Raw genomic sequence first — 40827 nt, forward strand, 5'->3', positions numbered from 1 at the left:
CACCTTACACGAACAGGATCCTTTCCACCGACATAGCTCGAAGCATCCACCTCGATTTTTCCGCCACTGCGCACTGCGACCTTTTCTGCGTATCGCCGCGCCCGCTTCGCCAGCGCCTGCTCGGGCGTCAGCGTCTCGCGTTTCGGCTTTGGAGCGCCCGTCGGACGATTTGCCCTCCGCTCGGGATGGCATGTCGGACACACACACTTACCAGCCCTGATGCGGGGGTACGTCTCCTCCCACTCATGGTTACACGCTTTACAACGTACCTTGACTGGACTCGTCGAGTTGGCGTATTGAACGATCTCTATGCTTTCGCTGCTCAACACCGCAGATAAAGACTCTACTGCTTTATCTCGACGCTTGTTCGGCTTCTCCCCAGGGTACGTCCGAACCTTTTTGAGCGTGAACGTGGCACTGGGCACATCACCGCCAGCGTCCCACTCCATGCCCAACAGATACGTTGTACGCCCCTTTGCTCCGTAGTAGAGCTGCTCGGCATAGCGTTCAGGGTCGCACGTTGACGTCTTTATCTCAAGAACAACGTCATCCGTCGAGAGGTCACAAAGTGCGAGAATGCCGAGTTCGTCATCGACGACGAGTTCCTGCGATATCACCGGGGAGCCATGAAATACCTCATCGCTTAAGAATCTCGCAAGCGGTATGAGCTGAGGACGCGCTTGCTCAACCATCATGTTAAACCTCTTCTCGTGCTCCTTGTCCTCCTGACGAGCCGCTGTCACCGTTCCATCGCCGTTAAAAGACATAGGCATGAAGCTCAACGAGCTGTGCATATAGCCCAGCAACTCGTTCTTCGCCGAGTTTTCGGCGAGGAACTCCGAGTTGTCAGCTTTGGTCACACCCAGCATCGAATCTATCAGGTTCTCGACGATCATACCCGAGAAGTTCGTAGGAAAGCGCCTGATGTCTTCCCCGGAAATCTCAAGGCTATACACCTCCTCGGCATCATATCTGATGTAGGGACGCTTGATGATGCGAGACAGGTTGTTGAACGTAGTAAGATAGCTCACAGGCACGATGTAGCCAGGGTTGAGCACCGCTAAGCGCCACATCCCATGATTCTGCCCGTTTGGTACGATGCGGGCGAGCAAGAACCGCCCGTCGAGCTTCTTGAACAGCTCCCACTCAAGTTTGCAATCCGACAGACCGCTGTGAACCGCCGCAACACCCGCGATGCCGAAGAAATCGCAGAGGTTGTCTTTCGTAAGGCTGCCGTCAGAGAAGCCCGTCGAGCAAATGAGATGCTTGAAATTGAAGAAGCGCATATGCTCGAACCCAACGAGACCGTGCCTCGCAAAATAGTCTCGAATAAAACGCGGATCGAGGCTTCCGTAGTGAAGAATCGTCCTCTTGCCGAGCTCGAAGTCATCAAACAGCTCGTTTACCTCAGCCTGCGTCAGGTGCTTCTTCCACCTGAGATCGCATTTCCTAATGCCGTTGATATCGGTTGTATAGACCTCCTCGTCGAGGTCGAGCGGCAAAAGCCTGTCGTACTCATTGCCATCGTCGGGTTTGTAGATCGAGATTGAGAGAAGGTCACATTCTTTGCTCTTGAGACCGTTCGTCTCGACATCGAGCACGACATAATTCCTCGAAGACGTATCGATAGTCGGTAAACCCATATCGCCTCTCCTTACGCCAGATTCGACGGAAGCACGGAGTGGAGCTTACCGTTCTCAGCTCGATATACACCAGGTGTCTGGATGCGACCGCGTGTAAGCGTCATACCGATCACATAAGACTTAGACGATGGGCTTTCGCCGATGAACGTCATGGGATAAGCGTGCTCAAGGTTATAAACGAACGACACAATCTCTGGGATATCCTCGACCGAACAGTTAATCTCCGCGGTCGACTCGTCGAGCGCGTTGTAGATGGAGAGCGTCCAATCATCGTGCGAATAGCGCTCGATGAATTCCTTAACGCGTGTGTACCCGGCATCAGTTCCTGCGAGATTATCGCCACGCCAGATTTTGCCTCCTAGGAGAGATGTTTCGGTATAGCCTGCAATCATGTCGATCTCCGTTCCATATCGTCCTTGAAGTATTCGCCTTTTGCGCTCGCGACCAATCATGTCATGCAACAGAGCGGACTTGGTAACACCATCCTGATCAGCCCAGCCAGAGAGCTCAATGTCCTCGGCAGTGCTCATCGTAAAAAGCACCTTTTTACGCGAAGACTCCCTGCGTCCGTCTCGAACTATATCCGCGCGCCTGTCCGTCGATTTCGTCACAAAATCACTCCTATCTTTTTATGTATATCCTTAGTATATCCATTTTATATCCATTCGCATGACAAACATTAATTCCGAGCCCATATCCTTTATGACAAGGCGACTGAGTATGTTGATAGGCGTTAAGCATGGAAAGCTTGGGCTGACTATGATATTCAGTAGGCAGGGAGGCTTTAAAGACCATACATCGGTGATTCGTTGGCTTTCGAGAGGATGATCGTAGGATAGACGATGACAGAGCCGGGGGTGTCCGCCATTGTGCGCGTACAAAGCCTCCGGCCGTCTCGTTTTCGGGTTATAGGACAAAAAGTTTTCAGAGAGCCACGACCCGTCATCAAACCGCACGTCATCGAGTTCTAGCAGGGTAACGGTGCGCTCAAGCGTGAACAACAAGAAGAGCATGATGTGGAATTTGGAGTTCAACTCCAAATTCTTTCGGCTATTCCGCGAGCCGGGCGTGCCGATCTGGGATGAGATAAGGCCGTTACCGACAACGGCGTTTTTCCATCCACCTCCCAAGCGATCCCTGAGGCGAACCACCGACAACGGCAGATTCCCATCCACCCCTCAGGTGATCCTGGATGAAACAAGGCCGTTATCGGCGGTTTCACGGGGAAAGTGGATGCGAAAGCGCCGTTGTCGGTGGTTTTAGGGGCTCGAACCGCCGACAACGGGCGCTTTCCATCCAGCTTCCCAAAATGGTGGATGGAAAAGGGGCGTTGTCGGTGCCTCGAGTGAGTGGCGGCCAAAAGCGCCACCGAGCCGTGAGGTTCCGCCTGCGCGCCTTGGCGCTGCCGAGCCGCCAGACCCGCCTGCGCGCCCTGGGCGCCGCCGGCCTGCGCAGATGACGTTTTTTGTTTCTGGTTTATTAAAAGATCGCCACGCGGAAAGGCGCGATCATATAATGGCGGCGTCCGCGCAACGTGAGGATGCCGCGCTTGCAGCCCGCAAGCGCACGGCACGCGCTCGCGGGAGGTCAATCATCCACTAGGAGGTCCGAATTGAGTTACGTTGAGAACGTCATCGAGCAGGTCAAGGCGAAGAACGCCGAGCAGCCTGAGTTCATTCAGGCCGTCACCGAGGTCCTGCAGTCCTTGGAGCCGGTCATCGAGGCCCATCCCGAGTACGAGGCCGCCGGCCTCCTCGAGCGCATCGTCGAGCCCGAGCGCGTCATCATGTTCCGCGTCCCCTGGGTTGACGACGAGGGCAAGGTCCAGGTCAACCGCGGCTTCCGCGTGCAGTTCAACAGCGCCATCGGCCCCTACAAGGGCGGCCTGCGCCTGCACCCGTCGGTGAACCTCGGCATCATCAAGTTCCTCGGCTTCGAGCAGATCTTCAAGAACAGCCTGACCACGCTGCCCATGGGCGGCGGCAAGGGCGGCAGCGACTTCGACCCGAAGGGCAAGTCCGACGCCGAGGTCATGCGCTTCTGCCAGTCCTTCATGACCGAGCTCATGCGGCACATCGGCGCTGACACCGACGTGCCGGCCGGCGACATCGGCACCGGCGCGCGCGAGATCGGCTTCATGTTCGGTCAGTACAAGCGCCTGAAGAACTGCTTCGAGGGCGTCCTCACCGGCAAGGGCCTCCCCTTCGGCGGCTCGCTCGCCCGCACCGAGGCCACCGGCTACGGCCTCATCTACATCGTCGAGGAGTACCTCAAGTGCCATGACGACTCCTTCGAGGGCAAGACCGTGACGGTGCACGGCTCGGGCAACGTGGCCATCTACGCCACGCAGAAGGCCCAGCAGCTCGGCGCGAAGGTGGTCACGCTGTCCGACTCCACCGGCTGGATCTACGACGCCAACGGCATCGACGTGGCGCTCGTGCAGCAGATCAAGGAAGTCGAGCGCGGCCGCATCTCCGAGTACGCCGCCCGCCGCGAGGGCGTCGTCTACCACGAGGGCCGCTACGACTGGAGCGTGGCCTGCGACATCGCGCTGCCCTGCGCGAGCCAGAACACGCTGCTGCTCGAGGACGCCGAGCGCCTCGTGGCCAACGGCTGCAAGATCGTGGCCGAGGGCGCGAACATGCCCACCACGCTCGACGCCACCGAGTACCTGCAGGAAGCCGGCGTGGTGTTCCTGCCCGGCAAGGCCGCGAACGCCGGCGGCGTGGCCACCTCCGGCCTCGAGATGTCGCAGAACTCCGAGCGCCTCTCCTGGACGTTCGAGGAGGTCGACGCGAAGCTCAAGGGCATCATGGTCTCCATCTACCATGCCGCTGACGACGCCGCGAAGCGCTACGGGCATGAGGGCAACTACGTGATGGGCGCCAACATCGCCGGCTTCGAGAAGGTCGCCGCCGCCATGATGGCCCAGGGCATCGTGTAAATCCCCGCTTCCGCATCGCATGCCGCTGCGCAGGTGCCCCCGCTCGCGCAGGCATGAGCCCCCGCCTCGGTCACGAGACGGGGGCTTTCTCATGCATTCTGCTCCCAGCGCAGCGCGCCTGCGCGTGGGCGGGAGCGCTCGAACCCGCGCGAGCGCGCGCTCGGCGCAGGTGACTGGCGCGCCCTCTTACAGCGAGGTTATCACGCGCGCCGAGGGGACGTTGTTGGAGCTGAGCAGCACGACGCCGACCTGCCCCTTCTCCGGCGAGCGGGTGACGAGCGTGCCGTCGTGCGTCTCGCCGTCAACCGAGATCCCCTCGGAGTCGGTCGTCACGATGACCACGTCGGTCCCCTCGTAGGTGGCGAGGTAGGAGGCGCGCGGCGTCAGGCACACCATCACGTCGACGTCGCGGCTGTCGAAGTACGAGAGGTAGCGCTTGAGGCGCACCCTGTTCGTGTACGCGCTGATGGAGTAGACGCCCACGCGCTTGCCGTTCACGTAGAACACCTGCAGGTCAGCGTAGGAGTCGGCGTCGGCGACGTTCAGCGTGAGCGCATGCGCGCCCTTGTCCTCGTACAGGCGGCACACGTCCGACGCGTACACGGCCTCCTCGCCCTCCTCGACGGGGCGCGGGACGATCGACAGGATCCCCAGGCCGATGCTGTCCGCAGCCGAGGGAGGCTCGTTCGCGGAGCCCTCGGCGCTGCGGTCGGGGAACACGATCGAGAACCCGGGCGGGTCGGGAACGGGAATGGAGGAGCCTTCGGGATCGGCGGAGGTCGCGTCCGCGTCGGCCGCAGCTGAGCCGGAGTCGGCGGATTCGGAATTGTCGGCAGCCGCGCCGTCAGGCGCCTCGCCCGCAGCGGGGTCAGGGGCGGGCGCGGAATCAGCCGGGGCGCCATCGCCCGCCACGGGATCAGCGGCGGCTTCGGGTGCAGGCGCTTCGCCCGCGTCGGCAGGCGCGGCGGGCTCGGGCTCCGAAGCGGCTGCCTCATCAGGCTCGGGCTCGGGCTCGACCACGCCCGCGTACACGATCGCCGTGTAGCCGTCCATGCGCCCCATCGTGTCGTCGACGAACGACGCGGCGATGCTCCACGAGCGGCCCGTCGTGAAGTAGCTCGTCAGCACCGCCCCCGCGAACGCGACGAGCAGCACGAACAGGACGAGCGCTATTTTCTCCCGTGTTCGTTTTTGCATAATGGGCCATTATAGAGCATCAGGCCCGCCAAACAGCGAACACGCCCCTGACCTGCGATTGCGAAATCGAGAAGGAGGATCGCGGAGGTGACGGGGCCAAGGGCGGCAGGCGCCCCCGGCCTCAGAGGAACCCGCGCACCTGGCGCTTGCAGTCCAGGAACTCGGGCGTGAGGGCGAAGTCGGGGGTGCGCGCCGCGGGTCCCCTGACGGCCACGTCGGCGGCGATGCGGCCGTCGGCGAGCACGAGCACGCGGTCGGAGAGCAGCACCGCCTCGTCGACGTCGTGCGTGACGAACAGCACCGAGAGCCCCAGCCGCTGCTGCGTCTCCAGGAACCACGCGTGCAGCTCCGACTTGGTGATGGCGTCGAGCGCCGAGAAGGGCTCGTCGAGGAGCATCACGTCGCGCGAGAAGAGGTACGTGCGGGCGAGCGCCGCCCGCTGGCGCATGCCGCCGGACAGCTGGGACGGCCACAGGCCGCCGGTGCCCGCGAGGCCGAAGCTGGGCAGGAGGGCCTCCGCCTCGGCCCGCGCCGCCGCCTTCGCGGCGCCGCGCAGCCGCAGCGGCAGGCCCACGTTGTCCGCCACCCGCATGCTCTCCAGCAGCAGGTCCTTCTGCATCATGTAGCTCACGTGCCCCATGGAGCCGTCGATCGGCCGCCCGCCCAGCAGCACGCGCCCGGCGTCAGGCGCCAGCAGGCCGGATATCACGTTGAAGAGCGTGGTCTTCCCGCCGCCGCTCGCGCCCAAGAGGCTCACGAGCTCGCCGCGGCGCAGCGCGAGCGACACGCCGCGCAGCACGGGGCGCCCCTCGAAGGAGACGGCCACGTCCTGCACGTGCAGAAGGGGATGCTTCGACGTGCTCTCAGGCATTACAGGTACTCGTTGGTGAAGCCGGACGTCGGGTCGAGCGCGGCGTCGATCAGCTGGTTGTCCAGCAGCCACTGGTAGAAGGCGCTCCAGCGGCCGGAGTCGATGACGCCCCACGCCGCCGCGTCCGCGCGGTACTGGTCGGCCAGGTAGCGCTGGGACGCGCGGATGAGGTCCTCGGAGCCCGCCAGCTCCGGCACCTGCTCCATCAGGATGTCCGCCGCCGCATCCGGGTCGTCGATGGCGAACTCGTACCCCTTCTTCAAGGCCGCCAGGAACTTCTTGGCCACGTCCGGATGCTGCTCAAGGAACTCGTCGTTGCCGATGACCACCGGCGTGTAGTAGTCGAACACCGGGTCGATGTCGGCGAAGTTGAAGTAGTCGGTGTCCAGGCCGGCCACGTCGCAGGCCACGCCGCCCCATCCGCGGAACACCCAGATGGCGTCCACCTGCTTCGACTGGAGCGCGGAGACCTCGTCGGTCACCGACTCCGGGTACAGCTCCACCTTGGAGAAGTCCCCGCCGTCATCCTTCATCACCTGGGCGATCGTCGCCTGCTCCACCGGCATCTCCCACGTGGCGTACTTGTGCCCCTCGAGGCCGCGCGGGCGGTCCATCCCCTCGCCCGCCCGGGAGAGGATGCCGGACGTGTTGTGCTGGACGATCGCCGCCACCGCCGTGACGGGCATGGCGTCGTCACCGACGAGCGCCGGCGCCAGGGTGTCCTGGAAGCTCACCCCGAACTGGGCCTTCCCCGAGGCCACCAGCGGCTCGGCCGCGCCGTCGGGCGGCTGCACCACCTCGACGTCAAGCCCCTGCTCGGCGAAGTAGCCCTTCGCGGCGGCCACGTAGAGGCCCGTGTGGTTGGTGTTGGGCGTCCAGTCCAGCGCGAACGTGATCTTCTCCGCCTGCGGGGAGGTCCCGCCTGCTCCCTCGCCGGACGCGGCCGACGAGCTCTGGGGCGCCTGGCCGCAGCCGGCGAGCGCCAGGGCCAGCACGGTCCCGCACGCCGCGGCGGCGATGAGGGCCGCCCTCTTCAAGTGCTTCGGTCGTTTCATCGTTTCTCCTTTTCAGAATGTACGTGACGCCACGGCATCGCGCGCCGCTCGACGAGGCCCACCAGCAGCATGAGCACGAGCGAGATCGCCGACACCACGAATATCACGGCAAACATCTTGTCGAAGGCGAACGCCTTCTGAACACGGGTCATGTAGACGCCCAGCCCGCTGAACCCGCCCAGCCACTCGCTGATGACCGCCCCCACCACCGCGTACGCGGCGGCGATGCGCAGGCCCGAGAAGAACTCCGGCAGCGCGCCGGGGATCTTGACGAAGCGGAAGACCTGCCAGCGGCCGGCTCCCATGGAGCGCATCAGACTCACCTCGTCCGGGTCAACCGACTGGAACCCCTGCAGCAGGCCGACCGCCACGGGGAAGAACGTCGCAAGGGCCACGAGCACCACCTTCGGCGCGATGCCGTAGCCCAGCCACAGCACGAGAAGCGGCGCGATGGCGACCACGGGGACCGTCTGGCTGAGGACCAGCAGCGGGTAGACGGCGCGGCGCAGCGTGCCGAACGCGTCCATGAGCACCGCGAACGCGAAGCCCGCCGCCACTCCCGCCGCCAGGCCGAGAGCCGCCTCCTGGAGCGTCACCAGCGTGTGGTGCGCGAGCAGCGCGCCGTCCTGGGGGAACACCGCCAGCACGTCTCCCGGCGAGGGGAGCATGTAGCTCGGCACCGCCCCGCTCGTGGCCAGCGCCTGCCACAGCGCCAGCAGCGCCAGCAGCGCGATCGTCGCCGGAAGGTACTTCCTCGCGAGCTGCTTCAAGCTCATGCGAGGTGGTGCTTCGTGACCTTGCGGTCGATCGAGAGCACTTCGCCCTCCGGCTTCCACTCCACCTTGATGTAGGCGGACACCTTGGGGGCGCCGGCGGCGATGGCGACGTGCTGGCACTCCTTCAGGACGTCCATCAGCTGGTCGTAGTCATCCCCCTCGATGGTGGTCTCGAACGGCCCCACGTAGCAGGACAGGCCGGTGGACTTGATGTAGTCGATCACCTCGTCGACGATGCGCACCACCTCGTCATCGTCGAGCGTGGCGGGCAGCACTTGGATGGCGACGCTTGCTTGCATGAGAACTCCTCACGGTCGGAATACAAAGGCCCCGCCTGCGAAATGCAAGCGGGGCCTCATGCGCTCAACCGGTGTCACGCTAAGTCCCTACGCTGGCATTACCCAGATCAGGTTCGCGGGTCGCAGGAGCACCTGCCTCTCAGCCCTTCGATTCGGGCTCCCCGTAGCAAGGGCCATTGTGGACGATGCGCCCCGGCCTGTCAAGAAGCCTTCGGCATGCGGGCGGAAGCTACCTCTCCTTTTCCAGCATCCGCTTGACGAAGGCGCCGGTGTAGCTGCCCTCCACCTCGGCCACCTCCTCGGGCGTCCCCGCAGCCACGATGCGGCCGCCGCGCACGCCGCCCTCGGGCCCGAGGTCGATGAGATGGTCGGCGCACTTGATCACGTCGAGGTTGTGCTCGATCACGAGCACGGTGTTCCCCGCGTCAACCAGGCGCTGCAGCACGATGAGCAGCTGCCGCACGTCCTCGAAGTGCAGCCCGGTGGTGGGCTCGTCGAGGATGTAGAACGTCTTGCCGCTCTGGCGCTTCTGCAGCTCGCTCGCGAGCTTGACGCGCTGCGCCTCGCCGCCCGAGAGCGTGGTGGCGGGCTGCCCCAGGCGGATGTAGCCCAACCCCACGTCGAAAAGCGTCTGCAGCTTGCGGCGGATGCCCGGTATGTTCTCGAAGAAGGCGAGCGCCTCCTCAACCGTCATGTCGAGCACCTGGGCGATGTTCTTGCCGCGGTAGGTGACCTGGAGCGTCTCGCGGTTGTAGCGGTTGCCGCCGCACACCTCGCACGGCACGTACACGTCGGGCAGGAAGTGCATCTCGATCTTGATCTGCCCGTCGCCCTTGCACGCCTCGCAGCGCCCGCCGCTCACGTTGAACGAGAAGCGGCCCGGCGCGTAGCCGCGCGCCTTCGCCTCCGCCGTGGAGGCGAACAGCGCGCGGATGTCGTCCCACAGCCCGATGTAGGTGGCGGGGTTCGAGCGCGGGGTGCGCCCGATGGGGCTCTGGTCGATGTTGATGACCTTGTCGAGCTTCTCCGTGCCCGTGATCTTGCGGTACGCGCCCGTGCGGCGGTGCGCGTGGTTCAGCCGGTTGGCGAGCGCCGGCGCCAGCGTGTCGGTCACCAGCGAGCTCTTGCCCGAGCCCGACACGCCCGTGACCACCGTCAGCGTGCCGAGCGGCACCTCGACGGTGACGTTTCGCAGGTTGTTCTCGGCGGCGCCCGTCATCTTGAGCGACCCGCGCCTGGGATGGCGGCGCGCGGACGGCACCTCGATGCGGCGGCGCCCCGCGAGGTAGTCGGCCGTGAGCGAGCCCTGCGCGCGCATGATCTCCTCGGGCGTGCCCGCGGCGACCACCGCCCCGCCGTGCTCGCCCGCGCCCGGCCCCATGTCCACCACGAAGTCGGCGGCGCGGATGGTGTCCTCGTCATGCTCCACCACGATCACGGTGTTGCCCAGGTCGCGCAGACGCTCGAGCGTCGCGATCAGACGCTCGTTGTCGCGCTGGTGCAGGCCGATCGAGGGCTCGTCGAGGATGTAGAGCACGCCCATGAGGCCCGCGCCGATCTGCGTGGCCAGCCGGATGCGCTGCGCCTCGCCGCCGGAGAGCGTGGCCGTGGCGCGCTCGAGCGTGAGGTAGTCGAGCCCGACGTCGACCAGGAAGCGCAGGCGCGCCTTGATCTCCTTCACGATGGGCCCCGCGATGACGTCGTCCTGGCCCGCGAAGCTCAGACCCTCGAAGAACTCGAGCGAGTCCTTCGCCGACAGCTCGGTGACGTCGTGGATGGACTTCCCGCCGACCGTCACCGCCAGGATCTCGGGGCGCAGGCGCCGCCCCTTGCACGTCTTGCAGGGGATGGTGGCGAAGTACGCGGAGAGCTTCTCGCGCTGGGAGTCGCTCTGGGCCTCGGAGTAGCGGCGCTTGACCGCCTCCAGGACGCCCTCCCACTCGATGAACCAGTAGGTGTCGCGGCCGTCCACCGTGACGTAGTCGACGCGCACCTTCTCCGCGCCCAGGCCGTGCAGGAGCGCCCTCTGGCTCTGGGGCCTCATGTCCTCCCACGGCGTGGAGGGGTCCTCGCCCAGGTGGATCGCCACGGCGCGCAGCACCTGCGGGTAGTAGTTGCCGCTCTTGAACGGCGCCACCGCGCCCTCCGCGAGGGACAGCGACGGGTCGGGGATGACGAGCGACGGGTCCACCTCGTCGCGGCTGCCCAGGCCCAGGCAGTCGGGGCAGGCGCCGTACGGCGCGTTGAACGAGAAGTCGCGCGGCTGGAGCTCGTCGAGGGAGTGGCCGTGCTCGGGGCACGCGAGCGCCAGCGAGAACAGGTGCTCGCCCGCGCCCAGGCCGCCCGTGGCGCCCGACGACGCGCTCGCGGCCGGCCCCTGCGGCTTGCCGTCAGGCCCCATGACCTGCACGAGCACGCGCCCCTCGGCGAGCTTGCAGGCGAGCTCGACCGCCTCGGCGACGCGGCTCACGGCCGAGGGCTTGAGCGTCACGCGGTCCACCACCACGTCGATGAAGTGCTTGATCTTCTTGTTGAGCGTGAGCGGCTCGTCCCCGAGCCTCATGATCTCCCCGTCCACGCGCACGCGCGAGAAGCCCTCCTTCTGCAGGTCGGCGAAGAGCTTGGTGAACTCGCCCTTGCGGCCCGTGACCACGGGCGCCATCAGGATGGCGCGGCGCTCCTCGCCCATCCCGAGCTTGACGATCTCGTCAGTAACCTGGTCGGTGGTCTGCTTCTTGATCTCGCGCCCGCACTCAGGGCAGTGCGGCGTGCCCACCCGGGCGAACAGCAGGCGCAGGTAGTCGTAGATCTCCGTGGTGGTGCCCACCGTGGAGCGCGGGTTCTTCGACGTGGTCTTCTGGTCGATGGAGACCGCCGGCGACAGGCCGTCGATGGAGTCGAGGTCGGGCTTGCTCATCTGCCCGAGGAACATGCGCGCGTAGCTGGAGAGGCTCTCGACGTAGCGGCGCTGCCCCTCGGCGTACATGGTGTCGAAGGCCAGGCTCGACTTCCCCGATCCCGACAGGCCCGTGATGACCACGAGCTTGTCACGCGGTATGGTGAGGTCGACGTTCTTCAGATTGTGCTCGCGCGCACCCTTGATGACGATTTCGCTTTGTCCCATGAGCTCCGCTTTCCCGCTCGTTCGTTTTCTCGAACACGCATTGTAGCTCAAAAAGCGAAACTATGTTCGTAAAAAAGCGACGTTTTCCTCGACTTCAGCGATTTCGCACATCTCGCTTGGCGCGCCTACATGAAGAACGGGGCGAACGACAGGGCGGTCAGGGCGGCGGCGAACAGGGCGCGGGCTTTCTTGCGGCTCATGGCGACCTCCTTTGCGACGAGGCGTTTCCGATGCCGCCAGCATACGGGGAGGCAGGCGCGCCCGCGAGGCGCAGCCGGCATCCGTCAGCGCCCCACCGCCAACCCGTAACCGCCCCGGGATGTTGCGCGCACCGCGGACTGCGCCCTGGTAGCCCTTGCGCTCGCACCACCCCGCAGCTTGCCCGCGCCGCGACGCCCCATCGCGCCCCAGCCCTTTCCGGCGCTCGACGCCCCTACCCGCGGGGATGGGCCTGGGCGTGGACGGCTTTGAGGCGCTCGGGTGAGACGTGCGTGTAGACCTGCGTGGTGGACAGGCTCGCGTGCCCGAGCATCTCCTGGACGCTGCGCAGGTCGGCGCCGCCGGAGAGCAGGTCGGTGGCGAAGGTGTGCCGCATGGCGTGGGGCGACAGGCTCTCGTCGAGCCCCGCCGCGCGCACCGTCGCCTTGAACATCTTGCGGATGGCGTCGGGCGACATCTGGTTCCCGCGCGCGGAGACGAAGAAGAACTCCGAGGCCCTCCCCCTCAGCAGCTGGGGGCGGCCCTCTGCGGCGTAGGCGCGCATGGCCTGCACGGCGAGCTCGTGGATGGGGATGATGCGCTCCTTCGCGCCCTTGCCGAGCACCTTCACCTGGCCGCGCGCGAGGTCGACGTCGGCCGCCTTGAGGCCCGACGCCTCCGACACGCGCGCGCCGCATGCGTAGAGGAGCTCGAGCAGGGCCAGGTCGCGCAGGTCCTCGCAGGTCTGCTCGCGCGGGGTGCCGTCGAGGGCGCGCGGGGCATGCACCGACAGAAGCCGCGCCATGTCAGCCGGCTTGATCACCTTCGGCAGGCTCCGAGGCGTCTTGGGGCCCTGCAGCACGCTCGCGGGGTCAACGTCCACGCGGCCCTCGCCCACCAGCCAGCGGAAGAAGCTGCGCAGCGCCGACAGGCGCCGGTTCACCGTGGTGCGGCAGTAGCGCGCCTGGTCGAGCTCGCCCAGGTAGAGACGCAGCTGCTTGTGCGTGACGCGCAGCGGGTCGAGCGAGGCGCGCTCGGCCCAGCGCAGGTAATCGGTCAGGTCGACGCGGTAGTTGCGCACGGTGTGCGCGCTCGCGTTGCGCTCGACGGCGAGCGCGCGGCAGAAGTCCTCGACGTGCGTCGCGCCGGGAAGCGCGGGGGCGCCGCCCGGTGACGCAGGCGCTTCGGCTGCGAGCGCGGATCCGACCTCGCCAGCGGCGGGCGCCCGCCTGCCAGCCGCAGCCTCCGCCGCGGGCTCGCCGGGATCGGGCGTCATGCGCCCTCCCCTTCGCCTGCCAGCCCGTTCCCAGCCGCCGCGTTCGCCGCGCGCACGCCTACGCCTGCCGCACCCTCATCCGACGCGCTCGCGCGCGCCGCATCCCCATCCGACGTGCTCGCGTTCGCCGCATGCGAGCCCGCGCTCGCGCTCGCCGCGCCTCGCGAGGCCCACGCGGGGAGGAGCCCCGCCGCCTCAAGTGCGCTGCGGTAGCGCAGGAGCGCCTCGTTCGCGCGCACGGCGTAGACGTGGTAGCGCGCCGCCTTGTTGCGGACGCGCTCGGGCAGAGGCGGCATGATGCCGAAGTTCACGTGCATGGGCTGGTAGTCGGCGGTCGCCGCGTCGGTCGCATACGCCAGAAGCGCACCGTACACCGTCTCACGCGGCAGCTCCGGCAGCGCAATTCCGCGCAGGTCGGCCGTCGCGGCAAGCGCCACGTGCAGCCCCGAGCGGATGGCCTCGCAGTACCCCTCCGTGCCCGCGAGCTGCCCCGCCACGTACACGGGCGCGGGGAGGGCGCGCGCGGCGGGCGTGGTCAGGCGCCCGTGCGCGTCGAGCAGGCGCGGCGCGTCGATGAACGTGTTGCGGTGCATGACGCCGAACCGCGCGAACTCGGCGCCCTCGAGGCCGGGGATCATGCGGAACACGCGCTTCTGCTCGGGGAAGGTGAGGTTGGTCTGGAATCCCACCAGGTTGTAGCTCGAGCCGAAGGCGTCCTCGGCGCGCAGCTGCAGGGCGGCCCACGGACGGCGCCCCGTGCGCGGGTCGGTGAGGCCGACCGGCTTCAAGGTGCCGAAGCGCGGGGCGTCATGCCCCGCGCGCGCGATCTCCTCGATGGGCTGGCAGGCTTGGAACAGGTCCTTGCTCTCGAAGTCCTTCGCGATCACGCGGTCGGCGGCGAGCAGCGCCTCAATGAAGGCGTCGTACTCCTCGCGCGTGAACGGCGCGTTGAGGTAGTCCCCCGCGCCCCCCGAGACGTCCTCGTAGCGGCTCTGGCGGAAGAGCTTGCCCAGGTCGAGCGAGTCGGCCATGACCACCGGCGCCGCCGCGTCGTAGAACGCGAGCGACTCCCTGCCCGTGAGGCGCGCGATCGACGATGCCAGCGCGTCGGAGGTGAGCGGGCCCGAGGCCAGCACCACCGCGTCGGCGCGCGCGGCCTCCGCCTCCACGTCGACGACCTCCTCGCGCGCCACCTCGATGAGCGGGTGCGCCTCGACGAGCGCCGTCACGTCGCGCGAGAACTCCGCGCGGTCCACCGCGAGCGCGCCGCCCGCCGCCACCTCATGGCGGCGAGCCGCCGAGAACACCTGCGACCCGAGCGCCTCGAGCTCGGCCTTGATGAGCCCTGCGGCGCTGTCGGGCTTCATGCTCTTGAGCGAGTTCGAGCACACGAGCTCGGCGAGGCCGCCCGTGTGGTGCACCGGCGTGGGAACGTGGGGGCGCATCTCCGCCAGGCGCACGCGCACGCCCGCGTCAGCCAGGGTGAGGGCTGCCTCGCTCCCCGCGAGGCCGCCGCCGACGATTGTCACAAGTTTCTTCATGCCGAAAAGGATACCAAACGAACGGCCGTCATACCGCCACGCTTTCCCGATAGAGCACGCACGGGTCAATGTCCTGCCCGTTCGGCCAGCAAACCGACCAGCCGTCCATGAGCAGGCCCACTTGGGAGAAATAGCCCGGGTCGGCCAGCTCGCCCATCCAGCTGCCGTATATGCACGGCTTCGCGTCATAACGGCGCCGCTCTCCCGTCTCGTAGACGAGGAGGAGCTCGAAGCCGTCCTGCGGGGTGACCTTCGTGATCTTCGGGTTCAACACGGGCTGCCTCCTAGCGCAGAGGGTCGATCTTGAGCGGAGCCCGCCCGCTTGCCGCCAGCTCCCAACTCGCCTGCAGCTCGTCGCGGTGGATCTCCATCCATGCCCATAGTAGCCGCTCTTTCCCCTGGGGTAAATGCCCCGCGAGGCGCTTTCCGCCCAAGGCGTAGCTCGCCTCGTGCTCGCCGCATCGCACATGGACGTGCGGCTCGTGGTGTTGCTGCCCGCCTCGCAGAACATCATCACGACGAGGCCGTAGAACGTGCTGAGCACGGGCATGGCGATCACCCGGCGCTCTTGAGGTAGGGGCCGTACCTGCCGTCGGGGTACTGGGCTATGAGGCCGTCGCGCTGGGCCTGGGCGAGCCACACCATGAGCCAGGTGAGGGCCTCGTCCTGCGGGCCCGCCTGGGCGGCGAGGCTCCGCAGCGCCTCCATCCCCAAGGGCTCCGCGCGCAGCGCCTCCAGGATCACCCGCGCCCGCTCGTCGCGCACAAGCGCGCCCGCGTCCCCGCGGCCCGCGCCGCCGACGCCGGGCGCGCCCGCGCGCGCGTCCTCCTGCCTGAGGCAGCCGAACAGGCTGAAGAGCTGGTCGGCGAACGTCTCGTCGTCCACCACGGGCGTAGCGCCCTGGTACAGGAGGCGGTTGGCCCCGCGGGAGTTCGCCGACGTGATGGCGCCGGGCACCACGAGCACCTCGCGGTTGGCGGCCAGCGCCTCGTCAGCCGTGGAGAACGTGCCCGATGGCAGCCCCGCCTCCACGATGAGCGTCGCCTTCGCCAAGCCTGCGATCAGGCGGTTCCGCTCGCGGAACGCGAACGGCAGCGGCTTGAAGCCCCAGTCGTGCTCCGAGGCCACCGCCCCGCCCGCGTCGACCACGCGCTGGAAGAGCCCCGCGTTCTCCGCGGGGTAGAGCTCGTCGCACCCGCCGCCGAGGAACACCACCGTCGGCGCGCCCGCTGCGAGCGCCGCCTCGTGCGCCACCGCGTCGCACCCGCGCGCGCCGCCCGAGATGATCGCGATGCCGCGCGCGGCCGCGAGCCCCGCAAAGCGCCGCGCGCAGCTCTTCCCGTACGGCGTCGCCTTGCGCGCGCCCACCACGGCCAGCCCCTCCTGGAGCGCCGCGGGGCTCCCCACCACGCGCAGGCACGCAGGCGGGTGCTCGATCGCCTCGAGCGCCGCGGGGTAGCCCGCGTCGCCGCGCCTGATCTCGTGGCGCTCGCCCGAGAGCGCCGGCTTTGCCATGGGCATGTCAGCCTCCTATCCCCTCGCGCAGGCGGAAGCCCAGCGCCTCCGCCAGATGATCCGCGCCCACGGCGTCGCGCTCGGCGATGTCGGCTATGGTGCGCGCCACGCCGAGCACGCTCACGAGCGCACGACCGCTCATCGAGCACGCCTGCGCCGTGGACACGATGAACGCCTCGGCCTCCGGCGAGAGCCGGCATGCCGCGATCACCTCCTGCGGCCCTCCTCGGCGCGCGCATGACGCCGCGCCACCAGCCTCGGCCGCGTCGCGCGCCCGTCGCCGCGCCGCGAACTCCCGGCCGCGCATGACGCCCTCGCGCAGCTGCGCCGAGCTCGTCCCCCGCCCCGCGTCGAGCACGCCGCTCGGATCGAGGCGCGCCACGTCAAGCTGCAGGTCGATGCGGTCCATGAGCGGCCCGCCGATGCGCCCCTGATACTGCCTGATCTGCGGCAGCGTGCACGTGCAGGCGCGCTCCGGGTCGCCGAAGTACCCGCAGGGGCAGGGGTTCGACGCCGCCACCAGCATGAAGCGCGCGGGGAACGACACGTTCCCGTCAGCGCGCGTGAGGCACACCACCCCTGACTCCATCGGCTGGCGCAGCGCCTGGAGGGCCGCGCCCTTGAACTCCGCAAGCTCGTCGAGGAAGAGGACGCCCTGGTGGGCGAGGGAAATCTCGCCCGGGCGCAAGGGGTTCCCGCCCCCGACGAGCCCTGCCGGGGTCGCCGAGTGATGCGGGTGCCGAAACGGCCGCTCGCCCGCCAGGATGCCGGAGACGTCCTCCCCGGCCACCGAGTGCACCACCGCCGCCTCGAGCATCTCGTCCTGTCCGAGCGGCGGCAGGATGGAGGCGATGCGCGAGGCGAGCATGGTCTTGCCCGACCCCGGAGGCCCCATCATGAGCAGCCCGTGCCGACCCGCCGCCGCGATCTGCAGCGCGCGCTTCGCCGCCTCATGGCCCGACACGTCCCTGAAATCGGGCGCGGAAGCGTCGGTCGGGCGCGGCTGAGCGACGCTCGAGCACGCCACGGGCGCAAACGGCTCCTCCGCGTGCAAGCGGCCCAGCGAGGGCAGCGCCAGCTGCACGAGGCTGTCGAGCGGCACCGCCTGCTCCCCTGAGCTCACCAGCGCAAGCCCCTGGCGCGCGGCGCAGATCCCGAAGGCGAGCGCGCCCGCCACCGACCGCACGCTCCCCTCGAGCGAGAGCTCCCCCACGAAGAGCCGGCCCGCGAGCAGCCCCGGGTCCACCTGCCCCGTCGCAGCCAGGATGCCCAGCGCTATGGGCAGGTCGAACCCCGAGCCCGTCTTGCGCACGTCCCCCGGCGCCAGGTTCACGACGATCTTCTCGTTCGGCATCGCGAACCCCGACGCCCGGATGGCGGCGCGCACGCGCTCGCGCGCCTCCTGCACGGCCACGTCGGGCATGCCCACGATGGCCATGCCGGGAAGCCCGCTCGACACCACCACCTCCACGGCCACGGGCCGCGCCTCCACGCCCCGCAGTGTCGCGCCCACGACCATGCACTGCGCGCCCACCTCTCACGCCGTCCCGAACGCGCTGATGATGTGGCGCACGAGCGCCCGGTCGGGCGAGACCGCCACGATGGACACCACGTCGAACCGCACGGGCAGATCGACGTCGGTCTCGTAGCGTGACAGGAAGGCGAGCGCGATCTTCTCGTACTTGTCGCGCTTGCCCGCGCTCACCGCCTCGGCCGGAAAGCCCTTGCTGCAGTTCGAGCGCGTCTTCACCTCCACGAACACGAGCGCGTTGCTGTCGCGCGCGATGATGTCGGCTTCGCCGAAGCTGCACGTCCAGTTGCGCGCCACGATGTCGTAGCCGCGGCGGTACAGGAAGCGCGCCGCCGCGTCCTCCCCGCGCTGGCCGAGCTCGCGGTTGCGCTGGCCGCGGCTCCTCCCCCTCTTCTTGGCGGCAGCGTCATCGCGCTCGCGCTCCTCAGGACCGAGCTCGACGTACTCCGCCTGGCTTGACCGTGCCATAGCCTGCCTCCTTGTCTCTCGCAAGGCAAGCATAGAGGCGCCGTCTGACGGGCATATGGCGCAGGTCGGGCAGGAAGGCGCGCGGACTTGGCCCGCCATGCGGCGAGCTCGTCGCAACATGCCGGCGGCAGCGCGCCGCCGCGGTGCCGCCGCGCCGCGCGCATCTGGCGCGAATCAAGCAGGGGCCGCACGCGCTTCAGGCGGAATCATCCGCCCAACCTGGCAGAAGAGTCGAAAGCAGCGGGACGAAAGGAGGGGCGGGACGGCGAGCCGCGCCCCGAGCCGCGCCCCGGACCCGCTTTGAAGGGAACTCCGGGGAGGAGAAGGACCTGACCCCCTAGAACAGCGTCGGCTGCGTGAAGGCCGTGCAGAACGACGCGCGGTGCGCGGGGCTCAGCCCCCGCTCCTTGATGGCGCGGATGTGCTCCTCGCTCCCGTAGCCCTTGTTGGAGGCGAGGCCGTAGCCCGGGTACTGCGCGTCGAGCTGCACCATGAGGGCGTCGCGCTCCACCTTCGCCACGATGGAGGCGGCGGCAATCGAGGCGCACCGGGCGTCGCCCTTGACCACGTTGACCTCGCGCGCGTCGAGGTGCAGCGGGTTTCCGTCGAGCAGGATGACGTCGGGGATGACGCCCGCCGCCTCGACGGCGGCCACCGCGTGCCTGAACGCCGCCGTGAGCGAGGCCGTCATGCCCGCTGCGTCGATCTCGTCAGGCTGCACGTACTGGACCGTCCACGCGAGCGCGCGCTGCCTCACCTGCGCGGCGATCGCCTCGCGCTGCTCGGGCTTCATCTGCTTGGAGTCGTTGAGCCCCTCGATCACGTCGTCGTCGCGCAGCACCACCGCGCCCACCGCGAGCGGCCCCGCCAGAGGCCCGCGGCCCACCTCGTCGAGGCCCACGCACACGCGCCCGCCGCGCTCGGCGGCCAGCGCGCGCTCGAAGGCGTACATGCCCGCCACGCGCTCGCGCTCGGCGGCCTCGGCCTCGAGGCGGCGGCGCGCCACCTCGACCGCGCGGCGCACGCCCTTGCGCGTGTCGGCCACCAGCGAGCGTTCGAGCACCGCGAAGGCCGCCTCGTCGGCCTCCTGCAGCTTGCGCTTGATCTCGGGAACCGTCAGGTCCAGCACGTCTCAGCCTCCTTCGTCACGTCTCGCCCCCGCCCCGCCGCGCGCGTCGCGGAAGACGGGGCGAGCGGGAGCGCCGCCCACCGCCTCGCCTCGTCCCGCCATCCGCACCTCAAACAAAGAGCTCCCCCAAAGGAGAGCTCTCAGACAGGTTATGCGGCATGGGCCTTAGCGGAAGGACTTCTCCTTGATCTTGGCAGCCTTGCCCACCTTGTTGCGCAGGTAGTACAGCTTGGCGCGACGCACGTCGCCGCGGCGAGTGATCTCGATCTTCTCGATCTTGGGGGAATGCACCGGGAAGGTGCGCTCGACGCCCACGGAGAAGCTGATCTTGCGCACGGTGAACGTCTCGCGCGAGGAAGCGCCCTGGCGGCGGATGACGTCGCCCTGGAACACCTGGATACGCTCGCGGTTGCCCTCGGTGATGCGGTAGTGGACCTTCACGTTGTCGCCCACGTTGAAATCAGGGATGTCCTGCTTGATCTGCTGTTGCTCGATAGCGCGAATGATGTCCATTGTCGATTCCTTCTATATTCCCACGGTTACACTTAAGTATCGTTTAGGTAAAGACACGATTTGGAAGCATATCACCTCATCCCGCAGTTTGCAAGCAAAACAGCACGATCAACGGCGAATTTTTCCGAAAGGCGCGCTTCGGGCTGACCTCATCGGGCTTCTCGGGCTGGTGGCCGCGCCGGCGGGGCAGGCGAAGCGCAAGCCTGCGAGCGCCTCCCCTACCGCTCCCCCGCCGCCGCGTGCTCGGCGCGGGCGGCCGCCAGGTCGACCGTGCGCGTGGCGATGCGCGCGGTGAGCGCCGGCGAGTGCGAGACGAGCACGATCCCCATGCCGCGCTCGTCCGCCGCCGCGATGATGAAGCGCCACAGCTGCGCCTGCGTGACCGCGTCGAGCATGGTGGAGATCTCGTCGGCGACGAGGTAGCGCGGGCTCGCGGCGAGGGCGCGCGCGATGCAGAAGCGCTGGAGCTCGCCGCCCGAGAGCTCGTGCGGGAAGCGGCGCAGCCACGCGTCCCGGATGCCGAGCGCGTCGAGCAGCTCGTCCGGCACCGCGCCCGCCTCGGCGAGCGACGCCTCCATGCGCATGCGCGGGTCGAGCACGCTCTCCGGATGCTGGCCGATCAGCTGCACGGGGCAGGCGCCGCGGCGCGGCAGGGGCGCGCCGTCGACCGTCACCGCGCCGCCCTGCGGGCGCTCGTATCCGGCCAAGATGCGGCAGAGCGTCGTCTTGCCGAACCCCGAGGGCGCGCTCAGGGCCACGCGCTCCCCCGGCGCCACCTCGAGCGAGAAGCCCGCGTAGAGCGCGGGGCGCCCCGCGTACCCGAACGTGATGTCACGTGCCACGAGCGTCACAGCGCCTCGCCTCCCCTGCTCGGCGCGCCCGCGGAGGCGTACGCGCTCCCCGCGCCCGCGCCCGCGGCGAAGCCGTGCTCGGGCAGCGCGTGCCAGAGCGCGCGCGAGAAGGGGTGCTCGAGCAGCTCGGGCGCGGCGAAGTTCGTCACCGCCGTCTCCTCGACCACGGTGCCGTCCCTGAACACCGCCACGCGGTCGGCCACGCGTAGCGCGAGCTCGATGTCGTGCGTGATGAGCATCACGCCGCCGCCCGCGTCGGCGAACGCGCGGAAGTCGTCCATGGCGCGCACGGCGAGCTCCAGGTCGAGCCCGGGCGTGGGCTCGTCGGCCACGATCACGCGCGGCGCGTCCATGAGCGCGCAGCACAGAAGCACGCGGCGCGCCATACCTCCCGAGAGCTCGTGCGGGTAGAGATCCTCGACCTCGGGGGCCAGCCCGTAGCGCGCGAAGAGCTCGCGCTGCCGGCGGGTCCGCCGCGCCGCGTCCTCGCGCCGCGCCCGCCCGCACCCGCATGCCGCGCCGCGCACGAACGCGCCCACCTTCATGAGCGGGTCGAGGCTCGCCACGCTCTGCGGCACGAGCGCGATCCCCCGCCCGCGCACGCGCGCGAGCGCCGCGGCGTCCATGGGCTCGCCGTCGAACCAGATGCGCCCCATCACCGTGGCGTTCGGCTCGAAGAGCCCCATGACGGCGTCGGCCAGAAGCGACTTGCCCGAGCCGCTCGCACCCACCACGGCCACGATCTCGCCCGCGTGCACCGAGATCGACAGGCGCTCGATGGGCCGCGCCTCGCGCTGCCTCGCCGTGAGGTAGGGCTCGTCGGCGTCGTACATGCGAAACGCCACCGTGAGGTCCTCCACCTGCAGGAGGTGGTGCCCGTGCGCATGGCGCGACGCGGGCGCGTGCGTGTGGTGGTGGTGCGCCTGCGCGTCCTCGTGCCGCGTCTGCTCATGGTGCGCCCGCGCGCGGTGCGCCGCGTCCTCATGGCGCGCCCGAGCGTCCTCGCGATGCGTCATCTTCTCTTCCCTAACCATTCTCGCTCACCCGCCTACTCCTGGGCCGAATGCGGGTCGACGAGCTTGCGCAGGCTCGAGCCCGCCACGTCGAACAGCATCACCACGCCGATGAGCGCCAGGCCCGGGAACAGCGCGAGCCACCAGGCGCCCGCCGACAGGTACGTCATCGACTCCGACAGGATGATGCCGATGGCCGGCTGCTCGGGCGGCAGGCCGAAGCCCAGGAACGTCACGGCCGCCTCGTGCAGGATGGCGTGCGGGAACATCAGCACGAGCCCCACGAGGAACTGCGGCAGCACGTAGGGCAGCATGTGGCGCAGCGCGATGCGCACGCGCCCCACGCCGAGCTGGCGCGCCGCTCCCACGAAGCCGGCCTGCTTGCATTGCAGGATCTCGGCGCGGATCACGCGCGTGAGGCTCGGCCAGTGCGTGAGCGCCACGCCGACGGTCACGCCCCAGAACCCCTTCCCCAGCGCGAACGAGATGAGGATGAGCAGCACGATGTGCGGGACGCCCATCATGAGGTCCACGAGCCACGACACCACCGCGTCGGCGCGCCGCCCGCCGAGCGCCGCCGCCGCGCCGAGCGCCAGCGCGATCAGCGACGACGCCACCGCCGCGATCAGCCCCACGAGCACGCTGGTCGAGAGCCCCGCGAGCGTGCGCGTGAGCATGTCGCGGCCCATCCAGTCGGTGCCGAAGGGGTGCTCAAGCGAGGGCGCGAGGTTCTTCTGCGTGAAGTCGGTGCTCGTCGCCGCGTCGAAGCAGGCCAATCCCGCGCCCACCACGCACGCCAGGAGCAGCGCCGACGCCACGCACGCCAGGAGCGTCGCGCGGCGGTTCGCCATGCGCCGCGCCTGCGGCCGATGGAAGGTGGTGACGGCGCTCATCGCGCGCCTCCCCTTCGCCGCATGCGCGGGTCGACCACGCCGTAGAGCACGTTCGCCGCCAGGTTGCCGCCGAACACGAGCGCCGCCGACACGAGCGCGATGCCCGCGAGCAGCGCCACGTCGCCGCCGAGGCCCGCCGTCACGGCCGCCTGCCCGAGCCCCGGGTAGGAGAACACCTGCTCGACGAGGACCGACCCGCCGAAGATCTCGGAGATCTGCGCGAACTGCAGCGTGATGGCGGGGAGGACCAGGTTGCGCAGCCCGTGGCGCCGCGCGACCTGCCAGGCGGTCATGCCGCGCGCCCGCGCGAAGCGCACGTAGTCGCTCTCCATGACGTCGATCGTCTTCTCGCGCGTGTGCAGCGCCACGTTGGCCACCCCCACCACCGACAGCGTGATGGCGGGCAGCGCGATGTGGTGCAGGGCGTCGAGCAGCGTCACGTCGGCGGCCGCCTTGCCCACCGGCACCGAGAAGCCCAGCGGGAACCACCCCAGCCCCACGGCGAACACCATGAGGAACAGAAGGCCGATCCAGAACGTCGGGCTCGCCGCCAGCACGAAGCAGTAGCTCTTCACGAGCTTGTCCACGAGGCTGCCGCGGCGCACGCCCGCCAAGACGCCGAGCAGAAAGCCGATCACGCCGCTCGCCACCCAGGCGATCGCCATGAGCGCCAGCGAGTTCGCGGCGCGCGCGGCGATCACCTGCGCCACCGGCGCGTTGTAGCGCAGCGACGTCCCCATGTCGCCCTGCACGAGCGCCGACGCCCAGCTGAGGTAGCGCTCGGGGAGCGGCGTGCCCACGCCCCAGTAGGCGTCGAGCTGCGCGCGCTTCTCAGGGCTCATGGAGAGGAGCGCCGCCTGCCCCACGTTCGCCTGCACGGGGTCGACCGGCGAGAGGCTCACCAGCGTGAACACGACCACGCTCACCGCCACCATGAGCAGCAGGAACCTGAGCGCGTTATGTAGGATGTACTTCGCCATGGCGCGCTATCGTAGCATAAAACCTAGCGCCATTCCCACTTGTCGACGTTGTTGACGAGCGACCAGCCGTGACCGTGCGGATGCGGCTTCTGCTCGGCCACGTGCAGGCCCGCGCGCTGGAAGTACAGGTGGTCGACGTTGGCGAGCCACACCCACGTGGAGGCAGCCTGCGGCGCCACGCCCGTGCGCGTCTCGGGGTCCCACTGGGCCTTCTGGTAGAACGCGTAGGAGTCCTCGACGTTCGTCTGGGCGAGCGCGGCGTCGAGGTTGGCGTCCACCTCGGCGCTCTCGTAGCTCGCGTAGTTGCCCCAGCCCTCCGAGTGCGAGAGCTCGTAGAGCTCCACCGGGGCGTTGGAGCCCCAGCCCCACAGCACCGGGTCGCTGTACTGGTGGGGGTAGATGTCGTCCCAGCTCGCGCCCTTGACGTTCACCTCGATGCCGAGCTCCTTGCACTGGTCGGCGAAGTCGGCGGCGAGCGCCTGGCGCGTGGAGTCGCCGGCGGAGTAGTACAGGTCGAACGCCGCGCGGACGCCGTCCTTCGCGCGGATGCCGTCGGCGCCCGCCGTCCAGCCGCCCTCCTCGAGCATCTGGCGCGCGCGGTCGGGGTCCACCTCGACGCGCATGTCGGGCGACGACCACGGCATGCCGTCGCCGACGCTCCACGCCTCGGTGCCGTAGCCGTTGAGCACGTGGTCGATCATGCGCACGCGGTCGATGCCGTAGTTGAGCGCCTGGCGCAGCGCGAGGTCGCACGTCACGTCGTTGCCCACCTTGTAGGCCACGTCGCCCTCCTCCACCTTGTCAGGGCTGCCTGCGGGCACGCACGGCAGCGAGATGCCGCGCGAGTCGACCGTCTTGCAGTTGAGCAGCTCGTAGCCCGCCGGGGAGGAACCGGCGAGCGTCGCCGAGGTGTACGCCACGTCAACCTGGCCCGACTGCGCCGAGGCCAGAGACGCGTCCTCCTCCATGAACAGCACCACCACGCGCTCGATCAGGGGCGCCTCGCCGTAGTAGTCGGGGTTGGCCGTGAGGATCACCTGCTGGCCGCGGTCCCACTGCTCGAGCAGGTAGCGGCCGGACCCCACGGGGTTCGACCCGTAGTCGGCGCCGTAGGCGTGCGCGGGCACGATGCCCACCACGGCGAGCGTGTACAGAAGCGCGTTGTTGGGCTTGGCCATGGCCAGCTCGACCGTGACGGCGTCGAGGGCGCGCGCCTCGCGCACCGACGACAGGTCGGCCTCGGCCGCCTCGTTGTTGATGATGCCGTTGACGGTGAACGCCACGTCCTCGGCCGTGAGCGGCTTGCCGTCGGTGAACTTCACGTCGTCGCGGATGGTGAACTTCCAGGTCATGCCGTCAGGCGCGCACTCGTAGGAGGTGGCGAGGTCGTTCTGGAACTCAAGGTTGACGTCCGTGGTGATGAGCGTGGACTGGATGAGCGGCTCGTGCACGTGCTCGCCGCAGCCCCAGGAGTACAGGGGGTCGAAGCCGGCGGCCGGCTCGGAGCCCGGGGTCATGGAGACCACCACCTGGCTCTTCGCGCTTGCGTCGCCTGCGGCGCCCGCCGAGGACGCGCTCTGGCCGGAGGAGCCCTCGCCCGCGCAGCCTGCGAGCGTACCCCCGAGGGCCGCCGCCAAGGCGCTCATGCCAGCGACCTTCACAAACGATCGACGCGTTATCTCGGACATTTCCCGCTCCTTCCCTCGCACCCCGCGCATCCGGTGCTTCCGTCGCCGCAGGGTGTTACCAATTCAGTATGCGTAACACAGTATAGCAGGGAACGCCGCCTGCGGTGTTACGAATTAAAGATTGGTAACCTTCGGTGGGCGCGAACGGCGGAAGACGGGCGCAGGCGGCAAGAGGAGTCGACGCAAGGGGGACCGGCGGATGGAGGGTGACGCAGGCCGCGCGGACGGCAAGCCGTCGCGAGCTAGGCGCACGAACAACGCAGGCGGCGGGCTGCCGCCGCCAGAGCGCGCAAGCCGCGCGTCAGAGCGCGAGCAGGAGCGCGTAGGCCGCCACGCCGGCGACCGCGCTCCACAGAAGCGAGCGCGTCTTGGCGGCCACGAGGACCACCACGAGCGCCGGCGCCAGGGGCACCGCCGCGGGCCAGACGCCTGCGGCGAACATGCCGGGGGCGAGCAGGTCGTTCGCCACCAGGGCGGCGAAGGCGGCAGGCGGGATGAACCCGAGCGCGCGGCTCAGGGAGCTCGGCAGCTCGCGGCCCTTCAGGAAGAGCAGGGGCAGCGTGCGGCACGCGAGCATGCACGCGCCGCAGATGACGAGCACTATCCAGAACTCCTCCCAGCTCACGAGCGCTCCTCCCGCCCCTGCTCGCCGGATGCGGCGCGGGCGGCGGCCACGATGCGCCGGTCGCGCGCGCCTGCGTACGCCATGGCGCCCGCCACGCCGAGGAGCGCGCCCACCAGGATGGCCGGGCCCGTGAGGCCCGCGGCCTTGCATGCGTACACGCCGATCATCGCCAGCACGATGGCCACGATGTTCGCCGAGGTCATCTTCTGGGTGACGAGCAGGCAGATGAAGATGGACGTCATGGCGAACGCCGCGATGTCAAGCGGGATGCCGATGGCGCTGCCCACCAGCACGCCCACCACGTTCGAGACGGTCCAGGAGGTCTGCGAGAACAGGTTCACCATGAGCGCGCGGTCAACCGACCAGCCGCCCTCCGCGAACTTGGCCGTGGAGACGCCGTAGCTCTCGTCGGTCACGGTGGCTGCGAAGAGAAACGCGAGGCGGCGGCTCACGTTCTGGCACTCCGGCGCGAACGACGCCGCGTAGAGCATCTGCCGCGTGTTCACGAGCGACACGCTCGCGATGATGGAGGCCAGGGGCGAGGCCGCCAGGTACATGTTCGGGATCATGAACTGACCCGCACCCGAGTAGAACAGCGCCGAGAGCAGGAGCACCTGCAGGGCGTTGAGGCCGATGGAGTCGCACAGGATGCCGCAGGGGATGCCGATGGCGACGTAGCCCAGCATGATGGGCACCGCCGCGTGGAACGCGTCTTTGATGTGGTCACGGGTAAACATAAGCCTAGCCATTATAGCCGTGCGGCCCGCCGTTTCCAAATCATTCCGCGAAAGGCGGCGTACCCCGCTGAAACCCGCTAAGCCCGGCCACCCCGCAGCGCTCCAACGCGGCCCTTCGTAGCCCGCCGTTCTTCGCCGCCCTTCGCCGCTTCGCGCCGCGTCCGCCCCCCAACGCGTCCTTCGCCGCCCCGCGCCGGCAGCTCCGCTAGTAGTGGATCGAGCTCGGCTCGAACAGCAGGCGGAACTGGCTCTTGGCGTAGCGGTCGGTCATGCCGGCCACGTAGTCGGTCACAGCGCGCAGGTCGTCCCCCGCCGAGATCGCCCGGTACTCGGCGGGCACCTCGCCCACGTGCTCCACGTAGTAGGAGAACAGCGCCTCGATCAGGCGCTGCGCCTTCTCCACCTCCTCGAGCACCACGCTGGCCTGGTACACGTTGTCGAACAGAAACGCCCGCAGCTCCATCATGGCGTCCCACACCGGCGCGCTCATGCGGATGTCGTCCTCGCGCGCCGAGGTGACCACCATGTCGGTCACGAGCGTCTGGATGCGCGAGGAGTGGTCGGGGCCGAGCACCGCGTGCGTGGAGGCGGGCAGGTCGCGCTCGCGCAGGACGCCCGCGCGGATGGCGTCGTCGATGTCGTGGTTCACGTACGCGATGCGGTCCGCCACGGCCACGATGCGCCCCTCGAGCGTCTCGGCGCGCTCGCGCCCGGTGTGATGCACGATGCCGTCGCGCACCTCGGGCGTGAGGTTCAGCCCGCGCCCGCCGTTCTCGATCACCTCCACCACGCGCAGCGACTGCTCGTTGTGCTGGTAGAGCGCCGCGGCCTCGGGCGAGGCGGGGTCGATGCCGCGCAGGCGCGCCAGGCAGCCCGCGAGGGCGTCCTCGCCCGTGTGCCCGAAGGGCGTGTGCCCCAGGTCGTGCCCGAGCGAGATGGCCTCGGTCAGGTCTTCGTTCAAGCCGAGCGCCCGCGCGATGGTGCGCGCGATCTGCGCCACCTCGAGCGTGTGCGTGAGGCGCGTGCGGAAGTGGTCGCCCTCGGCGGCCAGGAACACCTGCGTCTTGTGCGACAGCCGCCTGAACGACTTCGTGTGCAGGATCTTGTCGCGGTCGCGCTGGAAGTCGCCGCGCAGCATGTCAGGCTCCGTCGAGCGCTCGCGCCCCTCGCTCTCGTCGGAGAAGCACGCGTCCTCCGACAGGTTCACGTGCTCGAGCTGCTCGCGATCCTCGCGGTAGACGATGCGCATGTCTCACTCCTTCCGGTAAGCCGAGGCCAGCTCGCGCGGCGCGTACACGCCGTGCTCGGTGATGATCTTGCAGACGAGGTCGGCCGGCGTCACGTCGAAGGCGGGGTTGAGCACGTCGACGCCGGGGATGGGCTCGGGGCACACCTCCGCGGCCGCGCGCTGCTCGATGGGGATGTCCTCGCCCCGCTCGAGCGCAAAGTCGATGGTCGACGAGGGGGCCGCCACGTAGAAGGGGATGCCGTGGTGCGCCGCGAGCACCGCCACGCCGTACGTGCCGATCTTGTTGGCCACGTCGCCGCGCGCCGTGATGCGGTCGGCGCCGACCACCACCGCGTCAACGAGCCCGGCGGCCATCACCGACGCCGCCATGTCGTCGCAGATGAGCGTCACGGGCACGCCCGCGCGTGCGAGCTCCCACGCCGTCAGGCGCGCGCCCTGCCCCACCGGGCGCGTCTCGTCGGCGTACACGCGCTCGATCTTGCCCTGCCCGGCGGCTGCGTACACCACGCCGAGCGCCGTGCCGAAGAAGGAGGTGGCGAGGCTGCCCGCGTTGCAGTGCGTGAGCACGCGCGCGCCTTCGGGCAGAAGGCCCGCCCCGTGCGCGCCGATGGCGCGGTTGGCCGCCTCGTCCTCGGCGGCGAGCGCGCGTGTGAAGTCGAAGAGCGCGTCGGCCACCTCGCGCGGCCCGGAGCCCATGTCGAGCGCCGTGCGCGCCACCGCGCACGCGCGGCGCACGGCCCACGAGAGGTTCACCGCCGTCGGGCGCGCGTCGGCGATCATGCGCGCCGCGAGCTCGAGCGCGGCCCAGTAGAGGTCGGGGTCGAAGGCGCGCTCGTCGAGCACGAAGACCCGCTCGAAGTCGCCCGCGCCGGCGCGGTGGTCGTCGGCGCGCGCCCACACGAACTCCGCCGCGCGCAGCGCCACGGCCGCCGCGCCCGCGATGCCGATGGCAGGCGCCCCGCGCACGCGCAGCGCCTTGATGGCCTCGATCACCTCGCGCCAGTCGAAGATCTCGCAGTACACCTCACGCGAGGGAAGCTGCGTCTGGTCGAGCAGGCGCAGCGCAGGCACGCCCCCCTCGACGCCCGCAGCCCGCTGCTCAGTGCGCACGAGCTCGACGGTGCGCGGCAGCCGTTCCATGTGAAGTTCCATAGGCACCCATTTCCCCGACAAAGTCAACCTAGGTAAAACAGCCCCATTTTAGCGCAACTGGGGAGAAACACACGCCGCATGCCGGGCCCGCCCAAAAAAGAAGAGCCCCCGCAGGGACGCTTCCACATGGAGCAGATGCCGCGAAGTGCAACAGGAGCGCGTTCTGATATCACTACGGCAATGTCTACGAGCTGGCTGGGGACGTTTTGGAGAGAACGATTCCGTGGGAGATCCCGAACATGATGCTCGTCATAGAACGCCAAGCCCCTTACGGCACCAGGTAGTCTTTCAGCCGCCGAGAGGGGTCCTTTGACGCAAAGCGCCCCGGACGATGACCGAAGACAGCGCCGCGCCCCTTCACTTCCGCATCGGCGCAAGCTGAGCCTTGATCGCATTGCGCGGGTTTCGCTTCATTGCGCGCATCTTCACGTCCACGTTCCACCAGGCGCACGTCGCCCGCGGCCGCAGCCGCCCCAAGGCTCCCATAGGCCGCCACGTAGCGGACAAGCGCTTCGTCGGTAATGAGCGCGCCGGTCGCATCCTGCCATATCCTCATGGCAAACCCCCTGCATGGCCTGCGCAACCAGCGCGCTCGCCCCACGTCTTCACCGTCTCGACCATGAGAAAGCTGACGAACGGATCCAGATAGCCATCCGCGTCGAACGCATCAAGCGCACCGTAGTACGAAAGGCGATCTGCCTCGTCGACGGAAACGGGCAGATGCCGCAGCGAAAGCAAGACGAAGTTCCCGAGCAAGCGCGCCGTGCGGCCGTTGCCATCCGCAAACGGATGGATGCGCGCAATCTGCGCATGCAGGTACGCAGCGATAACGAGCGCGTTCTTCTGGGCATTCGAAGCCTCCAGCGCCTCCCGAACCTCGCTGAGCACATCGCCGATCGCCCGAGGGACGTCACCTGCGGCAACTCCCGTATCGCGTGCTCCCACAACGTAATCGCCAAGCTTGAACGTTCCCGGGCGCTCGCCTCTCGCCCATCGATCCTCATCGTACGTGCCCCGGGTTAGCAGGCGATGTGCCTCGAGCAGCAAGTCCTCGTCGACGGAAGCGCCTTTGCGCACCGACGAGAGCAGCCACTCCCATGCCGTTTTCAAGTTCTTGATCTCGAAGAGCGTGCGCAAGCTCCCCGTATACGACGTCACGCCATCCCTGTCGAACACCTCATGCGTGTCGCGATACGTGATCTCGTCGTTTTCGATCTTTCCAGAGTTGTAGGAGAACCTCACCGCAAACGCATCGAGTGCCACGGCGCGCGCATCGGCATCAAGGCCGCGCCACCACGAAAGCGCCGCGCTGTAGGCATCGCGCACATCCATCGTATCACCCCGATTCCGCCACCGAGCCCTTTCAAGCCATTTTACCGCAGACGAGGCATGCGGCCGGCTGAAGCGGACGACGGCATCGCCGTAGGCGGCAACGACGTAGAAAGGGTGCGTCGTCTGGAGACGACGCACCCTTCTTCGATTCGCGCTTGAGCTTGCAGCCCCGGCACATCATGCCGCGGCGCCGCGGCGAAGCATTGCGTTGCGACCGAGCCGTGCGGCCCGCCGTGACGCGCGCCGCAGCGCTCAGGCCGCATGGCGCGCGCCTACTTAGAGGCGATCGCCGCCTGGGCAGCCGCCAGACGCGCCACCGGGACGCGGTAGGGCGAGCAGCTCACGTAGTCGAGGCCGATCGCGTTGAACGTGTGGATGGAGTCCGGGTCGCCGCCGTGCTCGCCGCACACGCCGCACATGATATCCGGATTGCCCTCGTGCCCGAGCTCGACGCCCATCTTCACCAGCTTGGCGACGCCGGCGTCGACCGTGGCGAACGGGTTGTAGGGCAGCAGGCGCTGGCTGAGGTACTGCGGCACGAACTCGGCCTCGACGTCGTCGCGGCTGAAGCCGAACGTCGTCTGGGTGAGGTCGTTGGTGCCGAAGGAGAAGAAGTCAGCCTGGGTGGCGATCTCGTCGGCGGTGACGGCCGCGCGCGGCAGCTCGATCATGGTGCCGATCGGGATCTCCAGCTCGACGCCCTCCTCGGCGGCCACCTCGGCGATGACCTTCTCGGCCACGCCGCGCAGCTTCGCGAGCTCGGCCTTCACGGACACGAGCGGGATCATGATCTCGGGCTTCGGGTCGAGGCCCTCCTTCTTCAGGCGCGCCGCGGCGGTGGCGATGGCGCGCACCTGCATCTCGGGCAGGATGGGGTACACGATGCCGAGGCGGCAGCCGCGCATGCCCAGCATCGGGTTCTGCTCGGCGAACGAGTCGATCTTCTCCATGAGCTCGCGCTTCTCGGCGATGGCGGCCGCGTCGGCGCCGGTGGCCTCCATGCGGGCGATCTCCACGTCGAGCGCGCGCGGGCTCTCGAGGAACTCGTGCAGCGGCGGGTCGAGCAGACGGACGATCACCGGCAGGCCGTCCATGGCCTTGAACATGCCGTAGAAGTCGCCCGACTGGGCCTCGAACAGGTCGTTCACGGCCTTCTCGCGCACGAGCTCGTCCTCGTTCAGGATGAACGTCTGGATGATCTGCTTGCGGTCGCCGAGGAACATGTGCTCGGTGCGGCACAGGCCGATGCCCTGCGCGCCGAAGCTGCGGGAGAGCTCGGCGTCCTCGGGGTTGTCGGCGTTGGCGCGCACGCCGAGCGTGCGGAACTCGTCGGCCCACTCGAGGATGGTGTCGAGGTCGCCCGTGAGCTCGGGCATCACGAGGTCGACCGCGCCGAGGACCACGATGCCCGTGGTGCCGTCGATGGAGATCATGTCGCCCTCGCAGACCACCAGGTCGGTGCCGGTGATGGCGGCCTCCTTCTTCTCGGCGTCGATCTTCAGGGCCTCGACGCCGCACACGCAGGGGGCGCCCATGCCGCGCGCGATGACGGCGGCATGCGAGGTCTTGCCGCCGTGCGAGGTGAGGATGCCCTCGGCGGCGATCATGCCGGCGAGGTCGTCAGGCGTGGTCTCCCAGCGCACGAGCACGCACTTGCGGCCCGCCTCGGCGGCGGCCACGGCGTCGGCGGCGGAGAACACGGCCTCGCCCACGGCAGCGCCCGGGGAGGCGTTCAGGCCGCGCGCGACCACGTCGTAGGTGGCGTTCTTGTCGAACTGCGGGTGCAGCAGCTGGTCGAGCTGGTCAGGCTCCACGCGGCCGACGGCCTCCTCCTTGGTGATGAGGCCCTCCTTCTCCATCTCGATGGCGATGTGGAGCGCGGCGGCGGCGGTGCGCTTGCCCACGCGGGTCTGCAGCATCCAGAGCTTGCCCTGCTCGATGGTGAACTCGATGTCGCACATGTCGCGGAAGTGGTTCTCGAGCGTGACGAAGATCTCCTCGAGCTGGCTGCCCGCCTCCTCGAGGCCCTCGACGTTCTTGAGCTCGGCGATGGGGCTCGTGTTGCGGATGCCCGCGACCACGTCCTCGCCCTGGGCGTTCACCAGGTAGTCACCGTAGAACTCCTTGGCGCCGTTGGCGGGGTTGCGCGTGAAGGCCACGCCCGTGGCGGACGTGTTGCCCTTGTTGCCGAACACCATGGACTGCACGTTCACGGCGGTGCCCAGGTCGTCGGCGATCTTGTTCTTCTTGCGGTAGAGGACCGCGCGCGGGTTGTTCCAGGAGCCGAACACGGCCTCGATGGCGAGCTTCAGCTGGATCATCGGGTCCTGCGGGAACTGCACGGTGCCGTCGACCACGAGCGAGGGGTACTCCTCGGCGCTCACGTTCTCGGTGAAGATCTTCTTGAACTCCACGACGAGCTCGGTGAGGTCCTCGGCGGTGAGGTCGGTGTCGGAGGCCACGCCGCGCGCGTTCTTCATGGCCGTGATGGCGTTCTCGAACAGGTCGCCGTCGAGGCCCATGACCACGTTGGAGAACATCTGGATGAAGCGGCGGTAGGAGTCCCAGGCGAAGCGCGGGTTCTCCGTCTGCTTGATGAGGCCGTTGATGGACTGGTCGTTGAGGCCCAGGTTCAGCACCGTGTCCATCATGCCCGGCATCGACATGGGCGCGCCGGAGCGGACCGAGACCAGCAGCGGGTCCTCCGCGTCGCCGATCTTCTTGCCCATGCGCTTCTCGAGGTCCTCGCGATACTCGTGGATGGTGTCAAGCGCTCCCTCGGGCCAGGTGTTGTCCGCGTTGGCGTACTCCATGCAGGTCTGGCACGTGATGGTAAATCCCGGAGGAACCGGAAGGCCGATGTTGGCCATCTCGGCGAGGTTCGCGCCCTTGCCGCCGAGCACCGCCTTCATGTCGGTGTTGCCCTCGGTCACGTTGTTCCCCTGGGCGTCCTTGCCAAAGGCGTAGACGCGCTTCACTTCTTCGCTCACCTTTTTCTCCTTATAATGCGTTGCACCAAAAGCGTGCAGTTGCCTACCTGCGCGCCCCACCTCCCGGCCGAAGGCGCGCATTGGAAATCCAGACCCGCGTAAACGAGTCCTAGTCAATAGTACCAGTTAGCGGGGGGTGCGAGCGCTCGTAGTACCGTAAAATCTCCTGAGCGGTCTCCTCAACGGCGCGTTTTTCGGTGTGTACGATAATGCAGCCGAGCTGCCGCATGAGGGCGCGGGCGCGCTCGAGGTCCTCGTAGACGTACTCCAGCTCGGCGTAGCGGCCCGCCACGAGGCTCGCCTTGCCCGCGCCGAGCCGGCGCTGGCGGATGTCGACGAGCACCTCGGCGGTGGTCATGAGCCCGAACAGCCGCGTGCGGTCGACGTCGTAGATCTCCTTCGGCGGGGTCGTGGACGGGTCGAGCGGGATGTTCGCCACCTTGTAGCCCTGCTGCGAGAGGTAGATGGACAGCGGCGTCTTCGACGAGCGCGACACGCCGATGAGCACGATGTCGGCCTGCGTGAGGTCCTGGGGGTTGCGCCCGTCGTCGTGCTCGATGGTGAACTCGATGGCCTCGATGCGGCGGAAGTAGTGCGGGTCGGCCACGCGCAGCGAGCCCGGCTTGGACGCGGGCTCGAGGCCGCTCATGTGCGCGATCGCGCCGACGGCGCCCGTCATGAGGTCGACCGCCACGATGTTGGGGTGCTCCTCCAAGTACGCGAGCATGCCGCGGCGCACCTCGTTGTTCACGAGCGTGTAGAACACGAGCATCTCGTCGTTGCCGAGGTCGTCGATGTGGTAGTGCACGTGCTCGTCGAGGAAGTCGCTGATCTCCTCGCAGGTCTTCACCTTCGACAGCGTCTCGATCTTGGGGTTCATGACGCCGAACTGCGCGGCGGCGGCGCGCGCCACCGCCTGGGCGGTCGCGCCCACCGAGTCGGAGATGATGTGGATGGTGGGGATGCGCGCGGCGCGCTCCTTGGGGCTGTGGTTCTCCATGAGAGGCTCCGATCTCACAGGGCCAGCAAAGTCGACGAGAAGGGCTCGCCCCCGGCGCAGCCGGAGGCGAGCGGTGCGAGCTACTTCTTGGCCATGAGGCCGAAGTCGGCCACGTGGGCGAACACGCCCACGAAGCGGTTGAGCAGGCGCAGGCGGTTTGCGCGCAGCGCCTCGTCGTCGGCCATGACCATGACGTCCTCGAAGAAGCGGTCGACGGGCGCCCGCAGGGCGGCGAGCGCGCGCAGGGCAGCCGCGTAGTCGTCGGCCTCGAGCGCCGCGGCGCAGGCTCCCTCGGCCGCCTCGACGGCGTCCATGAGCTCGCGCTCGGCGGCGTCGGCGAGCGCGGCGGGGTCGACGTCGGCGCCGAGCGCCTCGTCGCGCAGGTTGTTCGCGCGGGCGAAGGCCGTGGCCAGGTCGTCGAACGTCTCGCGCTCGGCGCGGCGCGCCACCTCGAGCGCGCGCACGCGCCTCACGAACTCCACCGGCTCCTGCACGCCTGCGGCGAGCACGGCGTCGACGGCGTCGGCGCCCATGCCGGCGTCGCGCAGCATGACCTTCGTGCGCGTGACGAAGAAGTCAACCACCTCGGCGCGCACGGCCTCGCGGTCGAACTCGAGGCCCGCCTCGGCGTAGGCCGCCAGCGACGCGTCGACGGCGGAAAGCAGCGACACCTCGAGCGCGCCCTCCTCGGCGAGCAGCATGGTCATGATGCCGAGCGCGCTGCGGCGCAGGGCGAACGGGTCGGACGAGCCCGTGGGGCCCTGGCCTGCGGCGAACAGGCCGCAGATGGTGTCGAGCTTGTCGGCCGTGGCCACCACCTTGCCCACCAGCGACGCGGGCGGCTCGTCGCCCGAGAAGCGCGGGCGGTAGTGGTCGCCGATGGCGCGCGCCACCTGCTCGCCCTCGCCCGAGGCGAGCGCGTAGTAGTAGCCCATGACGCCCTGCACGCTGGTGAACTCCACCACCGCGCCCGTGACCAGGTCGGCCTTACAGAGGAGCGCCGCGCGCGCCGCGTCGGCGGCGTCGGCGGCAGGAAGCTGCGCGTCGGCGGCGAGGTGGGTGGCCACGCGCACGATGCGGTCGGCCTTCGCGCGCATGGTGCCGAGGCTCTCCTGGAACACCACCTCGTCGAGGCGCTCCACGTAGTCGGCGAGCGGGCGCTTGCAGTCCTCGTCGTAGAAGAACTTCGCGTCGTAGAGGCGGGCGGCCACCACGCGCTCGTTGCCGTCGACGATGTTGGCCTCGAAGGCCGGGTCGCCGTTGGACGTGATGAGGAACTTGTTGGCGAGCGTGCCGTCGGCGTTGAACAGCGGGAAGTAGCGCTGGTGCACGAGCATGGCGTCGACGGTGATCTCCTTGGGCACGGCCAGGAACAGCTCGTCGAAGGTGCCGACCATGACGGTGGGGTACTCGGCGAGGTTCACGACCTCCTCCATGATCTTGGCCGGGAGCTCGGCGACCAGGCCGGTCGCCTCCTCGGCGGCGCGCACCTGCTCGCGGATGATGGCCTCGCGCTCGGCCTCGCTCGGCACCACGAAGGCGCCGCGCAGCACGTCGACGTACTCCTCGGCGCACGCGACCGCATGCGGGCCGGGGGCCAGGAAGCGGTGGCCGCGCGTCAGGCGGTCGGCCGCGAGGCCCGCCCACGCGACCGGCACCACGTCCTCGCCGAACAGCGCCAAAAGCCAGCGCACCGGGCGGCTGAACTGCTCGGAGCGGCTCCCCCAGCGCTGGGTCTTGGGCCACGAGACGGCGCCGATCACGCCCTCGAGCACCGCCGGGAGCAGCTCGACCACGTCGCGCTCGGGCGTGCGCCTCACGGCGTACACGTACTGGGTGCCGTTCTCGTCGCGCAGCTCGAGGCTCGACGCGTCGACGCCCTTGCCGCGCGCGAACCCGAGGGCGGCCTTGGTGGGGTTGCCCTCCGCGTCGAACGCGATCTTCGCCGCGGGGCCGCGGAACACCTCCTCCGTGGCCTCGGTGCGCGCGGGAACGTCGTGCGCCACCACCGCGAGGCGCCGCGGCGTGGTGTACGCCTCGACCGCGCCTACCGGGATGCCCTCGGCGTCAAACGCGGCGCGGAAGAGGCCCTCGAGCTTCCCCGTGACCGCATGCAGGTCAAACGCCGGCAGCTCCTCGGTGCCGATCTCGAAAGCAAGCGTCTTGTTCGCCATCTCCCCTATGCCTCCTTCTCGTCTTCGGCAGCCGGCGCCACGCCCGCCACGTGCTCCAGGTAGCTCGCGCAGCACGCCTTCGCGATGGTGCGCACGCGCAGGATGTAGCCCATGCGCTCGGTCGCCGAGATGACGCCGCGGGCGTCGAGCAGGTTGAACGCGTGGCTGCACTTGAGCACGTAGTCGTAGGCCGGGAGCGGCAGGCCCTGCTCGAGCACGCGGTTGCACTCCGCCTCGTAGCGGTCGAACTCGCCGAAGAGGAGCTCGGTGTCGGCCACCTCGAAGTTGTAGGCCGAGAACTCGCGCTCGTTCTCGAGGAACACGTCGCCGTAGGTGAACACGGTGCCGTCGTCGCCGCGGCTCCACACGATGTCGTACACCGAGTCGACGCCCTGGATGTACATGGTCAGGCGCTCCAGGCCGTAGGTGATCTCAGCGGGCACGGGCCTGCACTCGAAGCCGCCCACCTGCTGGAAGTAGGTGAACTGCGTGCACTCCATGCCGTCGATCCAGACCTCCCAGCCGAGCCCCCAGGCGCCGAGCGTCGGGCTCTCCCAGTCGTCCTCGACGAAGCGCACGTCATGCTCCTCGACGTTGATGCCGATGGCGCGCAGCGAGTTGAGGTAGAGCTCCTGCACGTTGTCGGGCGAGGGCTTCATGATGACCTGGAACTGGTAGTAGTGCTGCAGGCGGTTGGGGTTCTCGCCGTAGCGGCCGTCGGTGGGGCGGCGCGACGGCTGCACGTAGGCGGTGCGCCACGTGCCCGGGCCGAGCGAGCGCAGGGTGGTGGCGGTGTGGAACGTGCCCGCGCCCACCTCGTTGTCGTAGGGCTGCAGCACAACGCAGCCCTGGTCGGCCCAGTAGCGCTGCAGGTTCATGATGACGTCCTGGAACGTCGGCGGCATGCCCTGCGCGGCTGCGCCGGCTCCGCCCGTTGTTTCCGTTGACATGGCTCTCCTCGAATATGTCACGTGTGCCACTTCGCGCGCAGTGGCCGCGCCTGTTTACTTGCGTCAGCCCTCGGACGAGAGCAGGCCGAACCGGTCAAGCGGCCAGTACGTGAGCACCGCCTTGCCGGTGACCGTGGAAGCGTCGATCGCGCCGAAGTAGCGCGAGTCCTGCGAGTTCGTGCGGTTGTCGCCCATGACCCACAGCTCGCCCTCCCCGACGGTGTAGGGGTAGCTGATGTCCTCGCCGTAGGCCGGGGTGAGCGGGTAGGAGGGGAGGTTGCGCGTGTAGGGCTCCACGAGCGCCACGCCGTCGATCACCACGCGCCCGTCGATGAGCTCGACCGTCTCGCCCTCGGTGGCGATCACGCGCTTGATGAGGATGCGCGAGGGGATCTCGGGGTCGGCGAAGGTGACGATGTCGCCGCGCTCGGGCTCGCCGAGGTAGTAGCTGACCTTCTCGGAGAACACCATGTCGCCGGTCATGATGGTCTCCTCCATGGAGCCCGACGGGATCTCGTAGGCTTGGAACACGAAGGTGCGCAGGCCCCACGACAACGCGACGATCAGGACGACCATGCCCAGCAGGGACGCGAGCTTGCGTCCGATGCTCGGCTTGCGCGCGTCAGCGTGTTGACCGGAGTACATGTGGCCTCAAGGTCCCCTTTCAGAAAAACGCGCCGCGCCACAGGCGCAAACGCGTAGAGTCGACAGGTTGCGGTAATCGCTTATGATAGCGCTTCGGGCCTAACTCCCCTGCTCACCCGCTAAAGTCTCCAGAAATTCCCGATCAGCGGGCGTGAGGTTGCCCGCGCGCTCGAACGCCTCGAGCAGGTCGGGACGCCACCGCGCCGTGCGCTCGAGGCTCATGTTCCGCCGCCAGCGCGCCACCGCGCCATGGTCCCCTGACAGGAGCACCGCCGGCACCTCCTGGCCACGGAAGCTCGCCGGGCGCGTGTACTGGGGGTACTCCAGAAGCCCGCTCGTGAACGACTCGTCGACGGGGCCGTCGGGGGCGCCGAGCACGCCGGGCAGCTTGCGCACCACCGCGTCGATCACCACCATGGAGGCGAGCTCGCCGGAGGTGAGCACGTAGTCGCCGAGCGATATGACCTCGTCGGCGAGGGCGTAGGCCCGCTCGTCGATGCCCTCGTAGTGCCCGCAGACGAACAGCAGCCGCTCGCGCTGCGCCAGCTCGGAGGCGTACGCGTCGTCGAAGCGGCGGCCCTGCGGGGCAAGGAAGATGACCGTGGGGGCGGGGGCGCCGTGCCCGGGAGCGCATTCGCGCTCAAGCTCGAGGGCGCCCTCGTACTCGGGGACGTCGGCGCGCTCAGGGGAGCTCAGTCGCTCGGACAGTCCTGCTCGCGCGAAATGCCCGCCGGGCATTTCGGCTCGTGCGGAACTCGCTTGGTGAGCACCCCTGGGCGCGCCTTCCTCGCTCGCGGCAAATGCGTCCCCGGCACATTCGCCGGCGCTTTCGTGCGAGCAGGACTGTCTGAGCGACCGAGCATTCCCCTGCCCGCGGAGCAGGGCGAAGGGATCAAGAGTGGGAACAGGAGCAGGAGCGCCGACGATGTCCTCGTAGGCTTCGAAGAGGGGCTCGCACTTCATCACGAGGCCGGCGCCGCCGCCGTAGGGGTCGTCGTCGGTGGTGCGGTGCCGATCGTGGGTCCAGTCGCGCAGGTCATGCGCGTGAAACGAAATGATCCCCTTGTCCTGGGCGCGCTTCATCATCGACGACCCCATGACCGAGTCGTACATGCGGGGGAACGTGGAGAGCGTCTCGATGATCACGGGCGGCTCCTCACAGGTCGAGCAGGCCGGCCGGGCAGTCGAGCTCGATGCGCCGCGCGTCCTCGTCGATGCTCACGACGAACTCCTCCACGAGAGGGATGAGCGCGGACGAGCCGTCCGGCCGCGCCACCACGAGCAGGGGCTGCAGCGGGCGGTCCTCCACGACCTCGACCTCGCCCACGTGCCCCGCGCGCACGTCATGCACGCTCCACCCCTCCCACGAGGGCAGGTCGGATGCAACGTCGGACGAAGAGAGGTCGACCTCGTCGCGGCGCATGAGGCAGTGGCAGCCCACGAGCAGCTCGGCCATGTCGGCGGTCTCGACCTCCTCGAAGAACACGAGCGCCTCGTCCTCGGATCGCGGCACGACGCGCGCGACGGTCACGTCACGCGGGGCGTCGAGGACCGGCGGCACCAAGGCGACGCGCACGCCCTCGGACAGCAAAAGAGGAAGGCCCGACGCAGCACGTGCGACGAGCCCTCCGTTCAGATTTTTCGTATGCGCCAACGTGGCGACATCAATCCAGCTGCGCATCTAGTCGATGAGCTCCACTTCGACGGGAACGCCCGAGCGCGACGCGGCAGCGCGGGCGAGCGTGCGAATGGCCTTGATGACGCGGCCCTGGCGGCCGATGACCTTGCCGGCGTCCTCTTCGTTGACGCGAATCTCAACGATGACGGCGCCGTCCTCAGCCTCGTCGGCAGTGATCTCGAGATCCTCCTCGAACTCGATCAAGGGGCGGACGACCACGTCCACCAAGCCCGCGAGATCCTCCGTCAGCTCAGACATGGCTTACGCGTCCTCGCGCGCGCCCTTGAGCAGACGAGCGACGGTGTCGGTGGGCTGAGCGCCGTTGGCGATCCACTTCTCAACCTTCTCCATGTCGAACTTCACCGTGGCAGGCTCGGTCAGCGGGTTGTAGCGGCCAACCTCGTCGATGAACTTGCCGTCGCGCGGGGCGCGCGAGTCGGCGACGACGATGCGGTAGTACGGGCGCTTCTTGGCGCCATGGCGAGCGAGGCGAATCTTAACAGCCATGAAGTGTGACTCCTTCTAAAAATACTCTCATTCGATATAGGCATGCACTGCTCACGCAGCACAGCGAAAACAGCAGTTGTTTATTCTACGGCTCCCCTCAGCGTTTTGCAAGGGGATTCATCCACATAATAGGCCGCAGGCCGCTTGCGACGTTGCCGTTAATTTTCATTGCCAGCCGAACACCTGCTCATTTTCGACATCTTTTCTCACACTCAGCCGAACGCGTACGGTTGAGTGCGGAGGCCGCAGCGACCCCGCAGCGGCCCAGCCGATGAAAGGAGGT

At 68.5% G+C, this 40827-nt stretch carries 38 protein-coding genes, 1 pseudogene and 1 riboswitch; of the genes and pseudogenes, 1 reads left to right on the forward strand and 38 read right to left on the reverse strand.

Features of this window, described 5'->3' with window-relative positions; genetic code table 11:
* Both HRL41_RS05310 and HRL41_RS05315 read right to left on the reverse strand, forming a co-directional pair.
* Positions 1–1601 (reverse strand): hypothetical protein (locus tag HRL41_RS05310; protein ID WP_216662529.1); only part of this gene is annotated, 1601 nt, incomplete at its 3' end.
* 53 nt (positions 1602–1654) lie between these two features.
* A complete protein-coding gene (locus HRL41_RS05315) occupies positions 1655–2173 on the reverse strand; it encodes a hypothetical protein (RefSeq protein ID WP_172135868.1) in 519 nt (172 codons plus the stop codon).
* 1082 nt (positions 2174–3255) lie between these two features.
* Here HRL41_RS05315 and gdhA point away from each other — a divergent pair.
* Positions 3256–4587 (forward strand): NADP-specific glutamate dehydrogenase, encoded by a 1332-nt coding sequence (gene gdhA / locus HRL41_RS05320; RefSeq protein ID WP_165170419.1) that lies wholly within the window; start codon positions 3256–3258, stop codon positions 4585–4587.
* A 186-nt stretch (positions 4588–4773) separates the two neighbouring features.
* Here the strand turns inward: gdhA and HRL41_RS05325 are convergent, their stop codons facing one another.
* The 36 genes and pseudogenes from HRL41_RS05325 to rpsP all read right to left on the reverse strand — a co-directional run bounded on the left by HRL41_RS05325 (position 4774) and on the right by rpsP (position 40544).
* The gene (locus tag HRL41_RS05325) at positions 4774–5784 is read right to left on the reverse strand and encodes a hypothetical protein (RefSeq protein WP_172135869.1); all 1011 of its coding nucleotides are present in this window, start codon (positions 5782–5784) and stop codon (positions 4774–4776) included.
* 121 nt (positions 5785–5905) lie between these two features.
* Positions 5906–6655 (reverse strand): ABC transporter ATP-binding protein, encoded by a 750-nt coding sequence (locus tag HRL41_RS05330; protein WP_172135870.1) that lies wholly within the window; start codon positions 6653–6655, stop codon positions 5906–5908.
* The gene (locus HRL41_RS05335) at positions 6655–7710 is read right to left on the reverse strand and encodes an ABC transporter substrate-binding protein (RefSeq protein WP_172135871.1); all 1056 of its coding nucleotides are present in this window, start codon (positions 7708–7710) and stop codon (positions 6655–6657) included. Before HRL41_RS05335 ends, HRL41_RS05330 begins: the two co-directional genes overlap by 1 nt.
* On the reverse strand, positions 7707–8486 hold the full coding sequence (locus HRL41_RS05340; RefSeq protein WP_172135872.1) for an ABC transporter permease: 780 nt from the start codon (positions 8484–8486) through the stop codon (positions 7707–7709). The genes HRL41_RS05335 and HRL41_RS05340 overlap by 4 nt, the downstream gene beginning before the upstream one ends.
* Positions 8483–8785, reverse strand: coding sequence for a thiamine-binding protein (locus tag HRL41_RS05345; protein ID WP_165170429.1), 303 nt, complete (start codon positions 8783–8785; stop codon positions 8483–8485). Before HRL41_RS05345 ends, HRL41_RS05340 begins: the two co-directional genes overlap by 4 nt.
* A 65-nt stretch (positions 8786–8850) precedes the next feature.
* Positions 8851–8959, reverse strand: a riboswitch (TPP riboswitch).
* Between the two features lie 55 nt (positions 8960–9014).
* Positions 9015–11909, reverse strand: coding sequence for an excinuclease ABC subunit UvrA (gene uvrA / locus HRL41_RS05350; RefSeq protein ID WP_172135873.1), 2895 nt, complete (start codon positions 11907–11909; stop codon positions 9015–9017).
* A 433-nt stretch (positions 11910–12342) separates the two neighbouring features.
* On the reverse strand, positions 12343–13383 hold the full coding sequence (locus HRL41_RS05355) for a tyrosine recombinase (RefSeq protein WP_172135874.1): 1041 nt from the start codon (positions 13381–13383) through the stop codon (positions 12343–12345).
* Complete coding sequence (gene trmFO / locus HRL41_RS05360; RefSeq protein ID WP_172135875.1) at positions 13380–14924, reverse strand: methylenetetrahydrofolate--tRNA-(uracil(54)-C(5))-methyltransferase (FADH(2)-oxidizing) TrmFO; 1545 nt, start codon at positions 14922–14924, stop codon at positions 13380–13382. The genes HRL41_RS05355 and trmFO overlap by 4 nt, the downstream gene beginning before the upstream one ends.
* A 28-nt stretch (positions 14925–14952) precedes the next feature.
* Positions 14953–15198 (reverse strand): DUF2442 domain-containing protein, encoded by a 246-nt coding sequence (locus HRL41_RS05365; protein ID WP_172135876.1) that lies wholly within the window; start codon positions 15196–15198, stop codon positions 14953–14955.
* 10 nt (positions 15199–15208) lie between these two features.
* Entirely contained in the window at positions 15209–15430 is a 222-nt protein-coding gene (locus HRL41_RS12415; protein WP_371808802.1) for a DUF4160 domain-containing protein, read from the reverse strand.
* Between the two features lie 49 nt (positions 15431–15479).
* The gene (locus tag HRL41_RS05375; protein WP_172135877.1) at positions 15480–16445 is read right to left on the reverse strand and encodes a DNA-processing protein DprA; all 966 of its coding nucleotides are present in this window, start codon (positions 16443–16445) and stop codon (positions 15480–15482) included.
* A gap of 1 nt (position 16446) precedes the next feature.
* A complete protein-coding gene (locus HRL41_RS05380; protein ID WP_371808801.1) occupies positions 16447–17973 on the reverse strand; it encodes a YifB family Mg chelatase-like AAA ATPase in 1527 nt (508 codons plus the stop codon).
* Positions 17974–17976: 3 nt separating this feature from the next.
* Positions 17977–18438 (reverse strand): YraN family protein, encoded by a 462-nt coding sequence (locus HRL41_RS05385; protein ID WP_241157214.1) that lies wholly within the window; start codon positions 18436–18438, stop codon positions 17977–17979.
* A 337-nt stretch (positions 18439–18775) separates the two neighbouring features.
* On the reverse strand, positions 18776–19564 hold the full coding sequence (locus HRL41_RS05390; RefSeq protein ID WP_172135891.1) for a ribonuclease HII: 789 nt from the start codon (positions 19562–19564) through the stop codon (positions 18776–18778).
* Positions 19565–19732: 168 nt separating this feature from the next.
* Positions 19733–20080, reverse strand: a complete 348-nt coding sequence (gene rplS, locus HRL41_RS05395) for a 50S ribosomal protein L19 (protein ID WP_165048132.1) — start codon at positions 20078–20080, stop codon at positions 19733–19735.
* 218 nt (positions 20081–20298) lie between these two features.
* Positions 20299–20931, reverse strand: coding sequence for an ATP-binding cassette domain-containing protein (locus tag HRL41_RS05400; RefSeq protein WP_172135878.1), 633 nt, complete (start codon positions 20929–20931; stop codon positions 20299–20301).
* On the reverse strand, positions 20928–21947 hold the full coding sequence (locus tag HRL41_RS05405) for an ATP-binding cassette domain-containing protein (protein WP_253904719.1): 1020 nt from the start codon (positions 21945–21947) through the stop codon (positions 20928–20930). The genes HRL41_RS05400 and HRL41_RS05405 overlap by 4 nt, the downstream gene beginning before the upstream one ends.
* Positions 21948–21979: 32 nt before the next feature.
* A complete protein-coding gene (locus HRL41_RS05410; protein ID WP_206214504.1) occupies positions 21980–22837 on the reverse strand; it encodes an ABC transporter permease in 858 nt (285 codons plus the stop codon).
* Complete coding sequence (locus HRL41_RS05415; RefSeq protein ID WP_172135880.1) at positions 22834–23817, reverse strand: ABC transporter permease; 984 nt, start codon at positions 23815–23817, stop codon at positions 22834–22836. Before HRL41_RS05415 ends, HRL41_RS05410 begins: the two co-directional genes overlap by 4 nt.
* A 23-nt stretch (positions 23818–23840) precedes the next feature.
* Positions 23841–25505, reverse strand: coding sequence for an ABC transporter substrate-binding protein (locus HRL41_RS05420; protein ID WP_172135881.1), 1665 nt, complete (start codon positions 25503–25505; stop codon positions 23841–23843).
* Positions 25506–25806: 301 nt separating this feature from the next.
* Positions 25807–26130 (reverse strand): AzlD domain-containing protein, encoded by a 324-nt coding sequence (locus HRL41_RS05425; RefSeq protein WP_172135867.1) that lies wholly within the window; start codon positions 26128–26130, stop codon positions 25807–25809.
* Positions 26127–26867, reverse strand: a complete 741-nt coding sequence (locus HRL41_RS05430) for an AzlC family ABC transporter permease (protein ID WP_172135882.1) — start codon at positions 26865–26867, stop codon at positions 26127–26129. Before HRL41_RS05430 ends, HRL41_RS05425 begins: the two co-directional genes overlap by 4 nt.
* Before the next feature lie 205 nt (positions 26868–27072).
* Positions 27073–28116: a deoxyguanosinetriphosphate triphosphohydrolase gene (locus HRL41_RS05435; RefSeq protein WP_165170455.1), complete on the reverse strand. Its 1044-nt coding sequence runs from the start codon at positions 28114–28116 to the stop codon at positions 27073–27075.
* 3 nt (positions 28117–28119) lie between these two features.
* Positions 28120–29256: an S-methyl-5-thioribose-1-phosphate isomerase gene (mtnA, locus tag HRL41_RS05440; protein ID WP_172135883.1), complete on the reverse strand. Its 1137-nt coding sequence runs from the start codon at positions 29254–29256 to the stop codon at positions 28120–28122.
* Positions 29257–29536: 280 nt separating this feature from the next.
* Positions 29537–29824, reverse strand: coding sequence for a hypothetical protein (locus tag HRL41_RS05445; RefSeq protein ID WP_172135884.1), 288 nt, complete (start codon positions 29822–29824; stop codon positions 29537–29539).
* Positions 29821–30600 (reverse strand): Fic family protein, encoded by a 780-nt coding sequence (locus HRL41_RS05450; protein WP_172135885.1) that lies wholly within the window; start codon positions 30598–30600, stop codon positions 29821–29823. Before HRL41_RS05450 ends, HRL41_RS05445 begins: the two co-directional genes overlap by 4 nt.
* A gap of 272 nt (positions 30601–30872) precedes the next feature.
* Positions 30873–33590, reverse strand: coding sequence for a pyruvate, phosphate dikinase (gene ppdK / locus HRL41_RS05455; protein WP_172135886.1), 2718 nt, complete (start codon positions 33588–33590; stop codon positions 30873–30875).
* Between the two features lie 109 nt (positions 33591–33699).
* A complete protein-coding gene (locus HRL41_RS05460; protein WP_165170461.1) occupies positions 33700–34590 on the reverse strand; it encodes a pyruvate, water dikinase regulatory protein in 891 nt (296 codons plus the stop codon).
* Between the two features lie 80 nt (positions 34591–34670).
* Positions 34671–36764, reverse strand: coding sequence for a glycine--tRNA ligase subunit beta (gene glyS, locus HRL41_RS05465; protein WP_172135887.1), 2094 nt, complete (start codon positions 36762–36764; stop codon positions 34671–34673).
* Between the two features lie 5 nt (positions 36765–36769).
* On the reverse strand, positions 36770–37714 hold the full coding sequence (locus HRL41_RS05470; RefSeq protein ID WP_165170465.1) for a glycine--tRNA ligase subunit alpha: 945 nt from the start codon (positions 37712–37714) through the stop codon (positions 36770–36772).
* Positions 37715–37777: 63 nt separating this feature from the next.
* On the reverse strand, positions 37778–38359 hold the full coding sequence (gene lepB / locus HRL41_RS05475; RefSeq protein WP_165170467.1) for a signal peptidase I: 582 nt from the start codon (positions 38357–38359) through the stop codon (positions 37778–37780).
* Positions 38360–38458: 99 nt separating this feature from the next.
* The gene (locus tag HRL41_RS12420; RefSeq protein WP_371808803.1) at positions 38459–39097 is read right to left on the reverse strand and encodes a tRNA (guanine(37)-N(1))-methyltransferase; all 639 of its coding nucleotides are present in this window, start codon (positions 39095–39097) and stop codon (positions 38459–38461) included.
* Between the two features lie 177 nt (positions 39098–39274).
* Positions 39275–39445 (reverse strand): annotated as a pseudogene (locus HRL41_RS12425) (tRNA (guanosine(37)-N1)-methyltransferase TrmD); the annotation flags it as partial.
* A gap of 70 nt (positions 39446–39515) precedes the next feature.
* Positions 39516–40040, reverse strand: coding sequence for a ribosome maturation factor RimM (locus HRL41_RS05485; protein ID WP_172135889.1), 525 nt, complete (start codon positions 40038–40040; stop codon positions 39516–39518).
* On the reverse strand, positions 40041–40295 hold the full coding sequence (locus HRL41_RS05490; RefSeq protein WP_165170471.1) for a KH domain-containing protein: 255 nt from the start codon (positions 40293–40295) through the stop codon (positions 40041–40043).
* Positions 40296–40298: 3 nt separating this feature from the next.
* Complete coding sequence (gene rpsP, locus HRL41_RS05495; protein WP_165048032.1) at positions 40299–40544, reverse strand: 30S ribosomal protein S16; 246 nt, start codon at positions 40542–40544, stop codon at positions 40299–40301.
* Positions 40545–40827: the final 283 nt, after the last annotated feature.

Origin of the sequence: Adlercreutzia sp. ZJ473 (assembly GCF_013185065.1) — a bacterium.
Taxonomy (GTDB): Bacteria; Actinomycetota; Coriobacteriia; order Coriobacteriales; family Eggerthellaceae; genus CAAEEV01.

Bases quoted from the DNA above. Each gene is read 5' to 3' on its own strand.
- HRL41_RS05470 (WP_165170465.1), bottom strand. From the start codon at position 37,714: ATGTCAACGGAAACAACGGGCGGAGCCGGCGCAGCCGCGCAGGGCATG.
- HRL41_RS05355 (WP_172135874.1), bottom strand. From the start codon at position 13,383: ATGACGCCCGATCCCGGCGAGCCCGCGGCGGAGGCTGCGGCTGGCAGG.
- HRL41_RS05385 (WP_241157214.1), bottom strand. From the start codon at position 18,438: ATGGCACGGTCAAGCCAGGCGGAGTACGTCGAGCTCGGTCCTGAGGAG.
- HRL41_RS05435 (WP_165170455.1), bottom strand. From the start codon at position 28,116: ATGCGCATCGTCTACCGCGAGGATCGCGAGCAGCTCGAGCACGTGAAC.
- HRL41_RS12420 (WP_371808803.1), bottom strand. From the start codon at position 39,097: ATGCCCGGCGGGCATTTCGCGCGAGCAGGACTGTCCGAGCGACTGAGC.
- HRL41_RS05325 (WP_172135869.1), bottom strand. From the start codon at position 5,784: ATGCAAAAACGAACACGGGAGAAAATAGCGCTCGTCCTGTTCGTGCTG.
- lepB (WP_165170467.1), bottom strand. From the start codon at position 38,359: ATGTACTCCGGTCAACACGCTGACGCGCGCAAGCCGAGCATCGGACGC.
- HRL41_RS05335 (WP_172135871.1), bottom strand. From the start codon at position 7,710: ATGAAACGACCGAAGCACTTGAAGAGGGCGGCCCTCATCGCCGCCGCG.
- HRL41_RS05450 (WP_172135885.1), bottom strand. From the start codon at position 30,600: ATGGATGTGCGCGATGCCTACAGCGCGGCGCTTTCGTGGTGGCGCGGC.
- glyS (WP_172135887.1), bottom strand. From the start codon at position 36,764: ATGGCGAACAAGACGCTTGCTTTCGAGATCGGCACCGAGGAGCTGCCG.
- HRL41_RS05375 (WP_172135877.1), bottom strand. From the start codon at position 16,445: ATGCCCATGGCAAAGCCGGCGCTCTCGGGCGAGCGCCACGAGATCAGG.
- mtnA (WP_172135883.1), bottom strand. From the start codon at position 29,256: ATGGAACGGCTGCCGCGCACCGTCGAGCTCGTGCGCACTGAGCAGCGG.
- rplS (WP_165048132.1), bottom strand. From the start codon at position 20,080: ATGGACATCATTCGCGCTATCGAGCAACAGCAGATCAAGCAGGACATC.
- HRL41_RS05345 (WP_165170429.1), bottom strand. From the start codon at position 8,785: ATGCAAGCAAGCGTCGCCATCCAAGTGCTGCCCGCCACGCTCGACGAT.
- HRL41_RS05490 (WP_165170471.1), bottom strand. From the start codon at position 40,295: ATGTCTGAGCTGACGGAGGATCTCGCGGGCTTGGTGGACGTGGTCGTC.
- HRL41_RS05460 (WP_165170461.1), bottom strand. From the start codon at position 34,590: ATGGAGAACCACAGCCCCAAGGAGCGCGCCGCGCGCATCCCCACCATC.
- HRL41_RS05315 (WP_172135868.1), bottom strand. From the start codon at position 2,173: ATGAGCACTGCCGAGGACATTGAGCTCTCTGGCTGGGCTGATCAGGAT.
- uvrA (WP_172135873.1), bottom strand. From the start codon at position 11,909: ATGGGACAAAGCGAAATCGTCATCAAGGGTGCGCGCGAGCACAATCTG.
- rpsP (WP_165048032.1), bottom strand. From the start codon at position 40,544: ATGGCTGTTAAGATTCGCCTCGCTCGCCATGGCGCCAAGAAGCGCCCG.
- HRL41_RS05430 (WP_172135882.1), bottom strand. From the start codon at position 26,867: ATGTTTACCCGTGACCACATCAAAGACGCGTTCCACGCGGCGGTGCCC.
- trmFO (WP_172135875.1), bottom strand. From the start codon at position 14,924: ATGAAGAAACTTGTGACAATCGTCGGCGGCGGCCTCGCGGGGAGCGAG.
- HRL41_RS05445 (WP_172135884.1), bottom strand. From the start codon at position 29,824: ATGAGGATATGGCAGGATGCGACCGGCGCGCTCATTACCGACGAAGCG.
- HRL41_RS05420 (WP_172135881.1), bottom strand. From the start codon at position 25,505: ATGTCCGAGATAACGCGTCGATCGTTTGTGAAGGTCGCTGGCATGAGC.
- HRL41_RS05405 (WP_253904719.1), bottom strand. From the start codon at position 21,947: ATGACGCATCGCGAGGACGCTCGGGCGCGCCATGAGGACGCGGCGCAC.
- HRL41_RS05340 (WP_172135872.1), bottom strand. From the start codon at position 8,486: ATGAGCTTGAAGCAGCTCGCGAGGAAGTACCTTCCGGCGACGATCGCG.
- HRL41_RS05410 (WP_206214504.1), bottom strand. From the start codon at position 22,837: ATGAGCGCCGTCACCACCTTCCATCGGCCGCAGGCGCGGCGCATGGCG.
- HRL41_RS05485 (WP_172135889.1), bottom strand. From the start codon at position 40,040: ATGCGCAGCTGGATTGATGTCGCCACGTTGGCGCATACGAAAAATCTG.
- HRL41_RS05330 (WP_172135870.1), bottom strand. From the start codon at position 6,655: ATGCCTGAGAGCACGTCGAAGCATCCCCTTCTGCACGTGCAGGACGTG.
- HRL41_RS05415 (WP_172135880.1), bottom strand. From the start codon at position 23,817: ATGGCGAAGTACATCCTACATAACGCGCTCAGGTTCCTGCTGCTCATG.